We start from the raw sequence: 56,266 nt of genomic DNA on the forward strand, positions 1-56,266 counted from the left end.
CTGAGCAACCGGTTGAAGAAGGAACGGTAACGGCGCAGCGCCCCACGGAGTTCCTCGGTGTCCACCCGCTCGCCCTGGCTCCACTGCGCCTCCAGGTCCTTCTTGTGCTGGGCGAAGGTGGAGGCGAGGGTCTGCATGACGTCCGCCACCAGGGTGTCGGCGTCGTGCACGGCCTCGCGGGGGTCGTCCACGAACTTGTTCTGGATCTGCTGCCAGCGGTCGCGGAAGGCGTGCTCGTCGTCGTCCGTCAGCAGCTGCGGTGCCTCGTCGTCCGAGGTCGTCGGGGCGCCCTCGGCGGCCGGGCTCTCGGGGGCCGAGGCATCGGCATCGGCTCCGTGCGTGACGGACTCACCGCCCGTGCCCTGCGTCGCGGTGCTCTCACCGGGATAGACCGGCGCGTCCGAGGGGCCCGCCTCCGGCGCGGAGGCCGAGTCCGGGGCCGGTGCCGTCGGCTGGGCGAGGTCCTCGGTGGACAGGCCGCCGGTGGTGCGGTCCACGTCCTCGTTTCTGGGCATGGCGTTCCTCCATGCGGGGTCGATGGGTCGGTCAGGACCGGGCGGGCTGTGCCCGGCCGCCGCCGTCGGAGAGCAACTCGTCGAACAGCGCCCGGTAGTGCACCATGGCACCCCGCAACTGCTCGGTCGTCGCCCGTGTGCGGGTGGAGAGGCTCTCCACCTCGTGCGCGGCCCGGTAGTGCTCCAGCGTGGCGCCGTGCTCCACCGAGAGGTCCTTCATCTGCTGCTCGAACCCCTCGGTGGGGTAGCCGCGCTCGTGCATCAGCGAGGTCACCAGCCGGTCCGCGTCGTGGACCGCGTCCTCCGGCCGGTCGACGAACTCCTCCTGGACGCTGGTCCATTCCCGCGTGTAGCGGTCCCGCGAGACGGGGGGCAGCGGTTTGATCTCCAGCGAGTCGTGTCGCCGCTCGCGCTCTTTGAGCTCACGCTCGGCGGCGAGCCGGCTGTCGGATCCCTCGACCGTCCGTTCGTACTCCGGGCCGAAGCGCTCACGGAGGTGACGGCGTCGCATCAGCAGTGAGACCGCCACAGCGGCCAGAGCGATCACCACCACGATCGGAATGATGATCGCCAGAAGCGTTCCCGTCGACATGGGCGCACGCTCCTCAGGGAGTAGTGATGTGCCCCTGCCGGGTTCCCCTTCCGGACAAATCCATACCTTCCGGCCTATTCACCCTCAGGTGGTGACCAAGGCGGCATGGGTCCAGGCGGGCTCCGGCGTCACCGGCTGTGCTGCGCATGCCAGGGCGCGGCGGTCGGGGTGGGTCCCCGGGGGGATCGGCGGCCGTATGTCCACCTCGGCGACCAGGCCCCGGGCGCGGGCCACCCGCCACAGGGAGGCCAGCAGGGTGTCCTCGCCGACGAACGCCGCCGAGGTGCTCGGCCCGCCGCCTTCCTGCCGGTAGCGCAGGCCGACCGGCTGCACGGGGACGCCTGCGTCCAGCGCGGCCTGGAAGACCGCCCGGTGGAAGCGGCCGTGGGCCCGGCCGCACCAGGTGCTGCCCTCGGGGAACGCGGTGACGGCGGCGCCCGCGCGCAGGGCCTCGGCGATCCGGGCGACCGTCTGGGGCAGGGCGCGGATCCGGTCCCGCTCGATGAACAGGGCTCCGCCGCGCGCGGCCAGCGGGCCCGCGACCGGCCACCGCCGCACCTCGGACTTGGCGAGCATCCGGGCGGGCCGTACGGCGGTCAGCAGCGGGATGTCCAGCCAGGAGACGTGGTTGGCGACCAGCAGCAGCCCGCCGGCCGGTGCCGCGGCACCGGTGAAGCGGACCCGGACGCCGATGGCCCGCACGATCGCCCGGGACCACCGCCTGACCCACTCGGCGGGGATCCGCCCGCCGAGCGGGGACAGCGCGATCCCGGCCAGCACCAGGACCACGACCACGGTCAGCCGCAGCACGGCCCGGGGTACGGCCGCCGCGGCCCGGGCCTGCTCCACACAGGCGCCCGGGGTGCAGGGCGCGCTGGGCAGCCAGACGCTCATCAGGCCGGCACGAGGGAGAGGAAGTGCCGCAGATAGCGCGGGTTCACCCGGCGCATCGACAGCAGCACGTACAGGTCGGCGACCCCGAAGTCCGGGTCGTGCGCGGGCTCGCCGCACACCCAGGCGCCGAGACGGAGGTAGCCGCGCAGCAGGGCGGGCAGCTCGCTGCGGCCGGCGGGGGCCTCGGCGTTCGGGACCCAGGGCAGCAGCGGCCGTACCCGGAACTCCTCGGGGGCCAGGTGCTTGGCCCGGACCCGCTCCCAGGTGGCCGTCGCGAGGCTCCCGCCGTCGGCGAGCGGTACCGAGCAGCAGCCCGCCAGCCACTCGTGCCCGCGGTCGACCATGTAACGCGCTATCCCGGCCCAGATCAGCCCGATGACCGCGCCGTCACGGTGGTCGGGGTGCACACAGGAGCGGCCGACCTCCACCAGACCCGGCCGGATCCCGTCCAGCGCCCCCAGCTCGAACTCGCCCTCCGAGTAGAGCCGGCCGGCGACGGCGGCCCGCTCCGGCGGCAGCAGCCGGTAGGTGCCGACGACCTGCCCGGTCACGGTGTCACGGACGAGCAGGTGGTCGCAGTACGCGTCGAAGGCGTCGACGTCGAGGCCCGGCTGAGGGCCGGCCAGCAGGGCACCCATCTCCCCGGCGAAGACGTCGTGCCGCAGCCGCTGCGCGGCACGCACGTCGTCCTCGTCGCGGGCGAGGGTGACGGTGTAGCGGGTGGGCGCCGCGGGCTGCGGGGGACGATCGAGGGTGGAAACGCCGGTCATGGCTCTCTCCTGGTCACGGGCCGGTTCGGCGACGGGGCGGCGGGCCGGTGCGTACGGCCCGCCGCTCCTGTTCTTCCGATGCCGGTTGGCCTGCGCGTGACCGGTGCCAGGAGAGTGGGTGTGGTGTTGTTGAACGCCGGTGGGCGCTACCTCTTCCCCGCCTTGCGGGTGGCCCGCAGCCATTCCCTGTTCATGCCCGTGATGGACACCAGCGGAATGCCCTTGGGGCAGGCGGTGGCGCACTCGCCGGCCAGCGTGCAGCCGCCGAAGCCCTCGGCGTCCATCTGCGCCACCATGTCCAGCACCCGGGTCTCCCGCTCGGGCGCGCCCTGCGGCAGCACATTCAGGTGGTTGATCTTGGCGGAGGTGAACAGCATCGCCGCGCCGTTCGGACACGCGGCCACGCACGCCCCGCATCCGATGCACTCCGCGTGCTCGAACGCGAAGTCGGCGTCCGCCTTCGGCACCGGCGTGGCGTGGGCCTCCGGCGCGGACCCGGTCGGCGCGGTGACGTAGCCGCCGGCCTGGATGATCCGGTCGAACGCGGACCGGTCGACCACCAGATCCTTGATCACCGGGAAGGCGGCGGCCCGCCACGGCTCGATGTCGATCGTGTCGCCGTCCTTGAAGGACCGCATGTGCAGCTGGCAGGTGGTGGTCCGCTCCGGCCCGTGCGCGTCGCCGTTGATGACGAGCGAGCAGGCACCGCAGATGCCCTCGCGGCAGTCGTGGTCGAAGGCGACGGGGTCCTCGCCGGCGAGGATGAGCTGTTCGTTGAGGACGTCCAGCATCTCCAGGAAGGACATGTCGGACGAGATGCCGTCCACCTCGTACGTGGACATCGCTCCGTCGGCGTCGGCGTTCTTCTGCCGCCAGACGCGCAGGGTGAGCTTCATGCGTAGCTCCGCTGGGTGGGGTGGACGTACTCGAAGACCAGGTCTTCCTTGTGCAGGACGGGTGACGCACCGGTGCCGGTGAACTCCCAGGCCGCCGCGTAGCCGAACTCGTCGTCCCTGCGGGCGGCCTCGCCGTCGGGGGTCTGGGACTCCTCGCGGAAGTGGCCGCCGCAGGACTCGGCGCGGTGCAGCGCGTCGAGGCACATCAGCTCCGCGAGCTCCAGGTAGTCGACGATCCGGTTGGCCTTCTCCAGCGACTGGTTGAACTCCTCGCCGGTGCCGGGCACCTTGATCCGCCGCCAGAACTCCGCGCGGATCTCGGGGATGCGCTCCAGGGCCTTGCGCAGCCCGGCGTCCGTGCGGGCCATGCCGCAGAACTCCCACATCAGTTCGCCGAGTTCGCGGTGGAAGGAGTCGGGGGTGCGGTCGCCGTCGACGGACAGCAGCAGGTTCAGCCGGTCCTCGGTCTCGGCCAGCACCTCCTGGACGGCGGGGTGTCCGGCGGTGACCGGTTCCTGGTGCGGGTTGCGGGCCAGGTAGTCGTTGATGGTGGCCGGGAGGACAAAGTAGCCGTCGGCCAGGCCCTGCATCAGCGCGGAGGCGCCGAGCCGGTTGGCGCCGTGGTCGGAGAAGTTGGCCTCGCCGACCGCGAACAGGCCCGGGACGGTGGTCTGCAGGTCGTAGTCGACCCAGAGCCCGCCCATCGTGTAGTGCACGGCAGGGTAGATCCGCATCGGCACCTGGTACGGATCCTCGTCGGTGATCCGCTGGTACATGTCGAAGAGGTTGCCGTACTTGGCCTCGACGGCCCCCCGGCCCATCCGCTGGATCGCGTCCGCGAAGTCCAGGTACACGCCCTGGCCGCCGGGGCCCACTCCCCTGCCCTCGTCGCAGACGTTCTTCGCGGCCCGGGAGGCGATGTCGCGCGGGACCAGGTTGCCGAAGGACGGGTAGATGCGCTCCAGGTAGTAGTCGCGCTCGTCCTCGGGGATCTGGTTCGGTGGCCGGTGGTCGCCCTTGGCCCTGGGCACCCAGATCCGGCCGTCGTTGCGCAGCGACTCGCTCATCAGTGTCAGCTTGGACTGGTGGTCGCCGGTGCGCGGGATGCAGGTGGGGTGGATCTGGGTGAAGCAGGGGTTGGCGAAGTACGCGCCGCGCCGGTGCGCCCGCCAGACGGCGGTCGCGTTGGAGTTCATGGCGTTGGTCGACAGGTAGAAGACGTTTCCGTACCCGCCGGAGGCCAGCACCACCGCGTCGGCGAAGTACGTGTCGACACGGCCCGTGATCAGGTCGCGGGCCACGATGCCGCGCGCCCGCCCGTCGACGACGATCAGGTCCAGCATCTCGGTGCGCGGGTGCATCTCCACGTTCCCGGCGGCGATCTGCCTGCTGAGGGCCTGGTACGCGCCGAGGAGCAGTTGCTGGCCCGTCTGGCCGCGGGCGTAGAAGGTGCGGGAGACCTGGACGCCGCCGAAGGAGCGGGTGTCGAGCAGGCCGCCGTACTCGCGGGCGAAGGGCACGCCCTGGGCGACGCACTGGTCGATGATCTCGACGGAGATCTGCGCGAGCCGGTGCACGTTGGACTCGCGGGCGCGGAAGTCGCCGCCCTTGACGGTGTCGTAGAACAGCCGGTGGATCGAGTCGCCGTCGTTGCGGTAGTTCTTCGCCGCGTTGATGCCTCCTTGCGCGGCGATGGAGTGGGCGCGGCGCGGGGAGTCCTGGTAGCAGAACTGGACCACGTGGTAGCCCTGTTCGGCCAGTGTGGCGCCCGCGGAGCCGCCCGCCAGGCCGGTACCGACGACGATGACCGTGTGCTTGCGCCGGTTGGCCGGGTTGACCAGCTTGGCCTCGAAGCGGCGCTTGTCCCAGCGCTCGTGGATCGGGCCGGAAGGAGCCTTGGAGTCGGTGACCGGCTCGCCGGTCGTGTAGTTCACGTAGTCGGTCATGTCAGCTCACCACTCCGGTCATGACGCCCACGGGTACGGCGACGAAGCCGGCCGTGAGCAGCAGCGCGAGGATGTCGGCGACGGTCTTCAGGGCGCGGTCGCGGGCGCGGCTGCCGACGCCGAGGGTCTGCGCCGCGCTCCAGAAGCCGTGCCGGATGTGCAGGCCGAGCGCGAGCATCGCGACGATGTAGATGACGTCGCCGTACCAGGTGGAGAAGGTGTCGACGACGTTCTGGTACGGGTGGCCCTCCTGGAAGCCGCCGGAGTGCACGGTGCCGGTGGTCAGGTCCAACAGGTGCCAGACGATGAACAGGCCGAGGATGATCCCGCCCCAGCGCATGGTGCGGGTGGCGTAGCTCGCCCGCGGCCTCGCGTGCACGTACTTGCTGGGCCGGGCCTTGATGTCCCGACGGCTGAGCTGGTAGGCGGAGGTGGCGTGGGCGACCACGGCGACGACCAGGACGATCCTGATGAGCCAGAGCGTCCACTCGTAGTGCATGAAGGGTTCGCCGACGGTGCGCAGCCAGTGGGCGTAGTGGTTGAACTCGCCCGCCCCGAAGTAGATCTTCAGGTTCCCGATCATGTGCGCCACCAGGTACAGCAGCATGATCAGGCCGCTGACGGCCATCACCGTCTTCTTGCCGACGGAGGAGTCCCACATCGTGCGCGCCATGGACGACCGTCGGTCCGTCCGCGTTGCCAGAGCCATGGAACAGCACGCTAGGACCGGGACACCCGATCGGTCCAAGACATGGTCCGGCTCGTTTCCATAGGCCCTGACTATCCGGGCAGCTATCCTCGCCGTATGCAGTTCCAGCAGCTCCAGTACTTCGTCGCCGTCGCCGAGACCCGGCACTTCACGCGCGCCGCCGAGCTGGTCCATGTCGCCCAGCCGTCGCTGTCGCAGCAGATCAAGGCGCTGGAGCGGGAGCTGGGCGCGGATCTGTTCCTGCGCGCCCGGGGCAACATCACGCTCACCGACGCGGGCGAGGCCCTGCTGCCCCTGGCCCGGCGGATCCTGGCCGACGCGGACACGGCCCGCTACGAGGTGCAGGAACTGGTGCAGCTGCGCCGGGGCCGGGTACGGCTCGGGGCGACTCCGAGCCTGTGCACCGGACTGCTGCCGGACGTGCTGCGCGCCTTCCACGACCGCTACCCCGGCATCCGGCTGCTGATCGAGGAGGGCGGCTCGCACGACCTGGTGCGGGGGCTGGCCCGGGGCGCGCTGGACCTGGCCCTCGTCGTGCTGCCACTGCCCACGCCGTCACCGGCGCTGACCACGGTGGAGCTGCTGCGCGAGGACCTGGTGGTGGTGTCGTCACCGGAGGCGCCGGCGCCCGGCCGGAGCGGGCGGGCGGTGCGCATCGCCGACCTGGAGGGCGAGCGGCTGGTGATGTTCCGGCACGGCTACGACCTGCGCGAGCTGACCGTGGCTGCGTGCCGCGCCGAGGGGTTCGAGCCGGACTTCGCCGTGGAGGGCGGCGAGATGGACGCGGTGCTCGGGTTCGTCCGGGCGGGGCTGGGGGTGGCCGTCGTCCCCCGGATGGTCGCGACCCGGTCCGGACGCGGCCTGCGGGTGACCCCGCTGGCCCGGCCCGGGCTGCACCGGACGATCGCACTGGCCCACCGCACAGATGTGGCTCCGCCGCGGGCGGCGCGGGAGTTGCAGCGGATGCTGCTCGAGCGATAGTTCGCTCCGGCATCTTGTTTCATCGCACACCTATCTGCACAATGCGGTTGTGCATAAGCGGATTATGGAAGCGGCGGACGCCCAGGTGTCGCCGGAGGAGCTGATGATCGCGGTGGAGCAGCTGGTGCTCCACGTGCGGCGCAGTGCCACGACAGGCGGCCTCAGCAGCGCGGCCTCGTCGGTGCTCACCCGCCTGGGCCGCGAGGGCCCGCACCGGCTGACCGACCTGGCCCGCAGCCAGGGCGTCTCCCAGCCGAACATGACCCAGCTCGTCACCCGCATGGAGCGGGCGGCCCTGGTCCGGCGCACCGCCGACAGCCGCGACGGCCGGGGTGTCCTGGTGGAAGCCACCGACACCGGCCTGGAGGTCTTCCGGCAGCGGCGGGCCGAGCGCACCCAGGCACTGCTGGAGGTCGTCGAGCGGCTGAGCGGGCCCGAGCAGGAGGCGGTACGGCTCGCCCTGCCCGCCCTGGCCCGCGCGATCCAGGACCGGCCCACCGACGCCTGACACCCGCCATCCGGCGTCTCAACCCCGTACCTCCCTCAACCAACCGGGAGAAAGCCGCACATGAGTGCCCCGCACGAACGGGCCGGGAGCCCCTTCAAGCAGCCGAAGGCCGTCTGGGCCGTCGCGTTCGCCTGTGTGATCTCGTTCATGGGCATCGGCCTGGTCGACCCGATCCTGCCCGCCCTGGCGACGAGCCTGCACGCCTCCCCCAGCCAGGTCTCGCTGCTGTTCAGCAGCTATCTGATCGTGACCGCCGTGGCCATGCTGATCGTCGGCTGGGTCTCCACCCGGCTCGGCGCCAAGCGCACCCTGGTGACCGGGCTGGCCGTCATCGTCGTCTTCGCCGCCCTCGCCGGCGCCTCCGACTCGATCAACGGCATCGTCGGCTTCCGGGCCGGCTGGGGCCTGGGCAACGCCCTGTTCATCGCGACCTCCCTGGCCGTCATCGTGGCCTCGGCCAGCGGCGGGTTCGGCGGCGCCATCATCCTGTACGAGACCGCTCTCGGCCTCGGCATCGCCGTGGGGCCGCTGCTCGGCGGGGAGTTGGGGGCCATCAGCTGGCGCGGCCCGTTCTTCGGCGTGGCGGTGCTCATGGCGACGGCCCTGGTGGCGACCCTGGCCTTCGTGCCGTCGCTGCCGAAACCGGCCCGGCCCACCTCACCCGTCGCCCCGCTCCGCGCACTGCGCCACCGCGGTCTGCTGACCATGGGCCTCATGGCGCTGCTGTACAACTGGGGCTTCTTCACCATGCTGGGGTACGCGCCGTACCCGATGGAGCTGAGCGCGCACCAGTTGGGGCTGGTGTTCACCGGCTGGGGCCTGCTGGTGGCCGCGTTCAGCGTGTTCTTCGCTCCGCGCCTGCAGGCCCGCTACGGCACCGCGCCCGTGCTCTACGCCAACCTGCTCGGCCTCGGCATCGTGATGGCCGTCATCGCCGCCGGGGTGAAGACGCCCACCGTGGTCATCGTGGCGGTCATCGTCAGCGGCGCCTTCATCGGCATCAACAACACGCTCACCACCCAGGCCGTCATGCTGGTCTCCCCCGTCGAACGCCCGGTGGCCTCCTCGGCCTACGGCTTCCTGCGCTTCATCGGCGGCGGCCTGGCGCCGTACGTCGCGGGGAAGCTCGCCGACGCGACGGATCTGAGCGTGCCGTTCTACGTCGGTGCCGCCACGTTCGTCCTCGCGATCCCCGTCCTGGCCGGCGGACACGGCCTGCTCCGCCGGGCCGAGGCCCACCTGGAGCCCTCCGCGGGCGCGGTGCCGGAAGGGGAGGCGCCGGCGCCGGTGGCCAGCGGCTGAACCGGTGTCGCTGCGGTTCAGGTCGTACGCCGGCCCCGGCCGGGTGCCGCCTCACCCCGTGGCGTCGACCAGCACCAGCTCGTGCAACCGCTCCGGCGGCCCCGGCCGGGCGTAGTACCAGCCCTGGGCCGTGTCGCAGCCCAGTATCCGCAACTGCTCGGCCTGGGCCCCGGTTTCGACGCCCTCCACGGTGACGGCGAGGTCCAGGCTGTGGGCGAGGGAGACGATCCCCTCGACGATCTTCAAGTCGACGGGATCGGCCGGGAACTGCTGCATGCCCTGGGTGAAGGAGCGGTCCAGCTTCAGGACGCGCACCGGCAGGCGGCGCAGGTTGGCGAGGTTGGAGTACCCGGTGCCGAAGTCGTCCAGGGCGATGTCGACGCCCATCTCGGCCAGCCGGCGCAGCGGTTTGAGGAGATCGTCGTCGGCGCCGATCAGCGCGGACTCGGTCACCTCCAGGCACAGGGCGTCCGGGGTGACGCCCGTGCGTTCGAGGATGTCGACCGTGTCCTGGACCAGACCCGGGTGGCTGAGCTGGCACGGGGACAGGTTGACGTTGATCCGCAGCGGCCCGGCGCTCGCCTCCTCGCCGTGCCGTTCCCGCCAGGCACGGGCCTGGCGGACGGATTCCTCCAGCACCCAGCGGCCCAGCGGCACGATCAGCCCGGTGTGCTCGGCCAGCGGGATGAACCGGTCGGGACCGAGGACGCCGTGCTGCGGATGCAGCCAGCGGACCAGGGCCTCGGCGCCGCGCACGCTGCCGTCGCCGAGATGGACGAGCGGCTGGTACTCGATGAAGAACTCGCCGCGTTCCAGGGCCGTCGGAAGGGCCGTGGTGAGCCCGTGCCGGGTGATGGCGAGGGCGTCGGCCTCGGGATCGGCGAGTTCGGAGCGGTTGCCGCCGGCCGACTTGGCCCGGTACATGGTGATGTCCGCGCTGCGCAGGACTTCCGCGGCGGTGCGCTCCCCGGCCGGGCCCTCCACGATGCCGAGGCTGCCGCGCACCATGAGGTCGCGGCCGTCGATGCTGATCGGTGTCACCAGGGCGCTCATGATGCGCTCGGCGAGCTCGTCCACCTTGCGCTCGGTGCCGGGCCCGGTGGTCAGCGCAACGAACTCGTCGCCGCCGAGCCGGGCCACCATCTCGCCCGGCGCGGTCGCACAGGACTGCAGCCGGTCCGCGACCTCCACCAGCAGCCGGTCGCCGGCCGCGTGCCCGAGGCTGTCGTTGACGGTCTTGAAGCCGTCCAGGTCGAGGTAGCACAGCCCGAACCGCTGGCCCTCGCCCGCCGCCAGAACCTTCTCCAGGCGTTCGAAGAACAGCGTGCGGTTGGGCAGGCCGGTGAGCGCGTCGTGCGTGGCCTCGTAGCGCAGCCGGAGGTTGAGCAGCCGCCGCTCGGTGGTGTCCTCCATGAGGGCGAGCTGGTACTGCGGATTGCCGTCGGCGTCCCGCAGCAGGGAGACCGTCAGGTTGGTCCACAGGACCGTTCCGTCGGGCCGGTTGAAGGCCTTCTCCATGTGGTAGTGCTCGCGCGCGCCGCGCACCAGCTCGTCGTAGAGCTTCCAGGTCTGCGGGGCGTCCTCGGGGTGCACCCAGTCCTGGACGCGGCGCCCGCGCAGCGACTGCTCGGAGAGCCCGAACATGCGCAGCAGGGCCTCGTTGACCTGCAGGACGTTGCCCTCCAGGTCCGCGATTCCGATCCCTATCGCGGCGCCCTCGAAGACCGCGCGGAAACGGGCCTCGCTGGCGTGCAGCGCCTGGGCGACCACGCCCTGGGCCCGCAGCGCGGCCTGGGCGATGGCCTCCTGCTCGGCGAGGGTGCGGGCCCGCAGCGCCTGCGCGTAGCCGGCGGCCATCGCGTGCTGCAACCGCGAGGAGCGCAGCCGCAGTTCGTCCTGCGGGCCGTCCTCGCCGCAGTACAGGACCAGATAGGCGTCGACGCAGTCCAGGGTGCGGGTGAGCGCCTCGGGGTCGGTGCAGTGCGCGTCGACCAGGGCCGCGCCGACCGCCTTGGCGCCGTCCGCGTCGAAGCTGCGGACCCGCAGCAGCTCGCTCAACCGGCGTGCGAGCGGCCGCAGTCGCTCCTCGAACTCGGCACGGGTGAGCGACGTGGAGGTCACCGGGAACACCGCCCGGCCCCAGATCGTCGTCAGCCGGCGCAGTCTGTCCTCCGGGCCGTCCGGCTCCGCGGTCACGCCGTACGCCCCACGCCGGCGAACCCGGAGAAGGCGAACGGATCCTCGTCCTCCGGCGCCGACTCCGGCCGCCAGAGCGGCATCGGCACCAGTCCCGGTTCCACCATGTCGTACCCCTCGAAGAACCGCGCGATCTCCTCGCGCGAGCGCATGATCAGCGGGTTGCGAATGTCCTTGTATACGTCCACCGCGCCCTCGGCCCGCTCGGCCGGCACCGGGATTCCCTCGTACGAGGCATGGGTGAGGATCAGCAGGCTGCCGGGCGCGAGCGCGTCGCGCAGCTCGGCCACCGCACCGTACGGGTCGTCCGTGTCTTCCACGAAGTGCAGTATGGCAACGAGGAGCAGCGCCACTGGCCGATTCAGGTCGATCAGCCGCTCCACCTGGGGGCTGGCGAGGATGTCGTGGGGCTTGAGCAGGTCGGCGGCGACCACGTCCGCCGCGTCGTTTCCCGCCAGCACCGCCTGGCTGTGCGCGACGGCCACCGGGTCGTGGTCGACGTAGACCACGCGGGCGCCCGGTGCGGACGCCTGCGCCACCTCGTGGACGTTGCCGAAGGTCGGGATGCCGGAGCCGACGTCGAGGAACTGGGTGATGCCCCGGTCGGCCGCGAAGCGCACGGCCCGGCGCATGAACGCCCGGTTGGCCTGCATGATCTTCGGCAGGCCCGGCATGAACTCCATCGCCTTGCGGGCCGCTGCCCGGTCGACCTCGAAATTGTGCGAACCGCCCAGGTAGTAGTCGTAGATCCGCGAGACGCTCGGCACCGTGATGTCGATGCTGCGTGGGGCCCAGGCGGGACGCTCCATGTATCTCTCCAAGGCGTGGACTTCTGGCGTAGGCGATCCGGTGTTCGAGCAGAGGCTACTGATCGCCCGCCAAAGGAGCGACCTGAACCGGAAATTGACCGTCCGTTCCCGGTCACTGCCTGCGGCAAGTGCACGCGTGACCCCGCTGCGTCACGGCGGCGTCCCCGCGTGCGCGGGTGCCCGCGGACCCCGCCGCACACACAAAGACGGTCCGCCCCCTCCGTGCGGTGCGGAGGGGGCGGACCTTCGGTCGCGCGCCGGGTCGGGCGGGGCGATCGACCCTGGGGAGGTGATCTAGTTGCCCGGCGCGCCGACCGGCTTGCCGTCGGGCGAGACGGCGTACCAGGTGCCGCCCACGCCCTGACCGTTGGTGTCCCCGGGGGCCTTGTCCCCGGAGAAGGTGTAGATCGGCCAGCAGTTGACCGTCATCTGCTTCACCCCGTCGGGACGGGTGAAGCCCATCAGTCCCTTCTTCTTGACGCCCTGGGTGTCCTCGGTCTTGACCGGGGCGACGGCGGGCCACTTCTCCAGGCAGGCCCCGGTGCAGTTCGAGACGGACTTCGGCCAGGCCTTGTCCTTCAGGAAGCGGTAGACCGTCATGCCGTTCTTGTCGACGACGACGTCACCGAGCTTGGGGTCCTTGCGGACGGACAGACCGGGCAGGTCGGACAGCTTGGCCTTCTTGCCGTCGGGGGCGAGTGCGAACCAGGTGCCGTTCACACCCTGGCCGTTGACGTCGCCGGCGCTCGCGTCCTTGGCGTAACGGTAGGCGGGCCAGCCGCCGATGGTCAGCTGCTTGGTGCCGTCGGGCCGGGTCACCTCGCCGAGCAGGGACTTGTCGACGCCGGCCCCGGCCGAGGCGTCGTCGGCGGGGACCGGCGGCCAGGTGGTGGCACAGGTGCCGGAGCAGTTCGACTGGGGCGGGTTGGCGGTGTCCTTGTCGAACCGGTAGAGGGTGAGACCGGAGCCGTCGGTCAGCACGTTGCCGAGGTTGGGGTTGGCGGCCACGGTCAGCTTGCCCGCGGGGGCGGCCGGGGAGGCGGAGCTCTTGTTGCCGTCGGCGCCGTAGCCGTTGGCCGCGCCGGTCGCGGTCCCGGAGCCCGGGTTGCCGTAGTCGCCGGCCGCCGTGGTGGCCCCGACGTTCTGGGCGCCGGCCGCCGAGGTGCCGCCGTTGTCCTGACCGCACGCCGTCGTCAGCGCCAGCACCGCAGCGGCCGTGGCCACCAGTGAGGCGGTCCGCCAGGAGGTCCTCATCGTCAACTCCCCATCATCGCCTGGATATTGCAGCGCCTGCTGTGCCGCCGCACGGCCATGGGTACGGAGCCGGGGGGCGTCAGCGTTCAACGGGACGGGAAGTTCTTCGGGATTTTCTTTCCGGACGCTGTGACACACGCGGCGACCGGAAGCCCGTACGGCCGTACGTTTCCCGCTGATCCGTATGTTTCGGACTGTCAAACCACGAAGCACCCCATGTCCTCCCTTATGAGCAATCGCGGCCCGCTCCGGCGTACGACAGCGTGTCGCCGCCCATGCTCTCCGTCGTGCATGGATCCGAAGTGACCCGACGCGCCCCCGTCGCACGGGCGTTGGCCCTGCTGACGCTGACCTGGACCCTGGTGGGCTGCCCGGTCGGCAGCGCGTCGGCCGACGCCTGCGCCTATGCCTCGACGGGCCCGGACGGCACGGTGGCGCTGGCCTACGCCGGCGGCCACCACTGGCCGCCTCCCCCGGGCTGTCCCGAGCCGCCGCCGTGCCCGCCCACCCCGACCCCCACACCGCCCCCGCCGCCCGAGCCACCGCCTCCACCGAAGCCGACCCCGAAACCGAAGCCGACCCCGAAACCGAAGCCGAGGCCGGCCCCCCGGCCCACCCCCGAGCCGAAACCCCCCGTGCGGCCCGCCCCGGCCCCGCCGGCCCCCCGGCCGACGCCCCCGCCCCCGCCGCCGCCCGCGCCCAAGCCGTCGCCGAAGCCCACCCCGCGGCCCTCGGTGACCCCGGTGAGCTACCCGGCGTACCACCCGCACCCCACCGCCCACCACGCCCCCGGCCGCACCGCGCCGGTCGTCTACGTCCTGCTGATCACCGTGCCCGCGATCGTCGCCGTCGCGGCCCTGCGCCCGCGCTGACGCGCCGGCCGCTCACTTCTGGAGGCACCTGTTGTCGGATTGGCTTGTTCTCGTCCTCGCGATGCTGGGGGCCTGTGCCGTGGTGGTCGTCATCACCGTCGTTCGGCACAAGCGGGCTCCCGAGGACGAGGATCCCAGCGAGACGCCGGACGTCATCGAGTACATGACCATGTGGATCGGCGTCGTGTACGCCATCGTCCTCGGGCTCGCCATCGCGGGTGTGTGGGAGGCCCGTGGCTCCGCCCAGGACCGTGTGCAGTCGGAGGCCCAGGCGCTGCACGAGATCTCGGAGCGGGTCCGGGTCTATCCGCCCGACGTCCGTGACCGGATCCGGGGCGATGTCGACGCCTATGTCACCTACGTCGTGCACACCGAGTGGAAGACGATGGCCGAGCACGAGCGGGTCACCGACCGCGGCACCGCACTGCTGCAGAAGGTCCGCGAGGACGTCGCCGACTACCAGCCGAAGAACGACTTCGAGGCGCAGGCCTACCAGCCGCTGCTGGACCAGACGGCCGCCGCGGACGCGGCCCGCAACGCGCGCGCCGGCTCCACGGGGGCCACCATGCCGCCGGTGGTGTGGTGGGGGCTGTTCACCGGGGCGCTGGTCACCATCGGCATGGTGTTCGCGCTGCAGATCCGGCGCACCGCGCGCGAGCTGGTCCTGGCCGGGCTGTTCTCCGCGACCATCGCCTTCATGCTGTTCCTCATCTGGGACCTGGACGCCCCCTTCAGCCGGGGCATCGCGGTGGCGGCGGACCCGTTCCTGAGCCTGTTCCCTTCCGTCACCGGATAGTCCCGGCCGCGGTTGTCCTGCCGCCGCTGCCGCGCCGCAGGCCTGTCGCCCCCGGCTCCAGCGGGGGACCGGGGCGACGGCCTGCCGACGGGTGCCGCACCGAAGGGGCCGCGGGGTCGTCAGCTCCGCTTCTCGTGCCGGCGGCGCAGCCGGAACACGCCGCCCGCGACCACGGCCGAGGCCACGAGTCCGCCGCCGACGGCCAGATCGGCCGGCGTGGCGCCGGTGGTGCTGCCGCCGCCGAGACCGCCCTGGACTGCCCCGAGCACGGTGAACGCGGCCGGGTGGGTCAGGGCGCGTCCGTCGCAGCGGACGGTGTGGTCGTACCGTCCGGGGCGGACGCCACGGTCGATGACGGCGACACCCCGCGAGAGGTCGTCACGGACCGGTGTCAGCGGGGCCGTGCGGAAGCCTCGGGAGGTCATCACGCCGCCCCGGCAGCCGTTGACGGTGACGGTCGGGCCGGCCCCGGCGGGGAGCACACCGGGCGTGACGACGATGTCGGGCAGGACGCCGCCGTCCCGGCCGCCGAAGTCGTTGCCCGGCCCGTCCCGGGGGCCGGATCCGTCGCCGAGCCCGCCGAGGTCGTCACCCGGACCGTTGCCGCCGCCCGGGTGGCCGAAGTCGTCACCCCGGCCACCGAAGACGTCTCCGCGGCCGTCGCCGGTGAAGCCGCCGACGCCGGCCGCTCGGACACCGGTACCGCCGACACCCGTCCCTGCGACGCCGGTGCCTGCCACGCCGGTGCCCCTGCCGACGACGACTGCTGCCCCGTGGGAAGTGGACGGCCCGCCGCCACCCGGGCCGTTGGCGACGGCCGCGGTGGTGGCGAGCCCGAGTGCCGCGGCCGCGGAGCACGCGGCCGCGAGGGCACGTTGATTTCGCATGTGGTCCTCCGCGGAAGGCGCCCCGGGTCTCGTGCCCGGGTCGGTCGGCGAGACAGCACCTCCCGGAACGACCCTCGGGCGCCCGGAACACGCCCGCATCCGGAGAATGGTCCGTCCTGATGATCCGACACTTCGTCAGACGACCACACCGCCGGATGTCTCCGCAGGTCATGGGCGCTCAGGAAAAATCTCCGGATCGCAACTCGGATGGCGCACCCGCCGCGTGGCCGGCCACCCGTTCGCCGCTCACCCCGTCGCCCGGCGCCCGCGCGGGACTTAGCGTTCTCCCATGTCTGCGTCCGAACTGTCCGAGCCTGCGGAGGAGGAGCGCCGGAGGAAGCGCGCTCCCTGGGGCATGACAGCGCTCGTTCTGCTGACCGGCCTGGCGCTCATCCGCAACGGTTCGGGGGAGTTCGACGTCGGCCCGCCCCAGCCCGCCTCGGCCGCGGCACCGGACACACGGTCCACCCCGGGACCGGTGGCCGGCACCTCCCTCACCCCGCTGCCGTTCGCCGCCGTCGACCGGATCCGCATCCCCGCGATCCGGGTGGACGCCCCGGTCGTTCCCGTCGGCCTGGACGCGAGCGGCTGGATCGGCGTGCCGCCACCGGAGAACGCCGATCTGGCGGGCTGGTTCACCGGTGCGGTCTCCCCCGGCGAGAAGGGCACGGCCGTCGTCGTCGGCCACGTCGACAACCGGCAGGGCCCCGCCGTGTTCTACGGGCTCGGAGCCCTGAGAAAGGGCAACCGGGTCGAGGTCCTGCGCAAGGACGGAAGGACCGCCGTGTTCGAGGTCTACGGGATCGAGGTCTTCGAGAAGAACAACTTCCCCGGCGAACGCGTGTACGGCTCGAAGGGAGCACCGGAGCTGCGGGTCATCACCTGCGGCGGCGTCTACTCGAAGCCGAACGGCTACGCCGGGAACGTCGTCGTCTTCGCCCGCCTGGTCGCGGTGGACTGACGACCGCGACCGGGCGGACGGATGCCCGGAACGTCGTCACACGCGTCTGCGGGGCACCGTCAGGTGGTATCCGGAGTCGAGGAGATGAGGCAGCCATTCGCGGATCGCGCGGACGGTCTGCGAGCGGTCGCCCCCGGCGTCGTGGGAGAGCACGACGACGCCGGGGGCGGCGCCGCTCTCCACCCGGTCGATGATGGTGTCGGTGCCGGGCGTCTCCCAGTCGGTGGTGTCGACCGTCCAGGCCATCGGCTCCATGCCCATCTCGGCGCCCAGCTGGAAGGCGGCCCGGTTCCAGGCGCCGTAGGGCGCGCGGAACCACTGCGGGCGCTCGCCGTAGGTGTCCTCGATGACGTCGCTGGTGCGCTCCATCTCGGAGCGGATCTCCTTGCGGTCGAGCGTCGTCAGCAGCGGGTGCGTCCAGGTGTGGTTGCCGACGACGTGGCCCTCCTCGGCCATCCGGGCCACCAGTTCCCTGTTCTCGACGACGCACTCGCCGCATACGAAGAACATGGCCCGGACGTCGTACTTGGCGAGGGTGTCGAGGATGTGCGGGGTGTACTCCGGGTTGGGGCCGTCGTCGAAGGTCAGCATCATGCGCCGGCCGCGCCCGGAGATCTGCAGGATGGGTTCCTTGCGCACCTTCAGCTTGCGCGGTGCGGCGCGCGGCGGTCCGTAGCCGGTGAGCGGCTGGAGACGGAAGGCGGAGGGCTTGAGCGCCTGGGCGGCCTGCGCGCCGGCGGCGGGTGCGGCGGCGGTCACGGTGGTCTCCTCGTCACCGCCCGCCAGGACGACTCCGGCAGTGCCGGCGGCCCCGAGTGCGGCGGCGCCGGCGAGGAGCATCCGGCGCCGTGTGAACAACTGATCCTTCTGCATGACTCATCACTCGCCCCGCCGGACTCCGGCGCACCCCGACGACACCGGTGCGGCGGCGCGAATGCACCCGGACGGACCAGCGCGTGACTCAGCGGCGGCGCACCAGCGGGAAGGGCAGCGTCTCCCGGATCGTCAGGCCGGTGAGGAACATGACGAGCCGGTCGACGCCGATGCCGAGGCCGCCGGTCGGAGGCATGGCGTACTCCAGGGCCTCCAGGAAGTCCTCGTCCAGTTCCATGGCCTCCGGGTCGCCGCCGGCGGACAGCAGTGACTGCTCGGTGAGCCGCCGGCGCTGTTCCACGGGGTCGGTCAGCTCGGAGTAGGCGGTGCCGAGTTCGGTGCCGAAGGCGACGAGGTCCCAGCGCTCGGCGAGCCGCGGGTCGGCGCGGTGCTGCCGGGTGAGCGGCGAGACGTCGGTCGGGAAGTCCCGGTAGAAGGTGGGCAGCCGGGTGCGTGCCTCGACGAGGCGCTCGTACATCTCCAGGACGACGTCGCCGGGGGTGTCGTCCGCGGTGTACGGCACCCCGGTGCGGTCGCACAGCCGGTGCAGGCGCAGCAGTTCGGTGCCGGGACCGATCTCCTCCCCCACCGCCTCGCAGAGCGCGCCGTACACCGTCCTGACCGGCCAGACTCCCGAGATGTCGTACTCCTCGCCGTCCTTGCGGGCCACCGGGGAGCCGAAGGCGGCGGTGGCGGCGCCCTGGATCAGTTCCCGGGTCAGGTCGAGCATGACGAGGTAGTCGGCGTGCGCCTGGTAGGCCTCGAGCATCGTGAACTCGGGGTTGTGCTTGTAGGAGACTCCCTCGTTGCGGAAGGTGCGGCCCAGTTCGAAGACCTTCTCCAGGCCGCCGACGCAGAGCCGTTTCAGGTACAGCTCGGGGGCGATGCGCAGGTACAGGTCGAGGTCGTAGGCGTTGATGTGGGTGGTGAAGGGGCGGGCGTTGGCGCCGCCGTGGATCTGCTGCAGCATCGGCGTCTCGACCTCGAGGTAACCGCGCTCCAGCAGCCCCTGCCGCAGGGCCTGGACGGCGGCGGAGCGGGCCCGCAGCACGCTGCGGGCGTCCGGGCTGGTGGCCAGGTCGAGATGGCGGCGGCGGACCCTGGCCTCGGGGTCGGTGAGGCCGCGCCGCTTGTCGGGCAGGGGGTGCAGGCACTTGCCGGTCAGCTGCCAGGAGGTGACGAAGACGGTGGGTTCGCCCCGGTCGCTGAGGCCGGTGCGGCCGGTGACGGTGATGTGGTCGCCGATGTCGGTGTCGGCGGTGAAGCGGCCGAGGGCGGCGCCGGACCGGTCGCGGGTGAGGGCGATCTGGTGGTCGCCGGACCAGTCGCGCAGTACGGCGAAGACGATGCCGCCGAAGTCCCGGACCAGCATGACGCGTCCGGCGACGGTGACGTCCTCGTCAGGGGGGAGGCCGGCGAGGGCGTGGGTGGGGGCGGGGACGCCGACCGGGTAGGGGTCGGTGCCGGCGGCGCGCAGCCGGTCCAGCTTGTGGTGCCGGACGCGGACCTGTTCGGGCAGGCCCGCGTCCGGGGCGGCGGGCCCGGCCTGGTCCCCTCCGTCGAGGCCGAGCGCCGTCAGGGACGGCAGCCCCTCGGTGGTGGCAGGCCGCTGTCCGGTCCTCGGGTGCCCCTTTCCCCAGAGTTTGCGCAACGACGGTACGGAGACGAAGCCTTCGGCGATGCCCGAGGCGAGGCCGATGCGGGCCAGTGAGGGGGCCTCGCCGTAGCAGATGAAGCGCGGGTACCACTCGGGGTGGTACTTGGCGTTGGACCGGTAGAGGGCCTCCAGCTGCCACCAGCGGGAGAAGAACAGCAGCAGGCGGCGCCAGAGCCTGAGCACGGGTCCCGCGCCGATGCGGGCGCCCTCCTCGAAGACGGAACGGAAGACGGCGAAGTTCAGCGAGACCCGGCGCACGCCCAGCTTCGGTGCGGCGGCGCACAGTTCCGCGGCCATGAACTCCATCACGCCGTTGGGGGCCGCGCGGTCACGGCGCATCAGGTCCAGGGAGATGCCGTCACGGCCCCAGGGAACGAAGGAGAGCAGGGCGAGGAGCCGGCCGTCCTCGCCGAGGGCCTCCACGAGCAGGCAGTCGCCGTCGGCCGGGTCGCCGAGCCGGTCCAGGGCCATGGAGAAGCCGCGCTCGGTCTCGGTGTCCCGCCAGGCGTCGGCCTTGTCGACGACCTCCTCCATCTCCCGGTCGGTGAGGCCGGCGTGGCGGCGGATCCGGGTGGTGGCTCCGGTACGGCGGACCCGGTGCACGGCCTGCCGGGTGACGCGCATGTCCCGGCCGTTCAGGTCGAAGTCGGCCACGTGGACGATCGCCTCGTCGCCGAGCTGCAGCGCGCCGAGCCCGGCCCGGGCGTAGGCGCGGGCGCCGTCCTCGGAGGCGCCCATCACGGCGGGCGCCCAGGCGTACCGGCGGGCCACGTCCAGCCAGGCGGCGATCGCGTGCGGCCAGGCCTCCGGATCGCCGACGGGGTCGCCGCTGGCCAGGCACACCCCCGCCTCCACGCGGTAGGTGACGGCGGCCTTGCCGCTGGGGGAGAAGACGACGGCCTTGTCCCGGCGGGTGGCGAAGTAGCCGAGGGAGTCCCGCTCGCCGTAGGCCTGGAGCAGGGCCCGGATGCGGGCCTCCTCGTCGTCGTGGAGGGCGGCTTCCAGGCGCTGGGACCGGAACAGCGTGGCGGCGGCGTTGAGCAGGGCCAGCGCGCCGAGGAGGCCCAGCACGAAGGTGACCTGGTGCGGCGGGCGGCCGGCGAAGGAGGCTGCCGAGACGAGGCCGCCGCACACGCGGTCCGCCGCCCAGGCCAGGTGCTGGTCCGCCGGGAGCGTGCCCGGGAACAGCATGACCAGCCCCCAGCCCAGCAGGATCGCCACGGCGAGCCCGATCAGCAGCACGGCGAGCGCCCGCCGTACGGCGGCGCGGCGGGAGGCGGCGTAGAACTCCCGGCGCGCGACGACCAGCAGGAGCAGCAGCAGTCCGCACAGCACCAGGGACGGCAGGGACTGGGCGTACAGGCCGAGGGCCACGCCGAGCGCGTCGGTGAGGACGACCAGCCCGAGATAGACGACGACCAGCCACCAGGCGACCCTCTTGCGCGCGGCGGTGGCGGCGGCCAGCAGGAAGAGGAAGACGGCGTAGGCGAGGTTGGCGCTGATCGGGAGCAGGAGCAGGTCGAGGGTGTGCACCACCGGGCGGAGCAGGCGGCGCAGCGGTTCGATGAGCGCGAGCAGGGCGCACAGCAGGCCGAGCGCGGCGAAGAGCGTCGCGAAGGCCTCCGGCACCCAGCCGAGGCGTCCGCCGACGGGCGGGCGTATCGGGGCCGTGGCGTGCCCGCGTGCGGCGGGCTCCGCGGTGGCAGTCATGGTTCCGACTCTAGGAAGGGGGCGGGCCGCTCGCCCGTCGAGCGCGCCCCTGACCCCGGACGGAGGAGCCGGTTCCCATAGCCTCGGCTCGTGACGGAACGGCACGAACAGCACTCGCACCAGTTCGAGCTGGGCACGGACGGGCCCAAGGTCATCGTGGTGGGCGTGGACGGCTCGGACTCCTCGATGCGCGCCGCCGCTTACGCGGGCGGTCTGGCCCGGCGGCAGCGCGCGCTGCTGGCCGTGGTGTACGTGCAGCCCGTGCTCGCGGCCGGGGCGGCGCTCGGGGCGCCGGTGGCGGAGACGACGGACGAGATCGCCGAGGACCTGATCGCGCAGATCCGGGAGGCGGCCGACCGGGTCCGGGGGATATTCGACGTGCGCTGGGAGTTCCACACCTTCCGCGGCGACCCCTTCACGGGTCTGGTGCAGGCGGCCGACGACCTGAGGGCGGACGCGGTGGTCGTGGGCGCCTCGGAGCAGGCCGGCCACCGGATCATCGGATCGGTGGCGGTCCGGCTGGTCAAGGCGGGACGTTGGCCGGTGACGGTCGTCCCGTAGGGCGCCGGAGCAGCGGCAGGATCGCGAGGAGCGGCACTCAGGCCGGGGCGGCGGGCGTACGGGCCACCCGGTCGGCCGGGGTGAGCCCGGGGTGAGCTCTGGGCGCGCGGCGCCGCGGATCGGGCCGATGATGCCCGGCCCGGCTCACGGTGCACCCGCGCTCCCCGGTCAGGCCTGTCCCGCGCCCGGACGTCGGTTCGGGCCGTGCGTGGCGTCTTCCCTGTGCAGCGGGGCTGAGCCATCATGATCCGCCGTCAGCCGTTGCCGTCGGTGAAGAGGTGAGGCGCATGGCCAGGATCCGCGCGGGTGAGGGGATTCTCCGCCGCAAACCCATCGAGCACATCGAGGAGACGGAGGTCGGCGAGGGGCCCCGGCTGGACAAGTCGCTGGGACTCTTGCAGCTCACGGCGATCGGTGTGGGCGGCATCATCGGCGCGGGCATCTTCACGCTGGCCGGCACGGTGGCGAACGGCACGGCCGGACCCGCGGTGCTGGTGTCGTTCCTGATCGCCGGTGTCGCGAGCGCGTGTGCGGCGCTGTCGTACGCCGAGTTCGCGGGGCTGATCCCGAAGGCGGGGTCGGCGTACACGTACGGCTACGCGGTGCTCGGCGAGTTCGCGGGCTGGTTCATCGGCTGGGACCTGCTGCTGGAGTACACGGCGATCGTGGCGGTGGTCGCGATCGGCATCTCCGGGTACTTCGGATTCCTGGTCGAGGAGATGGGCGCGAAGCTGCCGCACTGGATGCTGGGCGCGCCGGGTACCGGGGACGGGCACCGGGTCGACCTGTTCGCGGCGATCCTGTGCCTGCTGATCGCCTGGCTGCTGAACCTGGGCATCCGCAGCGCGGCCCGCTTCGAGACGTTCGTGGTCGTCCTGAAGGTGCTGGTGGTGCTGCTGGTGATCGGGGTGGGCGTGTTCCACATCAACTCGGCGAACTACCACCCGTTCTTCCCGTTCGGCATCAGCGGGGCGTTCACCGGTGCGGCGACCGTGTTCTTCGCGGTGTTCGGCTACGACGCGATGTCGACCGCGGCCGAGGAGTCGAAGGACGCGCAGCGGCACATGCCGAAGGCGATCATCTACTCGCTGGTGATCTCGATGGTCCTGTACGTGGCGGCCTGTCTGGTGCTGACGGGCATGCAGAACTACAAGGACATCGACCCGGAGAGCGGCTTCTCCTCCGCGTTCAAGTCGGTGGGCCTGAGCGGGCTCGCGGACGTGATCGCGGTGGGCGCGATCATCGGCATCCTCACCGTGATGTTCACGTTCATGCTGGGCGTGACCCGGGTGTGGTTCTCGATGTCCCGGGACGGTCTGCTGCCGCGGTGGTTCGCCAAGACGCACCCGACGCGGCACGTGCCGACCCGGGTGACCTGGATCGTCGGCGCGGCGTCGGCCGTCATCGCCGGGTTCATCCCGATCGCCGAGGCGGCCGAGCTGACCAACATCGGCATCCTGCTGGCGTTCGTGGTGGTGTGCGCGGCGGTGATCGTGCTGCGCTACCGGCAGCCGGACCTGCCGCGCACGTTCCGCACCCCGTGGATGCCGGTGGTGCCCGCGCTGGGGATCCTCTTCTCGATCTGGCTGATCACTTTCCTGCAGTGGCAGACCTGGGTGCGGTTCGCGGTGTGGTTCGCGATCGGCTGCGTGATCTACTTCGGCTACTCGTACCGCCGTTCGGCCCTGGCCGAGCGGCGGCCCCCCGCGTGACCGCCGGCTGATCACGCCGGTGGTCCGATCGCTCGCCCGTGTCCAGGCCGTCCCGCCGGCGTCGAGGCCTTGGGCCTGCGGGACGCGGGGGCCGGTTTCCGGACCGGGTCGACGTCCGGGCGGCCGCCGGTCGTGGAGGCGGTGCGTCTCCCGGCGAGGCCGAGCCGGGGCCGGTCGGGTTCGTCGTGCCACCGGGTGTCCCGGTGCGCGGGGGCCACGGCCGTGCCGGCACCGGCCCGCCGGGCGGCTCGGGCGCCGACGGCCGTCCGGTCCGGGTCGGTCAGGCCGACGGCCCGGGGCTCGCCGGCGGCAGCGGGACGCCGTTGGTGCCGGGGGTGTCCGACGGGTGCGCGACCTCGGCCGGTCCCGCCCGCAGGAGCGTGACCGAGCGGGCCTCGGCGTCGCGGGCGGTTCCGGGGTGCCGCGGGCCCGCCCCGTCCATGGCGTCCGGGGTGCTCCGGACGCCGGCGGCGCCGTCGTCCGGGGCGTGGTCGCAGACGGTGGAGCAGCCGTCGCAGCCGGTTGCGGCGAGGCCCTCCATCTGCGGCGGGGGCTCGGCGGCGGGATGGACGCAGTGGCCGCCGCCGGCGCCGTGGACGGTCTCCGCGTGACACAGGGCCAGGCCGGCGCGGAGGACGACGGGTTCGGCGCCGAAGAGCACGGGCCGCGAGTCGTAGCCGTCGCCGTGGGCGTCGAGGGCGGCCCGGTCGATGACGGGGCTGTGCGGCAGGACGTCCCCGGAGGCGGCCAGGGCGGAGCCGCGGGCGGCCGAGGCCGGGGGCGCCGGGTGCCCGGCCCCCTGGCGCTCGTGGTTCTGGCAGGCGGCCGCGGCCGCGAGGACGGCGGTCAGGACCAGGGCCACCTGGCGTCTGCGTGCGATCATCAGCTCACCCCAGGGCTGTCGTATATACCGACAAAGCGGTGACGGCATATGAGTACGAATCTGGGCCGCCGGATAAACAGCACGGGCGGCTTCCTTAGCCCATCCGGGGCCGTACGGGGCCGCTCGCCGGACCGCTCGTCCGACCGTCCGACCGTTCACCGACGCGATCGACCGTCCGTCGCACAGCCCGGCGCACCCCCTGTCCCCCGGCTGTCCGGCGCGCTGCCATACGGCCATGACGGCCGGTACCTCACTCACCCCCGGGACGACGACCGCCGAGCACGAGCTGGCGGCGCTGCAGCGCGAGCACGGCGGGCCCCTGTTCGCCCTCCTCCTCAGGCTCTGCGACGGCGACCGGCAGCGCGCCGAGGACCTGGTGCAGGAGACCCTGGTGCGCGCCTGGCAGCACCCGGAGGCGCTGCACGCCGCCGGCTTCGACTCGGTACGGCCCTGGCTGCTGACCGTGGCCCGGCGGCTCGCCATCGACGCCCGGCGGGCGCAGCGGGCGCGGCCCCCCGAGGTGGGCGCCGAGGTGCCCGAGACCGCGCGGGTGACCGCCGATCACGCCGAACGGGCCGCCGCGGCGCTCGATGTGCGGGAGGCTGTGAAGACACTCACGCCCGAGCACCGTGACGTGCTCCTACTCGTGTATTTCCGCGGGGCCAGTGTGGCGGAAGCGGCGAAGACGCTCGGCATTCCACCCGGTACCGTGAAGTCCCGCGCGTACTACGCGCTGCGCGCCCTGCGCCGGGTCCTTCCGGGTTATGCGACCGACCTGCACTGAAACCGGAAGCAGGGTCAAACCTCGGTAAAGCGCCTTGCTGTGCCCCCCGTTCGGGCAATGGGCTGTCCTCATGCACGTTCCGGTCGGGAGGCCGGGCCCGGCGTTCGGGCGACGCGCGCACGCACCGGAGGAAGGGCAGGAAGGGATGCTGCACAGAGGGCACGAGAGCACGGACGGCACCGACGACGGTGAACTGGCCGTCCCCATGGCCTGGTTGTACGCCGAGTACATCGCCGACGAGCTGCTGCGCACCGGCGATCTGATGCCGCCGACGTCCTTCGAGTTCCGGGCCGGCCGGGACGCGCTGGCGCTCACCGTCTTCCTGTCCGACACCGACGGGGAGCTGTCCGGCATCCGGGTGATCTCCCAGCTGGAGAACTGGCTGTCGCTGACCGCCTACGACCAGCCGTGGCAGGACTGGGTGCGCACCCGCATGGCCGAGCTGACCGACCGTGCCGCCGAGTCCGGCACCCCCTCGCCCGATCTGGCCCTGGCGGTGGACGCCTGGCGCTGGCTGGAGGAGACCGAGCTGCTCGCCCCGGACCTGGACGCGGTGCCGGGCGGCGGGCTGACGGCCGGCGAGGACGACGGCCCGAAGGTGTGGACCCCGGCCTGGCGCCTCGGCCTGCCCCTCGGCCATCTGGCCATCCACCTCTTCTGACCCGCCGGGCCGGGGACGCGCATCCGCCCGGATCCACGGGGCGGGACTTTTTCGGGAAAGGGACCAATCCGTGTGCCGGAGCGCTCCGAATCTCCTGTCCGGGATTCTGTGCGTGGCTTGAGTGATTCGGCTGTCCGGTGCGTACGGGTGGGAGCAAGGAGTAACCCCACCCACACCCTTCGGCACGAGGATTCGGCATGAGGTCCCTGGAAAGGCATCGCGACGTCGGCGCGTACGCGCTCGGCGTGCTGGACGAGGCGGAGGCCTTCCGCTTCGAGGACCACCTTCTGGAGTGCCCTCAGTGCGCGGCACGCGTGACCGAGTTCGGGCCCGCGACCCGGCAGCTGATGCTGTACCGCCGGGCCACGCCGCGCTTCGTGCACCCCATGGCACAGCCCGGTCCCCGGCTGCTGGACCGGCTGCTCGGCGAGGTCGCGCACCGGCACCGGGCGCGCCACCGGCGGTTTCTGTACGGCCTGGCCGCCTCCGTGGTGCTGGCGGTCGTCGGTCCGGGGATCGTGGCCTTCGCCGGCCATGAGGAGCCGGCCGCCCATGTCACCGCGGCGACCGACCCGCGGACCGGGGTGTGGGCCGAGGTCACGGCCGACGACGGGGACGCGGGCAGCCGGCTGCTGCTCAAGGTGAAGGACGGCACCGGTCCCCACGCCTGCCGGCTCGTCGTGGTGGGCCGCGACGGCACCGAGCAGGTCGCCGGCACCTGGATGGAGCCCGGCCACCACACCGGTGCCTTCACCACCCTCGGATCCTCCACGATGCACGCCGACCAGATCGCCCGCTACGACGTGCGCACCTCGGACGGACAGCGGCTGGTGTCCGTCGAGCCGTAGGCCTTACTTCAGCAGCCGCGACATCCTGCGGTCCGCCAGGGGCTTGCCGCCCGTCTGGCAGGTGGGGCAGTACTGGAGCGAGGAGTCGCTGAAGGAGACCTCGCGGATGGTGTCGCCGCACACCGGACACGGCTCGCCGGTGCGGCCGTGGACGCGCAGGCCGCTCTTCTTCTCCGTCTTCAGCCGCCCGGCGGCCACGCCACGGGAGCGCTCGACCGCCGCGGTGAGCGTGCCGCGCAGCGCCGCGTAGAGCCGGCCGGTCTCCTCGGGGGTGAGGGACGCGGCGAGCTTGAACGGGGACATCTTCGCGGCGTGCAGGATCTCGTCGCTGTACGCGTTGCCGACGCCCGCGATCAGGCTCTGGTCGCGCAGGGCACCCTTGAGCCGGCGTCTCTCGTCCTTGAGCAGGGCGGCGAAGCGCTCCTCGTCGAAGTCGGCGGCCAGCGGGTCCGGGCCGAGCCGGGCGATGCCCTCGACCTCCCCGGGGTCACGCACGACGTACACCGCCAGGCGTTTCTGGGTGCCGGCCTCGGTGAGGTCGAAGCCCTCGCCGGTCTCCAGTGCCACCCGCAGCGCCAGCGGGCCCTTGCCCGGCTTGGGCGGTCCGGCCGGCAGCGGGTCCTTCCACTGCAGCCAGCCCGCGCGGGCCAGATGGGTCACCAGGTGCAGCCCGCTGTCCACCGCCAGGTCGAGGAACTTGCCGTGCCGGCGCACCGACGTCACCGTGCCGCCCTCGAGGGCGGAGACCGGGGGGTCGTACGTCTTCAGCACGCTGACGGCGACCGGCAGCACCCGCACCACCCGGCGGCCGGCCAGGTGCTCGGTGAGAAAGTCCTTCAGCGCCTCCACCTCGGGCAGTTCCGGCATAGGTCCAGGGTGCCATCCGGCACCGACGACGGCAGGCGGGCCTCAGCGGTCCGCCCGCGGCAGCCGGAACTCGCACCACACCGCCTTCCCGCCGCCGCGTGCCTCGACGCCCCAGGCGTCGGAGAGCCGCTCCACGAGGAGCAGGCCGCGGCCGGACACGCCGTTCTCCCCCGCGTCGCGGCGGCGCGGCAGGGCGCTGGAGGAGTCCTCGACCTCGATCCGGAGCCTGCGGTCGCCGCCGTCGTCGAGGGCCCGCAGGGTCACGATCGCGGAGCCCTCGGTGTGCATCAGGGCGTTGGTGATCAGCTCGTCGGTGGCCAGTTCGATCTCGTCGGCGCGGTCGCCGGCGCCCCAGGCGCGGACCGCGGCGCGGAACAGGTGCCGGGCGTGGGTGAGGGCCTCGGGGTCGCCGGGCGTGACGTGCTGCCGGAGCCGGCCGCCGGCCCGGGGGGCCTCGGGGACGCGGCGGCGCAGCAGGAGCAGTGCCACGTCGTCGTCGCCGCCCCGCTCCTCGGCCAGCCGGATCAGCCGGTCGGCGAGGGCGCGCACGTCCTGCGGGCCCTCGGCGACGAGCGCGGTGAGGCCGCGCATGCCGTCGTCGAGGTCGGTGCCGGGCTGCTCGACGAGTCCGTCGGTGCACAGCAGCAGGGTGTGGCCGGGGTCGAGTTCCAGGGTGGAGACGGGGTACTCCAGCCGGCTGAACTCGGCGGACAGGCCGAGCGGCAGACCGCCCTCGACGGGCGCCCGGCGGCAGCTGCCGTCGCTGTGCCGGATCAGCGGGTCGATGTGCCCGGCGCGTACCGCCTGGACGACCCCGGTGGACAGGTCGGCCTCGGCGTACAGGCAGGTGGCGAAGCGGTCGGTGTCGAGTTCGTGGAGGAAGACGGAGGCACGGGCCATGACGGTGGCCGGGGTGTGCCCTTCGGCGGCGTAGGCGCGCAGCACGATCCGCAGCTGGCCCATGACGGCCGCCGCGTGCGTGTCGTGGCCCTGTACGTCGCCGATGACCGCGCCGACCCGGCCGCCGGGCAGCGGGATCAGGTCGTACCAGTCGCCGCCGATGTCCCGGCCGAGGGTGCCGCCGACGGCGGCGGCGCGGTAGCGGACGGCGATGTCGGCGCCGCGCACGCTGGGGATGGTGCGGGGCAGCATGGCCTGCTGGAGGCTCTGGGCGAGGTCCTTCTCCTGCTCGTAGAGCATGGCCCGCTGCAGGCTCTGCGCGATGCTGGAGCCGAGTGCGACCAGGACGGCCCGCTCCTCGGCGGGGAAGCCGCGCCGGTCGTCGTAGAGCAGGCCCATCGCGCCGATCGGGCGGGCCTGGGCGATCAGCGGCAGATAGGCGGCCGAGGTGATGTGCAGGTCGGTGATGTGGGGCCACAGGATCGGGTAGCCGTCGGCGAACTCCTCCGGGGACTCGATGAACCGGGGCGTGAGCGTGCGGACGACCTCGCTCATCGGGTACGGCTCGGTGATCCGGGTGATCCGGGTGCCGGGCACCGAGGCCCCGGCGGGCCCCTCGGCGACGAGCCGGATCCGGCCGGCCTCCACCAGGCCCATGACGAGGCTGGCCGCACCGAGGTGACGGACGCCGTGGGTGTCCTTCAGGACGTCGATGACGTCCCGGACGCTGCGGGCGTCGGCGAGGGCGGCGGAGACGGCCTGGACGATGTCGGTCTGCTGTCTGAGGGCCTCGGTCCGGGCGGCCCGCAGCGTGCGGGCCGTGCTCTCGGCGAGTTCGTCGGTGGCGTCGCGGACGATGCCGACGACCCGGCGTGGCCGGCCCGACGCGTCGCGCCGGATGTAGCCCTGGGTGTGGGTCCAGCGCAGGGCGCCGTCGCGGCAGCGGATACGGAAGTAGACGCCGTAGTTCTCGCTGCCGTCCTTGATGGCGCGGGCGACCGCCGCGTCCAGCCGGGCGGCCTCGGGCGGCGGGACCCGCAGGGCCAGGGACTCCGGCCGGCCGTCGTACTCCTCGGGAAGCAGGTCGAACACCGTGTAGGCCTGTGCGTCCATGTGGAACAGACCCGCGTCCAGGTCCCAGTCGAAGCTGCCCATGCGATTGAGCGCGAGGATCGGTTCCGGCTGGGCGGGCCAGTCCTCAGGGAGTGACAGGGCATGCGCTCCCCGATCAGCCATGGGGCCCACCTTGCCAGGAATCGCCCGATTCTTCGACCTCGGGTTACGCAGGCGGAGGGGCGCGGTACACGGAGTCACGGGCCCTTCGCAGCGCTGGGGGACGCTTGTCACGGGTGGCCACGATGAAGGCAGGAGCGCGAGACCGTGGACTGGTTCACCGCATCGGAGTACTGGCTGAGCCGACTGGTCTTCCAGCGGGCCCTGGCCGCCGTGTACCTGGTCGCGTTCCTGACGGCGGCCCTGCAGTTCCGGGCCCTGCTGGGCGAGCGCGGCATGCTGCCGATCCCCCGCTTCGTGGCGCGGGTGTCGTTCCGACGGGCCCCGAGCCTGTTCCAGCTGCACTACTCCGACCGCTTCTTCGCGGGCTGTTCGTGGGCGGGCTGCGCGGTCTCTGCGGCCCTGCTCGCCGGGGCGGACGCCTACGTTCCGCTGTGGGCCGCGATCCTGCTGTGGCTGATGCCGTGGGCGCTGTACCTGTCGATCGTCAACGTCGGCCAGACCTGGTACGCGTTCGGCTGGGAGTCGCTGCTGCTGGAGACGGGCTTCCTGGCCGCGTTCCTCGGCAACGACGAGGTCGCGCCGCCCGTCGTCGTGCTGTTCCTGCTGCGCTGGATCCTGTTCCGCGTGGAGTTCGGCGCCGGGCTGATCAAACTGCGCGGCGACGCCTGCTGGCGGAAGCTGACCTGTCTGTACTACCACCACGAGACCCAGCCGATGCCGGGCCCGCTGAGCTGGTTCTTCCACCGTCTGCCGCAGCCGTTGCACCGGGTGGAGGTGGCCGCCAACCACGTCACCCAGCTGGTCGTGCCGGTGCTCCTGTTCACCCCGCAGCCGATCGCGTCGGCCGCCGCCGCCCTGATGATCGTCACCCAGCTGTGGCTGGTGCTCTCCGGGAACTTCTCCTGGCTGAACTGGATCACCATCGTGCTGGCCCTGTCCGCGCTGTGGCTGCCGACGACGGCGCCGAAGGTGCCGTCGGCGCCGCTGTGGTACGAGGTCCTGGTGCTCGCGGTCGCCGCGCTGCTGGTCTTCCTCAGCTACCACCCGGTGGTGAACATGGTCTCCCGCCGCCAGGTCATGAACCGCTCCTTCGACCCCCTGCACCTGGTGAACACCTACGGCGCCTTCGGCAGTGTCAGCCGGGTCCGCTACGAGGTGGTGGTCGAGGGCACGCTGGACGAGGTGCCGCGGGAGGACTCCGACTGGCGGGAGTACGAGTTCAAGGGCAAGCCCGGCGACCCGAGGCACTGGCCGCGCCAGTTCGCGCCCTACCATCTGCGGCTCGACTGGCTGATGTGGTTCGCCGCGCTGTCCCCGGCCTACGCGGGCGACTGGTTCGGCGGTCTGGTGGAGCGCCTGCTGGAGAACGACCGGGACACGCTGCGCCTGCTGCGCCGCTCCCCGTTCCCGCCGGACACCCCGCCCCGCCACGTCCGGGCCCGCCTCTTCCGCTACCGCTACTCCAGCTGGCGGAAGCTGCGGGAGACGGGCGCCTGCTGGGAGCGCACCTATGTGCGCGAGTATCTGCCGCCCACCCGGCTGGCGAGCGCGGTTCAGAGGTCGTAGACGCGCCGCGCGGTCCGCTCGTACACGGCCGCCCGCTCCTCGGGGCCGAGGCGGGCGGTCAGCTGCCGCGCCGTGTCCAGGACCTGTCCGCCGGGCTCCGCGGGCGGCGAGGAGGTCGGCGGTGGCCCGGCCGATACCGGAGGCGCCCCCGGTGACCAGGGCCTTCAGACCCGCGAAGTCGTCCATGCGGCCGGTCCCTTCTGGGTGTCGGGGTCGGCGGCCCAGTAGGTGCCGCCGGGGAAGGCGTACCGCGCGAGTGGCTCCGGGCGCAGGGCGGCGGCGTTGACGACAGCCCCGATGGCCATGTGCATCACGCCCTTCTCGGGGCCGAGCCAGCGCAGCTGGCTGTCGGCGATGAGGTCCCGGAAGAGCGAGCCGGGGTCGGCGCACAGCTCCTGGACCGGCCGGCCGAGCACATGGGCCCGCAGCGCGTCGATCGCGGCGACCTGGACGTCGTTGCCCCGCCCGATGGTGAAGACGAATCCGTGCCCCTCGTGCCCGTCACCGGCGTCGGTGCGCAGCACGACGTAGGCCGCCGAGTAGTCGGGGTCCGGGTTCATCGCGTCGGAGCCGTCCAGCTCGCGCGAGGTGGGGAAACGGATGTCGTGGGTGTCGACCGCGATGACGCGGGCGGGGGCCTGGGACACTGAAGTCCTCTCGTTCGTCGGGTGCCTGAGGGGACGTCAGTCCTGGGCACGGCCTGTCGTCACACGGGCGATCACGAGGGCGACGAGGATGATCCCGCCGTAGATGGCCTGGATCCAGAACGACGGCACCTGGGCGAGGGTGAGCAGGTTCTGTACGACGCCCAGGAGGAGGACGCCGGTGAGCGCGCCGAACATGGTGCCCTTGCCGCCGTCCAGGCCGATGCCGCCGATCACCGCCGGCGCGAACACCGTGAAGATCATGTTCTGGCCCTGGTTGGCGCTGATCGCCCCGACGTACCCGGACTGCAGCGGTCCGCCGGCCGAGGCGAGCACACCCGCGATCACGTACACGCCGAGCGTGACCCGGTCGACGCGGATCCCCGCGGCGCGGGCCGCGTCCGCGTCGCCGCCGATGGCGTACAGGGCGCGGCCGGTGCGGTGGTACTTCAGTAGGAACCCGGTGACCGCGAAGGCGCCGGCGGCCAGCCACACGGACAGCGGGACGTTCAGGAACGTGGTGGTGGCCAGGGAGTAGAAGCTGTCGGGCATGCCGGACAGCGTCTTGCCCTTGGTGGCGCCGACCAGCAGGCCGGGCAGCACGATGAGCATGGCGAGGGTGACGATGAACGCGTTGTGCCGGAACTTCGCGACGAGGACGCCGTTGAAGGCGCCGACGCCCGCGCCGGCCAGGGGAATCGCCAGGAGGGCGAGCCCCGCCGGGAGGCCGGTGCCCCAGCCGGACTGGCTCGGGGGCGGCACCAGCAGGGCGCCGACGGCCGGGGCGATGCCGACCACCGACTCCAGCGACAGGTCGGCGGACACCGGCCCCACCGCCCCTGAACGGCGGGCGGCGGAGCCGGTGTCCGGCAGGTGTCAGGCGCGCCGCAGGCGGAGCGTCATCAGTTCGAACGGCCGCAGCCGTACGGTGATCCGGTCACCGTCGCGCACCGGCGGCTCCCCGTCGCCGGCCGGCCGCTCCAGCAGGTCCGTCACGGTGACGTCCGCGACCTCGAAGCCCGCCGTGAGGGTGGCCCGGGCCCGGCCGCCGTGGGCCTCGTGGAAGCGGACCACCACGTCGCCGCTGCCGTCGTCGGCCAGCTTCACCGCCGTGACCACCACCGCGTCGTCGTCCACGGCGATCAGCGGGGCGACCTCGTGGGCGCCGGTCAGCCGCCGCTCGGGCAGGTTGATCCGCCAGCCCTCACGGACCGCGTCACCGATCGATGCGCCGGGGACCAGGGCGTGCCGGAAGCGGTGGACGCCCTGGTCGGTCTCCGGGTCGGGGAAGCGCGGGGCGCGCAGCAGGGAGACCCGGACCGTGGTGGTCGTACCGCGGTCACCGGCGCCGCGGACCGTGCGCGTGACGTCGTGGCCGTACGTCGAGTCGTTGACGACGGCGACGCCCCAGCCGGGCTCCTCCAGGTGGACGAAGCGGTGGTTGCACGCCTCGAACTTGGCCGCCTCCCAGGAGGTGTTGGTGTGCGTGGGCCGGTGGACGTGCCCGAACTGCGTCTCCGCCGCGTACCGCTCGGCGTGCAGGTCGAGCGGGAACGCCAGCTTCAGGAACTTCTCCGTCTCGTGCCAGTCCACCTCGGTGTCGATCTCCAGCCGCCGCTCCCCCGGCGGCAGCGACAGCACCTGGGTGACCCGGGACGCGCCGAAGGCACGGACGATCCGTACGGAGGCGCCGTCCTCGCCGGCCCGCACCGACTCCGCGTCCGTGAGGTCGGTGACCGTGTTGCGGTAGAAGGAGTCGACGTCCCAGGCGTCCCACATGTTCGGGAAGTCCGGGTGGAGCTGGAGCAGGTTCGCCGCCGTGCCGGGAGCGACGGTCTCGCGGCCGGCGGCGAGGTCGTACGCCGAGACGACCAGGCCCCGGTCGTCGACCTCGATCCGGAGCAGGCCGTTGTCCAGCGTGAGTCCGCCGCCGTCGCGCGGGCCGAGCGAGGTGCCGCCCGCCGCACCCGGGCTGCCGGCACCGCCCGCGGCGACCCGGGCCCTGTCGTGCGGCGCGGAGTTGAACACCAGGTCGGTGCCGCCCTCACCGGCCAGGGCGCGCTGGGCGGCGTGGATGATGCCGTTCAGCTCCCCGGCGACCCGTTCGTACGTCGCCCGGGCCTCCCGGTGCACCCAGGCGATGGACGAGCCCGGCAGGATGTCGTGGAACTGGTGCAGCAGGACCGTCTTCCAGATGCGGTCCAACTCCTCGTACGGATAGGGGAAACCGGTGCGCACGGCCGCGGTGGCCGCCCACAGCTCGGCCTCGCGCAGGAGGTGCTCGCTGCGCCGGTTGCCCTGCTTGGTCCTCGCCTGGCTGGTGAGGGTGGCGCGGTGCAGTTCGAGGTAGAGCTCGCCGACCCAGACGGGCGGCTCGGGGTACTCGGCCTCGGCCTTCTCGAAGAAGACGCGCGGGGTCTCCCAGGTGACGGTGGCCGAGCCCTCCAGGTCGCGCAGCCGGGCCGCCTTGGCGACCATCTCGCGTGTCGTGCCGCCGCCCCCGTCGCCCCATCCGGTGGGCGCGAGGGAATGCCGGGCGCGGCCCTTGTCCCGGAAGTTCCGGGCCGCGTGGGCGATCTCGCTGCCCTTCATCGAGCAGTTGTAGGTGTCGACGGGCGGGAAGTGCGTGAAGATCCGGGTGCCGTCGATGCCCTCCCACCAGAAGGTGTGGTGCGGGAACTTGTTCGTCTGCGACCAGGAGATCTTCTGTGTCAGCAGCCACTTCGAGCCGGCCGCCCGGATGATCTGCGGGAGGCCCGCGGCGAAGCCGAAGGTGTCGGGCAGCCAGGCCTCCTCGTTCTCGACGCCGAACTCGTCGAGGAAGAACCGCTTGCCGTGCACGAACTGGCGGGCCATCGCCTCCGAGCCGGGCATGTTGGTGTCCGACTCCACCCACATCCCGCCGGCCGGCACGAACCGCCCCTCCGCCACCGCCTTCTTCACCCGTGCCCACACCTCGGGCCGGTGCTCCTTCACCCACGCCCACTGCTGCGCCTGGGACATGGCGAACACGAAGTCGGGCTCGTCCTCGATGAGCGCGGTCATGTTGGAGGTCGTACGGGCCACCTTGCGGACCGTCTCGCGCAGCGGCCACAGCCACGCCGAGTCGATGTGCGCGTGCCCGACGGCGCTGATGCGGTGGGCGGACGGCACGGCGGGCGCGGCGAGCACCTGCGTCAGCCGGGCGCGCGCCCGGTCCGCGGTGCCGTTCACGTCCTGCAGGTCGACGGCGTCCAGGGCCCGCTCGAGGGCGCGCAGGATGTCGTGCCGGCGGGCGGAGTCCACCGGCAGCTCGGCCATCAGCTCGCCGAGCACCTCCAGGTCGAGGACCAGCTGCCACACGGTCTCGTCGAAGACGGCGAGGTCCATGCGGGTGAGCGTGTACTGGGGGTCGTGCCCGGCGGTGTCCTGGTCGCCGAGCGGAGTGGGCCGGAAGGGGTGGTAGTCGAGGATGACCGGATTGGAGGCCGCCTCGATGTGCAGGCGGACCTGTTCACCGCCCGCGACGGGCGCGCCGATGCGGACCCACTGGTTGCGCGGGTTCAGGCCCTTCACCGGGGTGCCGTCGGGCCGGTAGACCAGGCCCTCGCACTGGAAGCCGGGCATGTTCTCGTCGAAGCCCAGGTCGAGCAGGGCCTCGACGGTCCTCCCGGCCCACGCCTCGGGCACGGTCCCGGTCACCCGGAACCAGCTGGTGCCCCACGGAGCACCCCAGCGGGCGCCCACCTCGATCGGCTCGGGCTCGGCGGCGAGCCCCTCGGCGACGGGTACCGGTTCGCCGGGCGCGTGCCACACGGCGACCTGGAGCGGCACGGACGCCGGGTACACGGCGGGACGGATGCGTTCGTCGAGGACGCGCCTGAGGCGGGCTTCCACCAGCGTGCGGTCGTCATGCATGCGGGGTGCTCCCTGCTGGGTTCCGGGGGATCGCGGTTGATCACCAGGGGTGGGTGACGGAAACGGGGGGCGAGGTGTTGTACAGCTCCCCCACGGTGCGCAGTTCGAACCGTGCGGCCGTCTCCCCCGGGGCGGGCTGCAGGCCGGCGGCGAACCAGGCGCGCTGGCAGGTGCCGCCCAGGAAGCGGCGGGTGCCGTCGGGCAGGAGACGGTGGAGTTCGTAGTGGCGGACGGGGCCGGGGGCGGCGTTCCAGGCGAAGCGGAGGTCGCCTCCGGAGGCGGCGGTGATCCGCAGGCCAGAGGGGGCGGCGGGGCCCGCGGCGGTGTCGTGGACGGCGAGGCCCCCCAGCCGCCAGCGCACGAGGCCGCCGTCGGGCGCGGTGAGCCGGACGCCGAGGGCGTGGACGGTGCCGGACAGCCCGGTGAGCCGTACGGTCGACGTCTGCCAGGTGTTGATCGTGTTCACCGGCAGATACGTGTACGGCGGTGTCGACCCGGCGCTGCCCGGCTCGGCGATGGCGACGGCGAGCTCGACGTCCACGCCCCCACTCTCCGCCCGGTGCGTCAGCTCGACAACCGTCTCGACGCCGACCGGCAGCCGTGTCGCGTACAGGTCCAGGATCGCCGGTTCGTCGAGTTCACCCTCGACCAGCACGCTGCTGCCGCCCCGCCAGGCGTCCGCGAAGTCGAAGGAGACGGCCGGCCGCTGTCCCGCCGTGTGCACCGCCCACCGCCGGGACGGCAGCCGGTCCTGGAGTCCGAGATGGTTCCAGGGCTCCTCCGCCGTGGCGACCCCGTCCTCGTACCACCGCAGCCCGTGGCCGGTGTTGAACACGCTCGCGAACGGCGTCGCGGACACCGTCGACCGGTCGGCCACCGACACCGCCGGCGCCCGCCAGGGGTCGGTGGCGTCCGGCCGGGACGGGTCCAGCGACCGTCCGGTCCAGAACCGGTCGTCGGCCGCGTGGAAGTCCTCCGGGGCGCGCCGGTCGGCGGGCAGGTGGTTGCGGGTCCACTCGGGCCGGTAGAAGCCGATCGAGGTGATGTGCGGTTCGGTCGCCGGCACGAGGGCGTCCCAGTCCACGGAGGTGCCGGAGCCGTTCGACTCGACGTCCACTCCGGCCCACAGTTCGTACCTGCTGCGGCCGAGTTGCTGCGCCTTGGTGCCGGAGGAGGCGAGGGTGCCCGCGCTCCACCGGAAGTCCACGAACATGTCGTCCGCGGCCTGGAAGAACGCCTGGTTCTGGCTGTCCAGGGCGCCCTGCCAGCTGACGGTGCCGTTCACGGTCATCGCGTCGTACCAGGTCACCCGCTGTCCCCGGGCCGCCGCCAGCGTCTTCAGCTCCTTGACGAAGCCGAGCATCGCCTGCCCGAGGGCGGTGTTCCCGCCGCCCGTCTCGGCGTTCACGAACCAGCCGTCGAAGCCGTACGCCGCCGCGACCGCGACCAGTTGCGCGGCGAGCGGGTAGTGCCCGGCTGCGTCCTTCTGCACCAGGTCCCGGGTCCACCGCAGCTGTCCGCCGTACGCCACCGGCGGCAGGAAGACGTTCCCGAGGACCGGCACGCCGTGCCGGTGCGCCGCGTCGACGACGGGCGCGTTCGGCGCGAGGATCAGGCCCTCGCCGGCCGAGCCGCCCCAGAAGACCAGCTCGTCGAGGTACGCCCAGTGGGTCAGGGCGTAGAAGTCGGCGGCGGCCGAGCCCTGGGACGGGTTGGACGAGGTGGGGCCGAAGGAGACCAGGGCCTGGACCCGGGCCTGGCCCGAGCGGGCCGTGGGGTTCGCCGGGGTCGGGGTGAAGCGGGCGGCGAGCGGCACGGACGCGGCGTTGCAGGCGAGGTCGGGGTCGGCGGCGGCGCGCCAGGTCTTCAGGCTGCGCCAGGTGATGCCGGGGCCGGGACTGCCGGCGGGCAGCGAGTCCGGGTACCAGTACGAGGCGTACGGCGGGGTCGCCGCACCGGCGCGCGGGGCCGCGCCGGCGATTCCGGGGAGGGCGGCGGTCAGGCCGGCCGCGCCGGCGGCGATCAGGACGGTGCGTCTGGTGGGGTTCACGAGCGGGTGCCTCCTTGTGGGGTGGGGAGTACCTGGTCGGGAGTGACGACTTCGGTGATGCCGCGTGCGGCGAGGTGGTTTTGGTCGTCGGCGCGCGTGTCCAGCACGGTGGTGGGGCGGGCGCCGTCGGCGACGAGCCGGAAGAACGCGTCGAACACCGGCCCGCCGGGGGCGCACAGGGAGCGCCGGGCCGGGTCCGCGGGGACGACGAGGGCGGCCGCGCGCACGGCGGGCGGATCGTGCCGCGACCGGGCCGCCTCGGCCAGCACGCGCGCGATGTCCTTGGGCTTGCGGTCGTGGGTGAACAGGCCGAGCCCGTACTCGAGTTCGGGGAAGTCGGCGAGGTCGCGGGAGACGTCGTGGGAGCACCACCAGGTGATGCCCCACAGGTCCGGGCAGTCCCGTACGGCCGCGACGGTGGCGTCGGCGAAGGCGGCGGCGTGCTCGGCGGGCACCAGGGGCGCGGGGGCGCCGACCTCCTGCAGCCACACCGGCCGGTGCGGTTCCTCGGCCCAGGCCTTGCTCAGCTCGACCAGCCAGGCCGCGTGGTGCTCGGCCGGGACGGAGGTACGGCCGTGCCGCTGGGCGGTGCCGTTGAACACCCAGGAGTGCACGGCGGTGAGGTCACCGAGCCGGGCGGAGTGGGCGGGGGTGAAGGGCTGGTCGTCCTGGTACCAGGCGGCGTCGTAGGAGGCGTGCAGATGGAGCCGGCCCGGGGCGCCCTCGGCGCAGGCGGTGAGCATCCGGCGCAGCCAGCGTTCGGCCTCCTCGGCCGTGATCCGGTCGGGGTCGGGGTGGGGGCCGGCGGCGAACTGGTTGACCTCGTTGCCGACGGTCATGCCGGTGAAGTGGGGGTGCCCGGCGAGGGCGGCGGCGAGGGTGCGCAGGTAGGCGGCCTGGCCGTCGATCACCTCCGGATCGGTGAAGAGGTTGCGCCGGTGCCAGGTGCGGGTCCAGGCGGGCAGGAAGTCGAAGCTGCTCAGGTGGCCCTGGAGGCCGTCCACGTTGACGTCGAGACCGCGCTCGCCGGCCGCGTCGGCGAGCGCGACGAGCTGCTCCACGGCGCGCGGCCGGATGAGGGTGCGGTTGGGCTGGAAGTAGGGCCACAGCGGGAAGACGCGGACGTGGTCGAGGCCGAGGGCGGCGATCGAGTCGAGGTCGGCGCGCACGGAGTCGAGGTCGAAGTCGAGCCAGTGGTGGAACCACCCCTGGCTCGGGGTGTAGTTGACGCCGAAGCGCACGGCAGGGGGCATGCGGGGGTCCTCGCTCCTTGCGGACGGGGGCACGGGTCAGCCCTTGACGGCGCCCTCGCCGACCCCGCGGAAGAAGTACCGCTGGAGGCAGGCGAACAGGGCGATGAGCGGGGCCACGGCGATCACGGTGCCGGCGGCGACGAGCCGTTCGTCGTCGGCGAAGGTGCCGTGCAGGTAGTTCAGGCCGATGGTCAGGGTGAACTTGGACGGGTCGCTGAGCACGATGAGCGGCCACAGGAAGTCGTCCCAGGCGCCCATGAAGGCGAAGATCGCGACGACGGCCACCGTCCCCCGCACCGAGGGCAGGGCGATGCGCAGGAACCGCTGCCAGACGTTCGCGCCGTCGACGTAGGCCGCCTCCTCGATCTGGTACGGCAGATTGCGGAAGGCGTTGCGCATCAGCAGCACGTTCATCGCACCGATCGCTCCGGGCAGGACGACCCCGACGAGCGTGTTGTTCAAACCGAGTTCGCGCATGGTGGTGAACTGGGCGATGACGATGCCCTCGACGGGCACGAGCATCGCCAGCACGAACACCAGCGTGGTCACGCGCCGGCCGCGGTAGCGCAGCCGGGCCAGGGCGTAGCCGGCGAGGGCCGAGCCGACGCAGTTGGTGACGACGTTGGCGGCGGCGACCTTCAGCGAGTTCAGGGCGTAGTCCCAGACCGGGATGGTGTCGGCGACGCGGCTGTAGTTGTGCAGGGTGGGGTGGGCGGGCAGGAAGCTCGGCGGTGAGCTGTAGATGTCCTCGGTGGGGCCCTTGAGCGAGGTGGACAGCTGCCACAGGAACGGGCCGACGGTCAGCGCGAGGACGCCGAGGAGCAGCAGGTAGCGCCAGATCAGTTCGCCGACGCGGATCCGGCGGCCGTGTTCGTCGGTGACGCGCGGCTCCCGCTGCGCGGTGGCGGGCGGCTCGGGCCGTACCTTCTCCAGGACGCTCATGACTCGTCCCTGCGGTCGGCGCGCAGCACGAGCAGCATCAGCACGACGGTGACGGCGAACACCACGACGGAGAGCGCGGAGGCGTAGCCGACCCGGCCGGTGAGGCCGGTGCCGGTGCGCTGGACGAGCATGACGAGGGTGGTGTCCTCGCCGGCCGGGCCGCCGCTCGGGCCGGCCATCAGGTAGACCTCGGAGAACACCTTGAAGGCGGCGACCGAGGAGAGCGCGGCGACCAGCACCATGGTGGAGCGCACGGCGGGCACGGTGACCGACAGGAAGCGGCGCACCGGTCCCGCGCCGTCCACGGCGGCGGCCTCGTGCAGTTCGCGGGGCACGTTCGCCAGCGCCGCCAGGTAGATGATCATGTAGTAGCCGAGGCCCTTCCACACCGTGACGGCCATCGCGCTCAGCAGGAGCAGCCACGGGTCGCTGAGGAACCCGATCCGGCCGATCCCGACCGTCTCCAACAGGGACTCGACCAGGCCGCGTTCGTCCAGCAGCCACACCCAGATCAGCCCGACCACGACGATCGAGGCGACGACCGGGGTGTAGAAGGCGGAGCGGAAGAAGGTGATGCCGGGGATGTTCTTCTGCACCAGCAGCGCGAGCAGCAGCGGCAGGACGACCAGTGCGGGTACGACACCGAGGATGTACAGGGTGCTGTTGCGCAGGCCGGTCCAGAACATGTCGTCGTGGAGCAGCTCGCGGAAGTTGGCGAGGCCGACGAAGCGGCCCGGGACCAGGGTGCGGCGGTCGGTGAGGGAGTTCACCAGGGTGGAGACGAACGGGTAGAGCACGAAGACGCCGGTGACGAGCAGCCCGGGTGCGGCGAACAGCCAGGGACCGAAGGGGAGCTGGCGCCTGATGCGCAGGGGCGTGGCCATGGCTCGTCAGCCCTGCTGGAGGAGGCGGTCGGCGGCGTCGACAGCGTTGTCGAGGGCCTGCTCGGGGCTCTCCTTGCCCTGGAGCGCCTTGGCCACCTCGTTGCGCAGCGCGGTCTTCATCTGGTCGCTGAACAGCACGGGTGTGTAATTGACGGCTGTCTTCAGGGACTTGGCGGCGGCGATGCGCACCCGGGTCTCGTCGGTGCCGTCCTCCTCGGTGAAGTACGGGTCGTCCAGGGAGCCGGCGGTGCTCGGGAAGATGGCGACCTTCTTGGCGAAGGACATCTGGTTCCGCGCGTCGGTGACGAAGTGGGCGAAGGCGACGGCGGCCGGGGTGTGCCGGGTGCGGGAGTTGACCATCACGCCCATGACGTACATGTTGACGTGCCCGGTGCTGGTGATCTGGTCGGTGATACCGATGTCCTTGTAGAGGCCGGGCGCGTTCTTCTTGAAGTTGCCGAGGTCGAGGGCGCTGCCGGGGTTCATGGCGACGGCACCGGTGAGGAACTTCTTGCCGGAGGACTCGGGGGTGGCGGTCAGCGCCTGCGGGTCGAGCGCCTTGGCGTCGTACAACTCCTTGTACTTGGTCAGAAGTTGGACTCCCCTGGCGTCGTTGAAGGCGAACGCGGTGCCCTGCCGGTTCATCAGCGGGACGCCGTAGCGGCCGAAGTCCTCGATAGTGGGCACGTTGGCGAGCGTGGCGACCTTGCCGTCGCTCCTCTTCGCCATCTGCAGGGCGTCGGCGAAGAGGTCGTCGTAGGTCCTGGGCGGCTTGTTCGGGTCGAGTCCGGCCTTCCGGAAGAGGGCCTTGTCGTAGAAGAGGGGGCCGGTGTTCAGGTACCAGGGGAAGGCGTACGTGCCCTTCAGGCCCGGTACCTGATGGCCGGCCCAGGCGCCGGGCAGGTACTCGGACCGGTACTTCGCGGCCGCCTTGTCCAGGTCCATGGCGAGCCCCGCCTTGGCGAGCGGGGCGACCAGGTCCGGGGAGACGTTGACGACGTCGGGCAGGGTGCCGCCGCCCGCGTCGGCGCTGAGCTTGTCGGGGTAGCCCTCGGCGGGCTGGTCGACCCACTTCACATGGGTGCCGGGGTACTTCTTCTCGAAGTCGGCGATCAGGCCTTCGAAGTACGCCTTGAAATGGGCGCGCAGGTTCCAGGTCTGGAAGGTGATGTCCCCCTCGACCTTGCCGGAGGCGTCGGTCGAACCGGCGCCGTCGTCACCGCCCGAACCGCAGGCGCTCAGCGGCAGGACGAGGGCGACGGCAGCGGCGGTGAGGGCTCTGCGGGAGATGCGCACGGCGGCTGGACTCCTTTGCAGCAAGGGTCGGCTTTGCGGTGGGGGTCGGCTGGAGGTGCCGGGGCAGACCTTGCACGCCGATTCCGACAGGAGTCAATGGATTCGACCCAGCTAAAGTCATTAGTGGCCTGAACTCCCTGGTCAGCCGGGTGTGTTGAGACTATTGCCGTCGATCGCTAATGCGCTTTAGGGTAAGTGCACTCAAGCGCATTAGCAGATGGCGTGAACCGTCCCCGGGCGAAAGGGAGCACCGCGTTGCCGGAGAAGCGATCACCTGCCCGCCGGCCCACGATGAAGGACATCGCGCGGCGGGCCGGCGTCTCCGAGAGCGCCGTCTCCTTCGCGCTCAACGGCCGGCCGGGCGTCTCGGAGGTCACGCGTGCCCGGGTGCACCGGGTCGCCGAGCAGCTCGGCTGGCGGCCCAGCACGGCCGCCCGCGCGCTGTCCGGCGAGGGCGCGGCCACCGTCGGCTTCGTCCTCGCCCGGCCCGCGCACACCCTGGGCGTCGACTCGTTCTTCCTCCAGCTGGTCTCCGGCATCCAGGAGGTGCTCGCCGAGCGCCATCTGGGCCTGCTGTTCCAGGTGGCGGAGGACGTGGCCGAGGAGTGCGCGGTGTACCGGCGATGGTGGGCGGAGCACCGGGTGGACGGTGTGCTGGTGGCCGACCCGCGCGCCGCCGACCCGCGGCCCGGCCTGCTGGACGAGCTGGGCCTGCCGGCGGTCGTGATCGGCGGCGCTCCGGATGTCCGCCATCCCGGTCTGTCGACGGTCTGGGCGGACGACGCGGGCGCGATGGCCTCCGTGGTGGACGAGCTGACGGCGCTCGGTCATCGCCGGATCGTGCACATCGCCGGCCTGCCCGACCTGGCCCACACCCAGCGCCGTGTCGCCACCCTGCGCGCGGAGGCGGACCGGCGCGGTCTCGGCGAGGTCCGCTCGGTCACCACCGACTACTCCGACGCCCAGGGCGCCGCGGTCACCCGCCGTGTCCTCGGCGACCGTCCCGCCCCGACGGCGCTGATCTACGACAACGACGTGATGGCCGTGGCCGGTGTCGCCGCCGCCCTCGAACGCGGCTTCCGGGTCCCGCGGGACGTGTCGGTGGTCTCCTGGGAGGACTCGGCCCTGTGCCGCATGGTCACCCCTCGGCTGTCGGCGCTGTCCCGGGACAGCGTGGAATTCGGCCGGACGGCGGCACGGGAGCTGCTGGCCCTGCTGGACGGGGACGCGGCCCGCTCGGTGGGGGTGCCGGTGCCGCGGCTGACGGGACGGGGCAGCACGGGCCCGGTGGCCGCGAGGCGCGGGGAGGACGGGTAGCCCGGGAGTCCGCGACGGCTCATGGGTTCTCCCCGTGCACGGCTGTCAACACCCCTCTGCGAGGAGCGGTTTGACGTCCAGGATCGGGGTCGCGTCGAGAGCTTCGAGGTTGCGGACGTGCACGCGCGTGTCCGCGATCGCGAGGATGCGGACGGCGTGCAGGCCGATCGGGTTGGGCCGGTCGGGAGCGCGGGTGGCGAACACGCCCGCGCGTGGCCGGGTGGCGTCGCCGCGCGGGTGCACGGTGAGCGTGTCGCGGTCGGCGCGGTCGAGCCAGGTGAGCAGGACCACGTCGGTGCCCGGGTTCAGGCCTTCCAGAGCGGGGGCGTACCGGTCGTCGAAGACGAGCCAGGCGTCGGGGGCTCCCTCGTCGGGCTGCCGGGGTGCCGCCGCCCGATCGGTCAGCGTCGACTCGACGCGCCCGATCGGGCGCAACGTGTACGCGGTCAAGAGCTACGGGTCCTTTCCTGAGCCGGCCCGGCCTCGCGGACGCGAGGCCGGGCCGGTGGCCGTCAGGGCTTTGGCGCGTCACGCCCTCCAGGACGCCGGATCATAGCCGTCGCGGCCATCCGCATCGCGGACGCCGGCGCCCTGTGCCGCCTCAGGTCACACACCCGTCCGGCTCGGCTCCGCTGCAAGCCGTCGTCCCGCGCGAAGCGCAGGCACCGGTCCGCACGGCGGCGGACCGCGGCAGGTCCGTCGGCGCTGACCCCGCGTCCCCGGAACGCCCCGTGGACGCGATCGGACGCGTTCGGAGGCGCACCGGTCGACCGGCTCGGGCGCGCGGCGGACGGTGCTCGGCCGCTCGGGGGCCGCGCAGGACTACGGTCGCGTGGCCAGCGGAATCTCGCAGGCATCGGAGAAGCCCTGCGACGTGACCCCGTTCGCGTTGTTGTTCCTGGTCGCCATGTTGACGAAGGCGATGTACGCGGTGAGCTCGACCATCGCCGCCGGGCCGAGCCGGTCGAGCAGACCGGCGTACAGCTCGTCGGTGACGGTGGGCGGCGTGTTCGTCATGGCCTCGGCGTACTCGAGGACGTCCCGCTCCAGCGGGGTGAACACCTCCGACTCCCGCCAGCGCGGCACCTGGCTCGCCTTGGCGAGGTCCAGGTTCTCGTTCTGCGCCTGGAAGTAGCCGACGTCGAGGCACCAGCTGCAGCCGACCTGCGCCGCGACGGCCATGTGTGCGAACGACTTGAGACTCGCGTCGGCCGCATCCCACGTACTCACCTTGCCGCCGAACTCCAGGTTGGACGTGGCGACCCCGGGGCTGTGCCACGCCGCCTCGACGGGCTCGGGCACGGCACCGAGCTGTTTGATCATGGTTTCGGCGAGTTCGGCGGGAAGCTCCGCCTTCGGAACGCGCAAGGTCATGCTGTCCTCCTGTAGAAGTGTTCGTCCGTCATGAAGACACCGCGGGAACCGCGGATGTGACGACCGCCGTGTCAGGCGCCGACCGGCCGCTCCGTGGCTCGGCGTGTCCCGCCCGCCTCGCGGAGAATCGCCCAGGCGTCCGCGACCGGGCCCATGTGCCGGAGCTTGTCGGGGTTGATGACGACACGGACGGCCTGGATCCGGCCGTCGAGGACGTCCAGCGCCCAGGCGCCGAGGATCTCGCCGTTCCGCGCCCGGAGGATCGCGCCGGGCTGACCGTTGACCTCGTGCAGCTCCACGACGCCGCCGACCCCGGTGAACAACGGGGCGAAGACGGCGATCCGGCGGGCCACCTCGTCGATACCGAAGGCGCCTTCCCTGCCCCACAGCGGGGCCTTGCCGCCGCCGTCGCCGACCATGTGCACGTCGGCGGCGAGCACTTCCCGCAGCGCGTCGACGTCTCCCTCGCGGAAGGCGTCGAAGAACCGCTCGGCGAGTTCCTCGCGCTCGCGCCGGTCGGCCTCGAACCGCGGCCGGCCCGCGTCCATGTGGCGGCGCGCCCGCACGGTGAGCTGTCGGCACGCCGCCTCCGACCTGCCCACGGCCGACGCGATCTCCGGGAAGCCGAAGGCGAACACCTCCCGCAGCACGAAGACCGCTCGCTCCAGCGGGGTGAGCCGCTCGAGCAGCAGCAGCGCCGCCATCGACAGCGAGTCGGCCAGCTCCGCCGAGCGCTCGGGGTCCTCGTAGGGGTCTTCGAGCAGCGGCTCGGGGAACCACGGCCCGACGTACTCCTCCCGCCGCACCCGGGCCGACCGCAACACGTCGATGGAGACCCGGGTGACCACGGCCGACAGGAACGACTTGGCGGAGGCGGGCTGCGTCGGGGAGGCCTGGTAGCGCAGCCAGGTCTCCTGGACCGCGTCCTCGGCCTCGCTCACGCTGCCCAGGATCCGGTAGGCGATCGAGAACAGCAGTGGCCGCAGCTCCTCGAACTCCTCGGTCCGCGTCATGCCAGCTCCTCCTTGAAGCCCTGCCGCCACGACGGGTAGCGCAGTTCCCAGCCGAGTTCGCGCTTGGCTTTGGCGTTGGAGAAGCCGCGCCCCTCGGTCATCATGAGCACCGCCACCTCACCGGCGAACAGCTTCGCCAGCCATACGGGAACCCGCATCGGCTTCTTCGCGCCCGCGCACGCGGCCAGATAGGGCAGCCAGTCGTTGGCCGGGGCCGGCTCGTCGTCGACGATGTTGAAGATGCCTCGCGCCTTCTGCTCCACCGCCAGGACGGTCGCGCTCGCCGCGTCGTCGAGGTGCACCCACGAGCTGTAGCCCGTAGCCCGCCCGACCAGCGGGAACTGACGCTTGCGGATCAGATCCACCTGGTCGTCGGTGGCACCCGGCCCGTAGAACCCGCCGTAGCGCAGGGCCGCCCCACCGGCCTCGAGGACCATCTCCTCGACGTGGCGGACCGCCGCCATTCCCGGCGCGGCGGACGTCCCCAGCATCGGGTCCGTCGGGTCCTCCTCGGTCTTCACCCAGCCGCCTTCCCGGATGCCGTTGCCGTTGGCGTAGCTCTGGGCGACGACATGGGACACGCCGGTCGCTTCGGCGGCGGCCAGCAGGTGATCCGTCCCCTCGGTCCGCAGCCGGTTGGTGGTGGCGAACCAGCGGTCCATGTGCTTGAGGTCGGGCTTGCCGGCGTGCGCCGGGGAGATCGCGGTCATCTGGTGCACGATCACGTCCGGCCGGGCGTGGGCCACCGCCTCGCCGACAGAAGCAGCGTCCAGGCCGTCCATGACGACCCCTTCCGCGCCCAGCCGCTGCAGCAGACCCAGCTTGGCCGCACTCGTCGTCGTCGCGGTCACCTGGTGCCCGCGGGCCACGAGCTGCGGAACCAGCCGCCGCCCCAGCACCCCGGTTCCGCCTGCCACGAAAACCCGCATGACCATCACCTTCCGCTTCGGATGCGTATCTCTGCACCCGAGACGAGACAGCCCCGCAGCCTGTGACATCGGCGGCGAACACCGCGGGCACCGCCGGCGCGTCGCCGGGAGGAAACACCGGCTCCCGGACCTGAAGAGGCCCGGAATCGGCCTGCCGCGGTCACCTCATCGCACGTCGTCGCCCACCCCGGCGAACCACTCGCCCGACACCGGAGCCGGGACACCGTGGCCGGTACGGCGGGCGAATTCCGTGAGCCCGGCCACTTGGCGCGGCCCGAACGAGTAGTCCAGCGCGCTGCCGAAGTAGCGTTCCAGCGTGGGCGCGTCGTACGGCTCCCAGCGGGCGGTGCGCGCGGCGAGCTCGGCGTTCTCGGCGCGGGCGAGGTCGCGGGCGGCCAGCAGACCGCGGTGCGCCGCCGTGACGGCGTCCGGCCGGCGCCGGGCCCACTCGCGGCGCACCGCCCAGACCGCGAAGACGAACGGCAGACCGGTCCACTCGCGCCACAGCCCGGCGAGGTCGTACACCCGCGGCCCGCAGGGCGTCCGGTCCCGGGACACCACGGCGTCCAGCGCCGCGTCCCCGAACAGCACCGCGGCGTCCGCGCCGTGGAGGGCGGAGACCGGGTCCCGGGAGCCGGGCACGTACCGTGAGACCACGCCGTACCGCTCCTCCAGCAGCAGCCGCGCCAGCCGCCGGGAGGTGGGTCCGGCGGGAGCCAACGCGACGTCGGCGCCGTGCAGTTCGTCCATGCCGACGTTGCTGACCAGCACGGACGACATCATCGGCCCGTCGCTTCCGGAGGCGATGCCGGGCAGTGCGAGGAGTTCTTCACTGTGCCGCAGGTAGGTGACGGCGGGCACCGCCGCGATGTCGAGATCGCCCGCGAGCAGCCGCCGGGCGAGACGGTCCGGGGTGTCCGCGACCAGGTCGACGTCCAGGAGCGCCGTGGTGCGGGCGAGCCCCCAGTACAGCGGCACGCAGTCGAGAAACCCGGTGTGCCCCAGACGCGGGCGGCGCCGCTCACGGTCGGCGTCGTGTGCGATCTCCACGGCGGAATGCTACGACGGGGACGTGGAGCTTGCGGTGGGTTTGCGGACAGGCCCGCGCCCGTCGCCCGAGAGCCGGATGCCCCCGCCGCAGCCGCCCGCGGGCCTCGTCAGGACGGGAGGGCGCCGAGCTGACGCAGCTGCGTGAGGACGTCGACGACGCCCCGGATCTCGGCGATCCGCCCGTCGGCGAAGCGGAAGACGAAGATCTCGTCGTAGGTGACGGTCTTCCCGGTGGGCGGCAGGCCCCGGTACTCGCCCCGGTGGGTCCCGGTCACCGTGTTCCTGGAGACGATCTTGTCGCCCTCCGTGATCGTCTCCTCGACGGTGACGCGAAGGTCGGGGAACGCGCGCAGGAGCACCTCCCACACCCGCTTCAGGGCCTCCGCCCCCGTCGCGCCCATCGGCACCGGCGCGTGGAAGAGCACGTCCGGTGCGACGAATTCGTCGATGGCCTTCGCGATGATCCCCGGGTCGCCGCTGTTCACGGCGGAGTGGAAGCGGTGGAGCGTCGCGGTGCTGCTCGTTGCCCCGGCTGCCGACATGCTGTCTTACCTCCACGTGCTGGACGATGTCTCACCAGTAGGACGACACAGCCGCCGGGAATGTGACGCGGCCCCGGTCCTCGCCGGGGTGTCTCCCCGTACGGTGCCGGCCGTCGGCACGCCGGACGGCGGGGGAGCGCGAGGAAGTGCCGGACACGGCACCCAGGTCGTACGGCTCCCCGCACACCCCGAGCCGGGCGTCCTCACCTTCACCCACCAGGTGCCGCGGCACCGCCTGCTGGACGCGCCGGCCGGACGCCTGCGCTCCCTCGGCCGGCTCGGCTGCGCGGACGGCCCGTTCACCGGCCGATTCCTCGTCAGCACCCCCGACGCACGTGTCCACGCGCTCCGGGTCCAGGCCGACGGCCCCTGGACCGCCGGGACGTCGCCGCTCGCCGCGGCCCCGCCCGTCACCGCGGAGGAACACAGGCCCGCCTCCGACGTGCTCCACCCTGCCCGGACCCTGTGTGATCCGCGCCCGCGCGGACGGACCCTGGTCCATCAGCGTGCGGCCGCTTGGGGGCACATCGGTGCCGCCGCCCCCTCGACGTACCGCTTGCGGCCAGGCACAGTTCTCCCTGCGCCGTGATGCGTACCAGCGAGTAGCCGACGACTGACCGAGGAGGGCCCGTGGCCGACTGGGCCGGGCGGAGTGCCGCCGAGATCGCCGCCGCCGTGCGGGAGAAGCGGGTGACACCGCGGGAGGTGGTGGCCGAGCACCTCGCGCGGATCGAGCGGCTCGACGGGCGGATCGGGGCGTTCCGCACGGTGCGGGCGCAGGCGGCGCTCGCCGAGGCGGACGAGCTGTCCGCCCGCTCCGATCTGGCCCGGCTTCCGCTCGCGGGCGTCCCGTTGGCCGTGAAGGACAACCTGGCGGTGCGCGGTGAGTCGCACCGGGACGGCTCCGCCGCCACCCCCGACACCCCGGCCGCCGAGGACCATGTCACGGTGGCCCGGCTGCGGGCGGCCGGCGCGGTGGTCGTGGGCCTGACGAACGTGCCCGAACTGTGCGTCTTCGGCACCACGGAGGGCGTGTACGGCACCGCGCGCAATCCCTGGGACACCACACGCACGGCGGGCGGTTCGTCCGGCGGCAGCGCGGCCGCGGTCGCCGCGGGGCTGGTGCCGGTCGCGCTCGGCAACGACGGGATGGGCTCGCTGCGCATCCCGGCCGCGAACTGCGGGCTGGTCACGCTGAAGCCGGGGCACGGGGTGGTGCCGGCCGGGATCGGCAACGGTGACTGGTTCGGCATGGCGGAGAACGGTCCGCTGGCCACGACGGTCGAGGACCTGCGGCTGACGCTCGGCGTCCTCGCGGACACGGGATTCGCCCGGGCGCGGGAGCCGGAGCGCCGACGGATCGCCGTCGCGCTGCGCAGCCCGCTCGCCGGGGTCGCCGTGAGCAGGCCGTACACGGCCGCGGTACGGCAGGCGGCCGGGCTGCTGGCCGGGGCCGGGCACCGGGTCCGGCGCGCCGAGCCGCCGTATCCGCTCTCCCTGGGCGTGACCGCGCTCCAGCACTGGACGGCCGGTACGGCGGTGGACGCCGAGGGCCTCGATCCGGCGCTGCTGGCCCGGCGCACCCGGGTGCACGCGAGCGTGGGCCGCCGTTTCGTGCACGCGGTCCGCACCGGCGACGGGCGTGAGCGCCTGCGCGCCCGGCTGACCCCCTTCTTCACCGAGCACGACGTCCTGCTGACCCCGGCCCTCGCCCGCCGCTCCCCCACGGCGGCTCCGTGGCACCGGCGCGGCTGGCTGCGGAACATCCTGGCCAACACCGCCTACTCGCCCTTCACCCCGCCCTGGAACCTGACGGGCTGGCCGGCGATGTCGGTGCCCTTCGGCGCCCTGCCCTCGGGCGCACCCTGCGCGGTGCAGCTCGTGGGCCGCCCGGGCACGGAGGCGGCCCTGCTGGACCTGGCGGAGGAACTCCAGGAGCTGCGCCCGTGGCGGCGGACGGCGGAGGGCTCGCTGCCCGCCTAGTCCAGGGCCTTGTACATGATGTGCAGCCCCACCCGGCCGTGCCGCGGGTGTGCGTACGCCTCCGGGACCGTGCCCAGGATCGTGAAGCCGAGGGAGGTCCACAGGCCGACCGCGGGGTTGGTCTCCACCACGGCGTTGAAGACCATCGCGCGGTAGCCCTGGGCCTTCGCCTCGGCGAGGAGGTGGGTGGCGAGGGCGCGGCCTGCACCGCGGCCGGCGTGGTCCGGGTCGACCATGAAGCCCGCGTTCGCCACGCCGGAGGCGGGGCCGCCGTAGTTGGGGGTGAGGTAGGCGGAGCCCACGACCGTGCCGGTGGGGTCCTCGGCGACGTAGACACGCTTGGCCGGGCTCATCCACAGCTCGCGGGCCGCCTCCTGAGAGGTGTCGGGGTCCCATGCGTAGGTCTCGGCGGCGGCGACGATCCGGTGCCAGAAGGGCCAGATCCGCGGCCAGTCCGCGGCCACGGCTTCTCTGATCAGCATGGGCGCGAGTCTGTCATGTCACGCCCATGCCTGCGGCGATCGCGACGGTGCGGGCCCCGGGTCAGTCCACGCTCGGGAGGATGTGCGGCTCGGCGAGGTCTTCTTCGTATCCCGCGAGGCGGATCGGGGCGGACCGGGCCCACACGTCCAGGCTGCCCAGTTCTCCGGGCCTGCGGCCCACGCGCTCCGTGTGTTCCTCGGGGCGCTTTTCGCGTTTCGTCTTCTCCGGTGTCACCGCGCACTCCTTATGTGTCGGGTCACCCTCGGGCATACCGGACAGCCTGCGCTTCGCTGCTCGGCGCCCGCTCGGGTCTGGGTGGAAGGCCAGTTCGGGCGCGGTGGCGCCGGTTTTCTCGTGTCGGAGCAGACCGGTGTCCGCCGGCTCGCCCCGGGACGGACCGTGGGTGTGGGTGGGACCCCGTACTGCTGTCCGTCCCCTCCAGATTAACCAAATGAGCGGGCATCCGCTCGATAGGGAGTGCAAACAAGGTGTAACTATCGCGTTTCGCGCATCCGTCAATACGCCTCGATATGCCGTTATTTACCTCAAGGCGCATCACTCACGCGAGAGGCGGAATCACCCACTCGGCCTATATCCGCGTACACACCTTCGAGCATGGTTCGGCTCCGGCGGCCAGGCGTGGTGCAGTTCAGGTGCCGTTGGCCGGGGCGCAAGCTGGCCATGATCTGCTGGCGTGCGGGAACGGCTGTCTCGCGGAAGGACTGACGCATGGAGCTGCGCAGCGTCGAGGAGCTGATGGATCTGCTGTACGCCGGCCGGCACCAGCGCGCGCTGCGGACCGCCGCGCTGCTGCGCCGTGGCCGCCCCGCCGACAAGGAGCTCCAGGTGGCGGGGCTGGTCCACGGCATCGGACCGGTGCTGTGCCCGGGCGACGACGAGGCGGTGCGGGCGCGCTGCGCGGCCGAGGCGGTGCGCGCCCTGCTCGGGGAGCGGGTGTTCCGGCTGGTGCGCGGTGACCGCGACCCCACGGCCCCCGCCGACGACGACGTGCTGCGGCTGCGCCAGGCGGACGAGGAGAGCCGCACGGCGGGCTTCGACGCGGGCGTGCTGGAGGACTGGCGCACGGTGCTGGAACTGGTGGCGGCCCGCAACTCCCGTCTCGGCGCGGTCGATTGACGCCCCGCTGCCGCCTCATGCCCCTGGTGGCCGACGGCCCGTCATGAGACGGTACGGCGATGACGTCGTCGGACGGGCTGAGCGGCAGGGTGGCCGTGGTCACCGGGGGGACGCGCGGGATCGGGCGCGCGGTCGCCGGGGCGCTGTCGGCGGCCGGGGCGCTGGTGTGCGTGACCGCGCGGGACCCGGCTCAGGTGCGGCGGACGGCCGCCGAGCTGGGCGGGATCGGGCTGGCCGGGAGCGTGGCCGACCCGGGGCATCCCGAGGCGGTGACGGCGCTGGTGCTGCGCGCGTTCGGGCGGCTGGACGTGCTCGTCAACAACGCGGCGACGAACCTGCCGTACGGGCCGCTGACGGACGCCGACCCGGACGCGTGGCGGGAGGCGTTCGCCGTCAACGTGCAGGCCCCGCTGCGGCTGGTGCAGTGCGCGTGGCGGGGCTGGATGCGCGAGCACGGCGGGGCCGTCGTCAACGTGTGCACCGAGGGCGCCGGGCACGTGGGGCCGCACGTGGGCGCCTACGGCACCACCAAGGCTGCACTGCTCCATCTCACCCGGCAGCTGGCGGGGGAACTGGCGCCCGGGGTACGGGTGAACTCCGTCTCGCCCGGTCTCGTCCGTACCGACATGGCGCGGTTCGTGTGGGAGGCGGGCGAGGAGGAGGTGGCGGCGGGACTGCCGCTCGGGCGGATCGGGGAGCCCGAGGACGTGGCGCGGGCCGTGGTGTGGCTGGTGTCGGACCAGGCCGAGTGGATCACCGGGGCGGATCTGCTGGTGGACGGCGGGACCCGGGTGCGGGCCGCCTCCGGCGCGGGGGCGTACGCCGTGCACGAACGGCTGCGCCGGGTGCCCGAGGTCCCTGCGGCGGCGCGCCGGCCCCGGAGGGCCGGCAGTCCCATGGGGTCTGCGGATGGATCACGACCATGAAGAACGCGTCGCCCGCGCACCGGGCACCCGGTACGGCCGCTTCACCCTGGGACGCGGGCGGCCGTACCGGCCAGGAGTTTCCCGGCGCGCTCACCACTTGCCGGGCGCGTAGTCCTTCATGAAGACGCCGTACAGGTCCTCGCCGGCCTCGCCGCGCACGATCGGGTCGTAGACGCGGGCGGCGCCGTCGACCAGGTCCAGGGGGGCGTGGAAGCCGGCCTCGGCGAGGCGCAGCTTGTCGTAGTGCGGACGCTCGTCGGTGATCCAGCCGGTGTCGACGGAGGTCATGAGGATGCCGTCCGTCTCGAACATCTCGTCGGCGCTGGTCCGCGTGACCATGTTCATGGCGGCCTTCGCGGCGTTGGTGTTCGGGTGTCCGGCGCCCTTGTAGCCGCGGCTGAAGACGCCCTCCATCGCGGAGACGTTGACGACGTACGCACGGCCGCTGGCGGCCTTCTTCGCGGCGTCCGCCATCGCCGGGCGCAGGGCGCTGATCAGGATGAACGGCGACGTGTAGTTGCACAGCTGGGTCTCGAGCAGCTCGACCGGCGAGATCTGGTCGATGGTCTGCACCCAGGTGTTGGTGTCGACGACGTCGGGAACGAGGCCGCCGGCGTCGATGGCGGTGCCCTCGACGTGCCGGGCGATGCTGGCGTTGCCCGCGACGAGGGCGAGGTCGGCGACCTTCTGCGCGTCCAGGCCGCTGGTGCCGACGGGCAGCGCGGCGATGCCGTCGACGGCGCCGGAGTTGAAGGCGCCGATCACGTGGTGCGCGGGGAGCTCACCGGCGGGCAGCGGGGCGCTCTCGCCCTCGACCAGGGCCGCGTAGGCGGAGGGCAGACGGCGCACGGTCTGCGTCGCGTTGTTGATCAGGATGTCGAGCGGGCCCGCCTCGGTGACCTGCTCGGCCAGGGCCACGGCCTGCGCCGGGTCGCGCAGGTCGATGCCGACGACCTCCAGGCGGTGGATCCAGTCCGCCGAGTCCTCCATCGCCTTGAACCGGCGGATGGCGTCCTTGGGGAAGCGGGTGGTGACGGTCGTGTGGGCGCCGTCGCGGATCAGGCGCAGCGCGATGTACATGCCGATCTTGGCCCGGCCGCCGGTGAGCAGGGCGCGCTTGCCGGTGAGGTCGGCCCGCGCGTCCCGCTTGGCGCGGTTCTCGGCGGCGCACTTCTGGCAGAGCTGGTGGTAGAAGTAGTCGACCTCGACATAGCGCTGCTTGCAGATGTAGCAGGAACGGGGGCGCTGGAGTATGCCCGCGATCCTGCCCTCCTCGATCTTGGAGGAGGGCAGGATGCCCTCGGTCTCGTCGTCGATGCGCTCGGCGGAGCCGGTGGCGGTGGCCTCGGTGACCGCCTTGTCGTGCGCGGTCTTGGCGGCCCGGCGCTCCTGGCGTCGGCGCTGCTTGACCGTGCGGTAGATGGCCGAGGTGGCCCGGCGGACCGTGATCGCGTCCGGGTGGTCGACCTCGAGGCTGTCCAGCTCCTCGAGCACGCTCAGGCAGACGGCCAGCCGCTCGGGGTCGATGCCCGGCCCGTAGACCACCTCGTCCGTGGTCATGGAGGCCATGGGGGCCATGGAGCCGTCCTCTGTCACCGTCATCGCGCTGCCGCTTCCCTGATCACCCGCGCAGCGCTCCGACTCGCGCCCGCTTTCGAACGCGGAATTCTACGGAGCGGACAGACCCCCCGCCAAACCCGTTCCGTCCGGGGATGCCCGCCGCCGGCTGCAGCCGGCCGGTGGCGTCGTCCGCGCGGGCGGCGCCGCGGGTACGGGCCTGCCGTCGGTGGGGGGCGGTTCGTGGGTCGCGCCGGGGGGTGAGCGGGCTTCGCCTCCGAGGGGCGCCGTCGGTGACCGGCCGCTCCGGGACCCCCGCACCGCCACGGGACCCCCGCACCGCCACGGGAGCGCCCGGACCGAAGCGCCCGCTCCCCCGGTGAGCGCGGCCCGGTCCGCCCGTCCCGCCCCACGGATCCGTCGGCGGTCGTCGACGCTCGTCGGCGGGCGCGCCGGGCGCGGGGGCCGCCCGCACCCGGCGGCGACGAGGTGCACGGGTGGGGCGGGTGGGGCCCCCGGCCGGCCGTGGGCCGGGACTCAGGCGTCGCAGATCTCCAGCAGCAGCTCCACCTCGTCCGACACCGCCCGGGCGAACACGTCCAGGTCCGGCACCGCCTGCGCGTCGGCGACCAGCCCGTAGTGCACACGGCCGCGGTACGTCGAGATCGCCACCGCCAGCGCCTGGCCCGGTGCGAGCGGCGCCAGCGGGTACACCTCGGTCAGCTCCTGACCGCCCAGCCTCAGTCCCAGACCCGGCAACGGCACGCTGGTGACGAGGATGTCGAACCACAGCCGGGCCGCCTGGCCGACGAGGGGTCCGCCGAGCCGGTGGCCGAGGGCCGGGACGTGGTCGGCGAGCAGCGCGACCGCGCCGGCCCCCCGGTTGGGCCCCGCGTCCTTGTTCCGGATCATCGCGGTGCGCACGCCGGCGAGGCGGTGGAGCGGGTCGGGTTCGTCCACCGGAAGCCGTATCAGGTACCCGGAGAGCCGGTTGCCCTGTGGGTGGGCGGTGCGCGGCCGGCGCCGCGAGACGGGGATCAGCGCGCGCGGCGCGACTCCCTTGCTGCCGTCGCCGCGTTCGTCCAGCCAGCGGCGCAGCGCACCGGCGACGACGGCGATGAGCACGTCGTTCACGGTGCCGCCGACGCTCTTGCGCACGCGGTGCACGTCGTCGATGTCGAGGACGACCCCGGCGGTACGACGGGTGCCGCTGGGCGCGGAGGTCAGCGCGGAGGACGGCCGCATGCCGAGGGTCGACCGCGCGAGCGAGGCACCGATGTCCAGGGCCCGGCCCACATCGGACAGCGCGCCCTTGACCAGCCCGGGGATCAGCCCGGGCAGCCTGCGCACGTCGGGCAGCAGAGCCCTCGGCGGCTCCAGGGCCCGGGGCGCCCGCTCGGGCAGGTCCACCGGGTCGAGGACGCCGGCGGCGAGCTTCAGCGCGCGCAGCCCGTCGGCGAGGGCGTGGTGGAACTTGAACAGCACCGCGAAGGACACCCCGTCCTCGCCGGGCAGCACATGCGCCTCCCACGGCGGCCGGCCGCGCTCCAGCGGGCGCTCCATCAGCCGCCCGGCGAGCGCGTGGAAGTCGGCGGTCGGGGCGTGCAGCCGTACGTGGTTGAGCGGATCGAAGTCGGGGTCGGGCTCTCGGGTCGCACCGCCGAAGGCGAGCGGCTGCCAGACGTCGCGGATACGCAGGCGCAGCCCGGGCACGGCGGCGGCACGGGCGGCGAGCAGGTCGGCGGCGTGGGCACCGGCGGTGGGCGAGTGCGCGCCGAAGACACCGAGCGCGCCGAGGTGCATGGGGTGCCGGTCGGACTCCATGTTCCAGAAGGCGAGGTCG

48 protein-coding genes and 3 pseudogenes (2 of these 51 running past the window's edge) are annotated in these 56,266 nt (G+C 72.7%); 17 read left to right on the forward strand and 34 right to left on the reverse strand.

Features of this window, described 5'->3' with window-relative positions; genetic code table 11:
• The 7 genes from ACIHEJ_RS01370 to ACIHEJ_RS01400 form a co-directional block, all read right to left on the reverse strand.
• On the reverse strand, positions 1-515 hold the 5' portion of the coding sequence (locus tag ACIHEJ_RS01370) for a hypothetical protein (protein ID WP_400131196.1). The gene continues 7 nt to the left of window position 1, outside the view; the window shows 515 of its 522 coding nt (coding positions 1-515); the start codon lies at positions 513-515; its stop codon lies beyond the left edge, outside the window.
• A 31-nt stretch (positions 516-546) separates the two neighbouring features.
• The gene (locus tag ACIHEJ_RS01375; protein ID WP_400131197.1) at positions 547-1,107 is read right to left on the reverse strand and encodes a hypothetical protein; all 561 of its coding nucleotides are present in this window, start codon (positions 1,105-1,107) and stop codon (positions 547-549) included.
• Between the two features lie 84 nt (positions 1,108-1,191).
• Positions 1,192-2,001: a lysophospholipid acyltransferase family protein gene (locus tag ACIHEJ_RS01380; RefSeq protein WP_400131198.1), complete on the reverse strand. Its 810-nt coding sequence runs from the start codon at positions 1,999-2,001 to the stop codon at positions 1,192-1,194.
• Complete coding sequence (locus tag ACIHEJ_RS01385) at positions 2,001-2,771, reverse strand: GNAT family N-acetyltransferase (protein WP_400131199.1); 771 nt, start codon at positions 2,769-2,771, stop codon at positions 2,001-2,003. Before ACIHEJ_RS01385 ends, ACIHEJ_RS01380 begins: the two co-directional genes overlap by 1 nt.
• Positions 2,772-2,917: 146 nt before the next feature.
• A complete protein-coding gene (locus ACIHEJ_RS01390) occupies positions 2,918-3,667 on the reverse strand; it encodes a succinate dehydrogenase/fumarate reductase iron-sulfur subunit (protein WP_400131200.1) in 750 nt (249 codons plus the stop codon).
• A complete protein-coding gene (locus ACIHEJ_RS01395; protein ID WP_400131201.1) occupies positions 3,664-5,613 on the reverse strand; it encodes a fumarate reductase/succinate dehydrogenase flavoprotein subunit in 1,950 nt (649 codons plus the stop codon). Before ACIHEJ_RS01395 ends, ACIHEJ_RS01390 begins: the two co-directional genes overlap by 4 nt.
• 1 nt (position 5,614) lies before the next feature.
• Positions 5,615-6,286 carry a succinate dehydrogenase gene (locus ACIHEJ_RS01400; protein ID WP_400131773.1) on the reverse strand — a complete coding sequence of 224 codons (672 nt, stop codon included), beginning with the start codon at positions 6,284-6,286 and terminating at the stop codon, positions 5,615-5,617.
• Positions 6,287-6,418: 132 nt separating this feature from the next.
• On the opposite strand from ACIHEJ_RS01400, the gene ACIHEJ_RS01405 reads away from it, so the two are divergent.
• The 3 genes and pseudogenes from ACIHEJ_RS01405 to ACIHEJ_RS01415 all read left to right on the forward strand — a co-directional run.
• Positions 6,419-7,303: a LysR family transcriptional regulator gene (locus ACIHEJ_RS01405; RefSeq protein ID WP_400131202.1), complete on the forward strand. Its 885-nt coding sequence runs from the start codon at positions 6,419-6,421 to the stop codon at positions 7,301-7,303.
• 64 nt (positions 7,304-7,367) lie between these two features.
• On the forward strand, positions 7,368-7,811 hold the full coding sequence (locus ACIHEJ_RS01410; protein WP_400131775.1) for a MarR family winged helix-turn-helix transcriptional regulator: 444 nt from the start codon (positions 7,368-7,370) through the stop codon (positions 7,809-7,811).
• Positions 7,812-7,871: 60 nt separating this feature from the next.
• Positions 7,872-9,095: pseudogene (locus ACIHEJ_RS01415) on the forward strand (MFS transporter); the annotation flags it as partial.
• A 69-nt stretch (positions 9,096-9,164) separates the two neighbouring features.
• On the opposite strand, the gene ACIHEJ_RS01420 reads toward ACIHEJ_RS01415, so the two are convergent.
• The 3 genes from ACIHEJ_RS01420 to ACIHEJ_RS01430 form a co-directional block, all read right to left on the reverse strand.
• Entirely contained in the window at positions 9,165-11,309 is a 2,145-nt protein-coding gene (locus ACIHEJ_RS01420; RefSeq protein WP_400131203.1) for a putative bifunctional diguanylate cyclase/phosphodiesterase, read from the reverse strand.
• Positions 11,306-12,118, reverse strand: a complete 813-nt coding sequence (locus ACIHEJ_RS01425; RefSeq protein WP_400131204.1) for an SAM-dependent methyltransferase — start codon at positions 12,116-12,118, stop codon at positions 11,306-11,308. The genes ACIHEJ_RS01420 and ACIHEJ_RS01425 overlap by 4 nt, the downstream gene beginning before the upstream one ends.
• Before the next feature lie 294 nt (positions 12,119-12,412).
• A complete protein-coding gene (locus ACIHEJ_RS01430) occupies positions 12,413-13,372 on the reverse strand; it encodes an SCO0930 family lipoprotein (protein WP_400131205.1) in 960 nt (319 codons plus the stop codon).
• Positions 13,373-13,659: 287 nt separating this feature from the next.
• Here ACIHEJ_RS01430 and ACIHEJ_RS01435 point away from each other — a divergent pair, with 287 nt between their 5' ends.
• Together ACIHEJ_RS01435 and ACIHEJ_RS01440 are read left to right on the forward strand one after the other, a co-directional pair.
• Positions 13,660-14,244 (forward strand): hypothetical protein, encoded by a 585-nt coding sequence (locus tag ACIHEJ_RS01435; RefSeq protein WP_400131206.1) that lies wholly within the window; start codon positions 13,660-13,662, stop codon positions 14,242-14,244.
• Positions 14,245-14,275: 31 nt separating this feature from the next.
• On the forward strand, positions 14,276-15,040 hold the full coding sequence (locus ACIHEJ_RS01440; protein ID WP_400131207.1) for a hypothetical protein: 765 nt from the start codon (positions 14,276-14,278) through the stop codon (positions 15,038-15,040).
• Positions 15,041-15,159: 119 nt separating this feature from the next.
• On the opposite strand, the gene ACIHEJ_RS01445 is transcribed toward ACIHEJ_RS01440, so the two are convergent.
• Entirely contained in the window at positions 15,160-15,927 is a 768-nt protein-coding gene (locus ACIHEJ_RS01445) for a hypothetical protein (RefSeq protein WP_400131208.1), read from the reverse strand.
• A gap of 289 nt (positions 15,928-16,216) precedes the next feature.
• Between ACIHEJ_RS01445 and ACIHEJ_RS01450 the strand changes: the two genes are divergently transcribed.
• Positions 16,217-16,888 carry a class F sortase gene (locus ACIHEJ_RS01450; protein ID WP_400131209.1) on the forward strand — a complete coding sequence of 224 codons (672 nt, stop codon included), beginning with the start codon at positions 16,217-16,219 and terminating at the stop codon, positions 16,886-16,888.
• A gap of 36 nt (positions 16,889-16,924) precedes the next feature.
• Here ACIHEJ_RS01450 and ACIHEJ_RS01455 read toward each other — a convergent pair whose 3' ends face one another.
• On the reverse strand, positions 16,925-17,761 hold the full coding sequence (locus ACIHEJ_RS01455) for a polysaccharide deacetylase family protein (protein ID WP_400131210.1): 837 nt from the start codon (positions 17,759-17,761) through the stop codon (positions 16,925-16,927).
• Positions 17,762-17,849: 88 nt separating this feature from the next.
• Complete coding sequence (gene lysX / locus ACIHEJ_RS01460) at positions 17,850-21,128, reverse strand: bifunctional lysylphosphatidylglycerol synthetase/lysine--tRNA ligase LysX (protein WP_400131211.1); 3,279 nt, start codon at positions 21,126-21,128, stop codon at positions 17,850-17,852.
• 90 nt (positions 21,129-21,218) lie between these two features.
• Here lysX and ACIHEJ_RS01465 point away from each other — a divergent pair, with 90 nt between their 5' ends.
• Together ACIHEJ_RS01465 and ACIHEJ_RS01470 are read left to right on the forward strand one after the other, a co-directional pair.
• The gene (locus ACIHEJ_RS01465; RefSeq protein ID WP_400131212.1) at positions 21,219-21,689 is read left to right on the forward strand and encodes a universal stress protein; all 471 of its coding nucleotides are present in this window, start codon (positions 21,219-21,221) and stop codon (positions 21,687-21,689) included.
• A 287-nt stretch (positions 21,690-21,976) separates the two neighbouring features.
• The gene (locus ACIHEJ_RS01470; protein ID WP_400131213.1) at positions 21,977-23,401 is read left to right on the forward strand and encodes an amino acid permease; all 1,425 of its coding nucleotides are present in this window, start codon (positions 21,977-21,979) and stop codon (positions 23,399-23,401) included.
• A 280-nt stretch (positions 23,402-23,681) separates the two neighbouring features.
• On the opposite strand, the gene ACIHEJ_RS01475 is transcribed toward ACIHEJ_RS01470, so the two are convergent.
• Entirely contained in the window at positions 23,682-24,284 is a 603-nt protein-coding gene (locus tag ACIHEJ_RS01475; protein ID WP_400131214.1) for a CapA family protein, read from the reverse strand.
• A gap of 235 nt (positions 24,285-24,519) precedes the next feature.
• On the opposite strand from ACIHEJ_RS01475, the gene ACIHEJ_RS01480 reads away from it, so the two are divergent.
• The 3 genes from ACIHEJ_RS01480 to ACIHEJ_RS01490 all read left to right on the forward strand — a co-directional run bounded on the left by ACIHEJ_RS01480 (position 24,520) and on the right by ACIHEJ_RS01490 (position 26,577).
• On the forward strand, positions 24,520-25,068 hold the full coding sequence (locus ACIHEJ_RS01480) for a sigma-70 family RNA polymerase sigma factor (RefSeq protein ID WP_400131215.1): 549 nt from the start codon (positions 24,520-24,522) through the stop codon (positions 25,066-25,068).
• A gap of 145 nt (positions 25,069-25,213) precedes the next feature.
• Positions 25,214-25,729 carry a hypothetical protein gene (locus ACIHEJ_RS01485; protein ID WP_400131216.1) on the forward strand — a complete coding sequence of 172 codons (516 nt, stop codon included), beginning with the start codon at positions 25,214-25,216 and terminating at the stop codon, positions 25,727-25,729.
• A gap of 197 nt (positions 25,730-25,926) precedes the next feature.
• On the forward strand, positions 25,927-26,577 hold the full coding sequence (locus ACIHEJ_RS01490) for a zf-HC2 domain-containing protein (protein ID WP_400131217.1): 651 nt from the start codon (positions 25,927-25,929) through the stop codon (positions 26,575-26,577).
• 3 nt (positions 26,578-26,580) lie between these two features.
• On the opposite strand, the gene ACIHEJ_RS01495 is transcribed toward ACIHEJ_RS01490, so the two are convergent.
• Positions 26,581-27,444 (reverse strand): Fpg/Nei family DNA glycosylase, encoded by an 864-nt coding sequence (locus ACIHEJ_RS01495; RefSeq protein WP_400131218.1) that lies wholly within the window; start codon positions 27,442-27,444, stop codon positions 26,581-26,583.
• A gap of 42 nt (positions 27,445-27,486) precedes the next feature.
• Complete coding sequence (locus ACIHEJ_RS01500; RefSeq protein ID WP_400131219.1) at positions 27,487-29,580, reverse strand: SpoIIE family protein phosphatase; 2,094 nt, start codon at positions 29,578-29,580, stop codon at positions 27,487-27,489.
• Between the two features lie 144 nt (positions 29,581-29,724).
• On the opposite strand from ACIHEJ_RS01500, the gene ACIHEJ_RS01505 reads away from it, so the two are divergent.
• Entirely contained in the window at positions 29,725-31,146 is a 1,422-nt protein-coding gene (locus ACIHEJ_RS01505; protein ID WP_400131220.1) for a lipase maturation factor family protein, read from the forward strand.
• Between the two features lie 278 nt (positions 31,147-31,424).
• On the opposite strand, the pseudogene ACIHEJ_RS01510 reads toward ACIHEJ_RS01505, so the two are convergent.
• The 8 genes and pseudogenes from ACIHEJ_RS01510 to ACIHEJ_RS01545 form a co-directional block, all read right to left on the reverse strand.
• A pseudogene (locus ACIHEJ_RS01510) lies at positions 31,425-31,793 on the reverse strand (fuconate dehydratase); the annotation flags it as partial.
• Between the two features lie 36 nt (positions 31,794-31,829).
• Positions 31,830-32,606 (reverse strand): annotated as a pseudogene (locus ACIHEJ_RS01515) (ABC transporter permease); the annotation flags it as partial.
• 60 nt (positions 32,607-32,666) lie between these two features.
• Entirely contained in the window at positions 32,667-35,687 is a 3,021-nt protein-coding gene (locus tag ACIHEJ_RS01520) for an alpha-mannosidase (protein ID WP_400131221.1), read from the reverse strand.
• Between the two features lie 40 nt (positions 35,688-35,727).
• The gene (locus ACIHEJ_RS01525) at positions 35,728-37,737 is read right to left on the reverse strand and encodes an endo-beta-N-acetylglucosaminidase (protein ID WP_400131222.1); all 2,010 of its coding nucleotides are present in this window, start codon (positions 37,735-37,737) and stop codon (positions 35,728-35,730) included.
• A complete protein-coding gene (locus ACIHEJ_RS01530) occupies positions 37,734-38,990 on the reverse strand; it encodes a glycosyl hydrolase (RefSeq protein WP_400131223.1) in 1,257 nt (418 codons plus the stop codon). Before ACIHEJ_RS01530 ends, ACIHEJ_RS01525 begins: the two co-directional genes overlap by 4 nt.
• Positions 38,991-39,026: 36 nt before the next feature.
• Positions 39,027-39,932, reverse strand: coding sequence for a carbohydrate ABC transporter permease (locus tag ACIHEJ_RS01535; protein ID WP_400131224.1), 906 nt, complete (start codon positions 39,930-39,932; stop codon positions 39,027-39,029).
• Positions 39,929-40,816: a carbohydrate ABC transporter permease gene (locus tag ACIHEJ_RS01540; protein ID WP_400131225.1), complete on the reverse strand. Its 888-nt coding sequence runs from the start codon at positions 40,814-40,816 to the stop codon at positions 39,929-39,931. The genes ACIHEJ_RS01535 and ACIHEJ_RS01540 overlap by 4 nt, the downstream gene beginning before the upstream one ends.
• A gap of 6 nt (positions 40,817-40,822) precedes the next feature.
• Positions 40,823-42,112 carry an ABC transporter substrate-binding protein gene (locus tag ACIHEJ_RS01545; RefSeq protein WP_400131226.1) on the reverse strand — a complete coding sequence of 430 codons (1,290 nt, stop codon included), beginning with the start codon at positions 42,110-42,112 and terminating at the stop codon, positions 40,823-40,825.
• Positions 42,113-42,367: 255 nt separating this feature from the next.
• On the opposite strand from ACIHEJ_RS01545, the gene ACIHEJ_RS01550 reads away from it, so the two are divergent.
• Entirely contained in the window at positions 42,368-43,429 is a 1,062-nt protein-coding gene (locus ACIHEJ_RS01550) for a LacI family DNA-binding transcriptional regulator (protein WP_400131227.1), read from the forward strand.
• Between the two features lie 45 nt (positions 43,430-43,474).
• On the opposite strand, the gene tsaA is transcribed toward ACIHEJ_RS01550, so the two are convergent.
• From tsaA to ACIHEJ_RS01580, 6 genes are all read right to left on the reverse strand, one after another.
• A complete protein-coding gene (tsaA, locus tag ACIHEJ_RS01555; protein WP_400131228.1) occupies positions 43,475-43,879 on the reverse strand; it encodes a tRNA (N6-threonylcarbamoyladenosine(37)-N6)-methyltransferase TrmO in 405 nt (134 codons plus the stop codon).
• A gap of 372 nt (positions 43,880-44,251) precedes the next feature.
• A complete protein-coding gene (locus ACIHEJ_RS01560) occupies positions 44,252-44,803 on the reverse strand; it encodes a carboxymuconolactone decarboxylase family protein (RefSeq protein ID WP_400131229.1) in 552 nt (183 codons plus the stop codon).
• Between the two features lie 71 nt (positions 44,804-44,874).
• Complete coding sequence (locus ACIHEJ_RS01565; RefSeq protein ID WP_400131230.1) at positions 44,875-45,816, reverse strand: RNA polymerase sigma-70 factor; 942 nt, start codon at positions 45,814-45,816, stop codon at positions 44,875-44,877.
• The gene (locus ACIHEJ_RS01570; RefSeq protein ID WP_400131231.1) at positions 45,813-46,751 is read right to left on the reverse strand and encodes an NAD-dependent epimerase/dehydratase family protein; all 939 of its coding nucleotides are present in this window, start codon (positions 46,749-46,751) and stop codon (positions 45,813-45,815) included. The genes ACIHEJ_RS01565 and ACIHEJ_RS01570 overlap by 4 nt, the downstream gene beginning before the upstream one ends.
• Positions 46,752-46,910: 159 nt before the next feature.
• Positions 46,911-47,795 (reverse strand): menaquinone biosynthetic enzyme MqnA/MqnD family protein, encoded by an 885-nt coding sequence (locus tag ACIHEJ_RS01575; RefSeq protein ID WP_400131232.1) that lies wholly within the window; start codon positions 47,793-47,795, stop codon positions 46,911-46,913.
• A 107-nt stretch (positions 47,796-47,902) separates the two neighbouring features.
• Complete coding sequence (locus ACIHEJ_RS01580) at positions 47,903-48,337, reverse strand: ester cyclase (protein ID WP_400131233.1); 435 nt, start codon at positions 48,335-48,337, stop codon at positions 47,903-47,905.
• An 88-nt stretch (positions 48,338-48,425) separates the two neighbouring features.
• Between ACIHEJ_RS01580 and ACIHEJ_RS01585 the strand changes: the two genes are divergently transcribed.
• Complete coding sequence (locus ACIHEJ_RS01585) at positions 48,426-48,926, forward strand: hypothetical protein (protein ID WP_400131234.1); 501 nt, start codon at positions 48,426-48,428, stop codon at positions 48,924-48,926.
• 41 nt (positions 48,927-48,967) lie between these two features.
• Entirely contained in the window at positions 48,968-50,320 is a 1,353-nt protein-coding gene (locus ACIHEJ_RS01590) for an amidase (protein ID WP_400131235.1), read from the forward strand.
• Here the strand turns inward: ACIHEJ_RS01590 and ACIHEJ_RS01595 are convergent.
• Positions 50,317-50,802: a GNAT family N-acetyltransferase gene (locus ACIHEJ_RS01595; protein WP_400131236.1), complete on the reverse strand. Its 486-nt coding sequence runs from the start codon at positions 50,800-50,802 to the stop codon at positions 50,317-50,319. The two genes, ACIHEJ_RS01590 and ACIHEJ_RS01595, sit on opposite strands and share 4 nt — an antisense overlap.
• Before the next feature lie 61 nt (positions 50,803-50,863).
• Positions 50,864-51,037, reverse strand: a complete 174-nt coding sequence (locus tag ACIHEJ_RS01600; protein ID WP_400131237.1) for a hypothetical protein — start codon at positions 51,035-51,037, stop codon at positions 50,864-50,866.
• Positions 51,038-51,532: 495 nt separating this feature from the next.
• On the opposite strand from ACIHEJ_RS01600, the gene ACIHEJ_RS01605 reads away from it, so the two are divergent.
• Together ACIHEJ_RS01605 and ACIHEJ_RS01610 are read left to right on the forward strand one after the other, a co-directional pair.
• Complete coding sequence (locus tag ACIHEJ_RS01605; RefSeq protein WP_400131238.1) at positions 51,533-51,940, forward strand: hypothetical protein; 408 nt, start codon at positions 51,533-51,535, stop codon at positions 51,938-51,940.
• Positions 51,941-51,999: 59 nt separating this feature from the next.
• The gene (locus ACIHEJ_RS01610; RefSeq protein WP_400131239.1) at positions 52,000-52,866 is read left to right on the forward strand and encodes an SDR family oxidoreductase; all 867 of its coding nucleotides are present in this window, start codon (positions 52,000-52,002) and stop codon (positions 52,864-52,866) included.
• 90 nt (positions 52,867-52,956) lie between these two features.
• On the opposite strand, the gene ACIHEJ_RS01615 is transcribed toward ACIHEJ_RS01610, so the two are convergent.
• Positions 52,957-54,468, reverse strand: coding sequence for an SDR family NAD(P)-dependent oxidoreductase (locus ACIHEJ_RS01615; protein ID WP_400131240.1), 1,512 nt, complete (start codon positions 54,466-54,468; stop codon positions 52,957-52,959).
• Positions 54,469-54,960: 492 nt separating this feature from the next.
• Positions 54,961-56,266, reverse strand: partial view of a wax ester/triacylglycerol synthase family O-acyltransferase gene (locus ACIHEJ_RS01620; protein ID WP_400131241.1) — the 3' portion only. Its footprint extends 26 nt past the window's final position; 1,306 of the gene's 1,332 nt are visible here — the last part of the coding sequence; its start codon lies off the right edge, out of view; its stop codon occupies positions 54,961-54,963.

It is taken from the genome of Streptomyces sp. NPDC052301 (genome assembly GCF_044593395.1).
Classification (GTDB): Bacteria; Actinomycetota; Actinomycetes; order Streptomycetales; family Streptomycetaceae; genus Streptomyces.

Coding starts and splice junctions, on each gene's coding strand:
- ACIHEJ_RS01450 (WP_400131209.1), top strand. CDS start 16,217: ATGTCTGCGTCCGAACTGTCCGAGCCTGCGGAGGAGGAGCGCCGGAGG.
- ACIHEJ_RS01495 (WP_400131218.1), bottom strand. CDS start 27,444: ATGCCGGAACTGCCCGAGGTGGAGGCGCTGAAGGACTTTCTCACCGAG.
- ACIHEJ_RS01385 (WP_400131199.1), bottom strand. CDS start 2,771: ATGACCGGCGTTTCCACCCTCGATCGTCCCCCGCAGCCCGCGGCGCCC.
- ACIHEJ_RS01565 (WP_400131230.1), bottom strand. CDS start 45,816: ATGACGCGGACCGAGGAGTTCGAGGAGCTGCGGCCACTGCTGTTCTCG.
- ACIHEJ_RS01535 (WP_400131224.1), bottom strand. CDS start 39,932: ATGAGCGTCCTGGAGAAGGTACGGCCCGAGCCGCCCGCCACCGCGCAG.
- ACIHEJ_RS01445 (WP_400131208.1), bottom strand. CDS start 15,927: ATGCGAAATCAACGTGCCCTCGCGGCCGCGTGCTCCGCGGCCGCGGCA.
- ACIHEJ_RS01390 (WP_400131200.1), bottom strand. CDS start 3,667: ATGAAGCTCACCCTGCGCGTCTGGCGGCAGAAGAACGCCGACGCCGAC.
- ACIHEJ_RS01500 (WP_400131219.1), bottom strand. CDS start 29,580: ATGGCTGATCGGGGAGCGCATGCCCTGTCACTCCCTGAGGACTGGCCC.
- ACIHEJ_RS01395 (WP_400131201.1), bottom strand. CDS start 5,613: ATGACCGACTACGTGAACTACACGACCGGCGAGCCGGTCACCGACTCC.
- ACIHEJ_RS01475 (WP_400131214.1), bottom strand. CDS start 24,284: ATGATCGCACGCAGACGCCAGGTGGCCCTGGTCCTGACCGCCGTCCTC.
- ACIHEJ_RS01400 (WP_400131773.1), bottom strand. CDS start 6,286: ATGGCGCGCACGATGTGGGACTCCTCCGTCGGCAAGAAGACGGTGATG.
- ACIHEJ_RS01470 (WP_400131213.1), top strand. CDS start 21,977: ATGGCCAGGATCCGCGCGGGTGAGGGGATTCTCCGCCGCAAACCCATC.
- ACIHEJ_RS01490 (WP_400131217.1), top strand. CDS start 25,927: ATGAGGTCCCTGGAAAGGCATCGCGACGTCGGCGCGTACGCGCTCGGC.
- ACIHEJ_RS01610 (WP_400131239.1), top strand. CDS start 52,000: ATGACGTCGTCGGACGGGCTGAGCGGCAGGGTGGCCGTGGTCACCGGG.
- ACIHEJ_RS01605 (WP_400131238.1), top strand. CDS start 51,533: ATGGAGCTGCGCAGCGTCGAGGAGCTGATGGATCTGCTGTACGCCGGC.
- ACIHEJ_RS01595 (WP_400131236.1), bottom strand. CDS start 50,802: ATGCTGATCAGAGAAGCCGTGGCCGCGGACTGGCCGCGGATCTGGCCC.
- ACIHEJ_RS01410 (WP_400131775.1), top strand. CDS start 7,368: ATGGAAGCGGCGGACGCCCAGGTGTCGCCGGAGGAGCTGATGATCGCG.
- ACIHEJ_RS01425 (WP_400131204.1), bottom strand. CDS start 12,118: ATGGAGCGTCCCGCCTGGGCCCCACGCAGCATCGACATCACGGTGCCG.
- ACIHEJ_RS01560 (WP_400131229.1), bottom strand. CDS start 44,803: ATGACCTTGCGCGTTCCGAAGGCGGAGCTTCCCGCCGAACTCGCCGAA.
- ACIHEJ_RS01580 (WP_400131233.1), bottom strand. CDS start 48,337: ATGTCGGCAGCCGGGGCAACGAGCAGCACCGCGACGCTCCACCGCTTC.
- ACIHEJ_RS01375 (WP_400131197.1), bottom strand. CDS start 1,107: ATGTCGACGGGAACGCTTCTGGCGATCATCATTCCGATCGTGGTGGTG.
- ACIHEJ_RS01430 (WP_400131205.1), bottom strand. CDS start 13,372: ATGAGGACCTCCTGGCGGACCGCCTCACTGGTGGCCACGGCCGCTGCG.
- ACIHEJ_RS01570 (WP_400131231.1), bottom strand. CDS start 46,751: ATGGTCATGCGGGTTTTCGTGGCAGGCGGAACCGGGGTGCTGGGGCGG.
- ACIHEJ_RS01540 (WP_400131225.1), bottom strand. CDS start 40,816: ATGGCCACGCCCCTGCGCATCAGGCGCCAGCTCCCCTTCGGTCCCTGG.
- ACIHEJ_RS01485 (WP_400131216.1), top strand. CDS start 25,214: ATGCTGCACAGAGGGCACGAGAGCACGGACGGCACCGACGACGGTGAA.
- ACIHEJ_RS01405 (WP_400131202.1), top strand. CDS start 6,419: ATGCAGTTCCAGCAGCTCCAGTACTTCGTCGCCGTCGCCGAGACCCGG.
- ACIHEJ_RS01615 (WP_400131240.1), bottom strand. CDS start 54,468: ATGACGGTGACAGAGGACGGCTCCATGGCCCCCATGGCCTCCATGACC.
- ACIHEJ_RS01455 (WP_400131210.1), bottom strand. CDS start 17,761: ATGCAGAAGGATCAGTTGTTCACACGGCGCCGGATGCTCCTCGCCGGC.
- ACIHEJ_RS01380 (WP_400131198.1), bottom strand. CDS start 2,001: ATGAGCGTCTGGCTGCCCAGCGCGCCCTGCACCCCGGGCGCCTGTGTG.
- ACIHEJ_RS01520 (WP_400131221.1), bottom strand. CDS start 35,687: ATGCATGACGACCGCACGCTGGTGGAAGCCCGCCTCAGGCGCGTCCTC.
- ACIHEJ_RS01530 (WP_400131223.1), bottom strand. CDS start 38,990: ATGCCCCCTGCCGTGCGCTTCGGCGTCAACTACACCCCGAGCCAGGGG.
- ACIHEJ_RS01480 (WP_400131215.1), top strand. CDS start 24,520: ATGACGGCCGGTACCTCACTCACCCCCGGGACGACGACCGCCGAGCAC.
- lysX (WP_400131211.1), bottom strand. CDS start 21,128: ATGACTGCCACCGCGGAGCCCGCCGCACGCGGGCACGCCACGGCCCCG.